This window comes from Streptomyces sp. NPDC059582 (genome assembly GCF_042735715.1).
GTDB lineage: Bacteria > Actinomycetota > Actinomycetes > Streptomycetales > Streptomycetaceae > Streptomyces.
In genome coordinates this window covers 1-56,429 of record NZ_JBHWCC010000010.1, presented here as the reverse complement: position 1 = coordinate 56,429, position 56,429 = coordinate 1, and the positions used below count along the sequence as shown (strand labels likewise).

The window sequence follows — 56,429 nt, the reverse complement described above, 5'->3', positions numbered from 1 at the left end:
GTGGCCGGCGTCGCCTCCACCGTCGTCCGCTTCGGCGAGCCCACCGACGCCGAGATCGCCGCCTACGTCGCCTCGGGCGAACCGCTCCACGTCGCCGGGGCGTTCACCCTCGACGGCCGCTCGGCGCCCTTCATCGACGGCATCGACGGCGACCACGGCAACGTGATCGGCATCAGCCTGCCCCTCGTCCGCCGGCTGCTGGCCGAACTGGGCGTCGGGATCACGGAATTGTGGACGCCCCGGGAAGGCTGATCAGGTCGCGCTGGGCGCCGGCGGCGGGGTGACGGGGGGAACGTCCTGGGGTCCCTGGGACTCCTGAGACTTCTGGAACCTCTGGGACTCCTGAGACTCCTGGAAACCTTGGGGCTCCTGGTCCCCCTGGGAACCCTGAGGCCCCTGGGGCTCGTCGGGCTTCCCGCGCTTACCGGCCGCGGCGCCCTCCTGGCGGTCGTACGTCATCAGCAGCAGCACGATCAGGGCGAGCACGACCATCATGAACGCGAAGGCGTTCCGGCCGAGCAGCCCCCACGCGAGCGCGCCCAGCAGGCAGTGCACCACGGCCGCGCTGATCAGCAGGACCCGCCCCAGACCGGCGGGCGGCCGGTTGCGCAGGGCGACGAGCAGGGCGACCAGGCCGCACAGCGCGAAGTACAGCCCGAAGCCGATCCCGCCGATCTTCGACGACAGCGACATCACGTCGGGGTCCAGGCCCGCCAAGGACATGTCCTGGCGGTCCACGACGACCCCCATGAACCAGTTGACCGCCGCGATGCCGAGCGCCTCCACGAAGAGCACGACCGCCACTACCCATGCCACCGGTCTTCGCACCACCGGCCCCACCCACTTTCGACCGCCGTCCGGGCATCACTGCTGTTACCCCAAGTACGTTCGGGACATCGCGAACGCTACTAACGGGTAAACCTCGGGACAAGGGTTCGGGGGAGGGCAAAGAATCATTGGGCCATTCGTAGGGACTCCACAAAGAAACAGAGTGGGCCGCAGCACGCTCTCACAGAGACCTTGACCACACCGGAGGGCTAGGGTTTCCGGGAGGAGTCCTGCGTACCGAGGTGCGACAAGGGATTTCGCGGATCGAGCGAGCCACTCATCACGCTCCGTGTGGGCAAGCTCACCATTGGGGATGGGTCGAAGTGCCGTGTCGGCAGTCCCTAAACTCGGCTTGTTTCAAGGAGGGAGCCTCAATCGTGCGCAAGGTGCTCATCGCCAACCGTGGCGAAATCGCTGTCCGCGTTGCCCGGGCCTGCCGGGACGCCGGGATCGCGAGCGTGGCCGTATACGCCGACCCGGATCGGGACGCTCTGCATGTCCGCGCCGCGGATGAGGCGTTCGCCCTGGGCGGTGACACCCCGGCGACCAGCTACCTCGACATCGACAAGGTGTTGAACGCGGCTCGCGAGTCGGGCGCGGACGCCGTCCACCCGGGGTACGGCTTCCTCTCGGAGAACGCCGACTTCGCCCAGGCCGTTCTCGACGCCGATCTGATCTGGATCGGCCCGCCGCCGCAGGCCATCCGTGACCTCGGTGACAAGGTCGCCGCCCGGCACATCGCGCAGCGCGCCGGTGCGCCGCTGGTGGCCGGCACGCCCGACCCGGTCTCCGGCGCCGACGAGGTCGTCGCCTTCGCCGAGGAGCACGGGCTGCCCATCGCCATCAAGGCCGCCTTCGGCGGTGGCGGGCGCGGCCTGAAGGTCGCCCGGACCCTCGAAGAGGTTCCGGAGCTGTACGAGTCCGCGGTGCGCGAGGCCGTCGCCGCCTTCGGCCGCGGCGAGTGCTTCGTCGAGCGCTACCTCGACAAGCCGCGGCACGTGGAGACGCAGTGCCTGGCCGACTCGCACGGCAACGTGGTCGTCGTGTCGACCCGTGACTGCTCGCTCCAGCGCCGCCACCAGAAGCTGGTCGAGGAGGCGCCGGCGCCGTTCCTGTCCGACCGGCAGGTCGAGCAGCTGTACTCCGCCTCCAAGGCCATCCTCAAGGAGGCGGGCTACGTCGGTGCGGGCACCGTCGAGTTCCTCGTCGGTGTCGACGGCACGATCTCCTTCCTGGAGGTCAACACGCGCCTCCAGGTGGAGCACCCGGTCACCGAGGAGGTCGCCGGCATCGACCTCGTGCGCGAGATGTTCCGTATCGCCGACGGCGAGGAGCTCGGTTACGGTGACCCCGCCCTGCGCGGTCACTCCTTCGAGTTCCGTATCAACGGCGAGGACCCCGGGCGCAACTTCCTCCCCGCTCCCGGCACGGTCACCGTCTTCGACGCGCCGTCCGGCCCGGGTGTCCGCCTGGACGCCGGCGTGGAGTCCGGCGCGGTCATCGGCCCGGCCTGGGACTCGCTGCTGGCGAAGCTGATCGTGACCGGCCGCACCCGCAGGGAGGCGCTGGAGCGTGCCGCCCGTGCCCTGGCGGAGTTCCAGGTCGAGGGCATGGCGACCGCGATCCCGTTCCACCGCGCGGTGGTCAGGGACCCGGCGTTCGCCCCGGAGCTGACCGGCTCCGCCGACCCGTTCACGATCCACACCCGCTGGATCGAGACCGAGTTCGTCAACGAGATCAAGCCCTTCACCGCCCCCGCCGACGTGGAGGCGGACGAGGAGTCCGGCCGTGAGACGGTCGTCGTCGAGGTCGGCGGCAAGCGCCTGGAGGTCTCTCTGCCCTCCTCGCTGGGCATGTCCCTGGCCCGCACCGGCCTCGCCGCCGGTGCCAAGCCGAAGCGTCGCGCGGCCAAGAAGTCCGGCCCCGTCGCGTCCGGTGACACCCTCGCCTCCCCGATGCAGGGCACGATCGTCAAGGTCGCGGTCGAGGAGGGCCAGGAGGTCAAGGAAGGCGACCTGGTCGTCGTCCTGGAGGCGATGAAGATGGAGCAGCCGCTGAACGCGCACCGCTCCGGCACGATCAAGGGTCTGGCCGCGGAGGTCGGCGCGTCCGTCACGTCCGGCGCCGCGATCTGCGAGATCAAGGACTGACCCGCCGCGACACATCACAGCGCCCCGCGGACCGGCTGCCCCGGCCCGCGGGGCGTTCGCGTCTCCCGACCCGTCACGGGCCCTGCCGTCCTTGCGGCGCGCGCCGGCCTTCCGACGCGGCTGTTCGGTGGCCTGCCGGGCCCGGGACCCGGCGGCACGCCGACATGGCGGTCCTGTGGGCCACTGACATCGATGCGTCCGACGCCGTCGACCAGGCACTGCTGTCCGGCCCGGTGGGCGTCACCGTCGACGGCGAGCTCCTGCTGCCCGCCCGGTCGCAGGGCCCCGGGTCACCGCGTCAACGGCTCGCCACGTCGGCGATGATCTGGCGGCGGATGCCGCTACCGAGGTGTCCCGGCAGGCATGCACCGGCGCCGTCCGCCAGGGACGGTCCAGGTCCGGGGAGGGGGTGATGGCGTAAGGCGCTCCCGCGACCGGCACCGTAGGCCCGCACCACGCGCACCCGCGTTCCAGCGCACCGGCGAGTCCGCACCACGCGCACCCGCGTTCCAGCGCACCGGCGAGTCCGCACCACGCGCACCCGCTGCCTCTCAGCCGCACCGCGAGCCCGCACCACGCGCACCCGCGCGCCAAGCCGCACAACAGGCCCGCGCCCCGTGTCTGCCGCGCCGCAGGCCCGATCCGCACGCCCGCGTCCAACCCGTGGCGCGGGCTTTCCGTTCGCGCCCGCGGCTCAGCGGCGGCGCAGGTCCGCCACGCGGGCGCGTTCCGTGCCGGGGCTCTGGTCGCCCAGGACCGCCGCGGTGCGCAGGCCGGGGCCCGCGCCCGGGACCTGGCCGCGACGAGGGGCCGGAAGGGGTACGTCCCGACGCTGCTGTTGACGCGCCGGGACCGCATCACCCCCCGGGCTTCCCGACGCCCCGGCCACGGCGATCTGCACCCCCTGGTCTGCGAGGGCCTGGAGCTCGGTGGCGGCACGGTCGTCGTGGGCCGGCGGCTCGTCGGTGATCAGCCGGGTGATCAGATCGGTGGGGACGGTCTGGAACATGGTGTCCGTACCCAGCTTGGTGTGGTCGGCGAGGACCACGACCTCCGCCGCGGCCTGGACGAGCGCCCGGTCGACGGACGCCGACAGCATGTTGGACGTGGACAGCCCGCGCTCGGCGGTCAGACCACTGCCGGAGAGGAAGGCCCGGGAGACCCGCAGCCCCTGGAGGGACTGCTCGGCCCCGGAGCCGACCAGGGCGTAGTTGGAACCGCGCAAGGTGCCGCCGGTCATCACGACCTCCACCCGGTTGGCATGGGCCAACGCCTGGGCGACGAGGAGCGAGTTGGTGACGACGGTCAGCCCGGGGACCCGGGCGAGCCGGCGCGCCAGCTCCTGGGTGGTGGTTCCCGCCCCGACCACGATGGCCTCGCCCTCTTCGACGAAGTTGGCGGCGAGATCGGCGATGGCCGTCTTCTCGGCGGTCGCGAGATGAGATTTCTGCGGAAAGCCGGACTCCCGCGTGAATCCGCCCGGCAGTACCGCACCGCCGTGCCGGCGGTCGAGGAGTCCTTCTGCCTCCAGCGCGCGCACGTCCCGCCGTACGGTCACTTCGGAGGTCTGGACGACGCGGGCGAGCTCACGGAGCGACACGGCCCCGTTCGCTCGCACCATTTCGAGGATCAATTGGCGACGTTCTGCAGCGAACACGAAACTGACAGTAACCCCAACGACCGTCTACTTTCAGCTGTTTGCGCCGAATAACAGAAGTTGTTCGCACGGTGGGACACGAGGTGGTATAGGGCCTAGTCGCGCCGACTATGCCGTACGAATGGTCGACAACTCCCCGTGACCAGCGGGGAATCGCTTTCGGCCGTCAGCTCTCGCCCGTGGGCTTACGGGTGTGCAGCTGCCGTGCCACCTCGGCGATCGACCCCGAAAGGGACGGGTACACGGTGAAGGCGTTCGCGATCTGTTCGACCGTCAGATTGTTGTCGACGGCGATCGAGATGGGGTGGATGAGTTCCGAGGCGCGCGGCGACACGACCACACCGCCGACGACGATCTCCGTGCCCGGACGGCAGAAGATCTTCACGAAGCCGTCCCGGATGCCCTGCATCTTGGCGCGCGGGTTGCGCAGCAGCGGGAGCTTCACGACCCGGGCGTCGATCTTGCCGGCGTCGACGTCGGCCTGGCTGTAGCCGACGGTCGCGATCTCGGGGTCGGTGAAGACGTTCGAGGAGACGGTCTTGAGGTTGAGCGGGGCCACCGCGTCGCCGAGGAAGTGGTACATGGCGATACGGCCCTGCATGGCGGCGACGGAGGCGAGGGCGAAGACGCCGGTCACGTCACCGGCCGCGTACACCCCGGGGGCCGTGGTCCTGGAGACCCGGTCGGTCCAGATGTGACCGGACTCGCGGACCTTCACGCCCGCCTCCTCCAGGCCGAGCCCGGCGCTGTTGGGGATGGCGCCGACGGCCATCAGGCAGTGCGAGCCGGTGATGACGCGACCGTCGGCGAGGGTGACCTCGACGCGGTCGCCCACGCGCTTGGCGGACTGGGCGCGCGAGCGGGCCATGACGTTCATGCCGCGGCGGCGGAAGACGTCCTCGAGGACGGCGGCGGCGTCCGGGTCCTCGCCGGGCAGCACCCGGTCGCGGGACGACACGAGGGTGACCTTGGAGCCGAGCGCCTGGTAGGCGCCGGCGAACTCGGCGCCGGTGACACCCGAACCGACCACGATGAGCTCCTCCGGGAGCTCGGTGAGGTCGTAGACCTGGGTCCAGTTGAGGATGCGCTCGCCGTCGGGCTGGGCGTCCGCCAGCTCGCGCGGGTGACCGCCGGTGGCGATGAGGACGGCGTCGGCGACGAGGGTCTCCTCGGTGCCGTCGGCGGCCGCGACGACGACCTTGCGCGAGCCGTCGAGGGCCTGCATGCCCTCCAGCCGGCCGCGCCCGCGCATGACCCGCGCACCGGCGCGCGTCACGGAGGCGGTGATGTCGTGCGACTGCGCGAGCGCGAGCCGCTTCACCCGTCGGTTGACCTTGCCGAGGTCCACGCCGACCACGCGGGCGGCCTGCTCCACGTGCGGGGTGTCGTCGGCGACGATGATGCCCAGCTCTTCGTACGACGAGTCGAAGGTGGTCATCACCTCGGCCGTGGCGATCAGGGTCTTCGACGGCACGCAGTCGGTCAGCACCGACGCTCCGCCCAGACCGTCGCAGTCGACGACGGTCACCTCCGCGCCGAGCTGCGCTGCCACCAGCGCTGCTTCGTAGCCGCCGGGTCCGCCACCGATGATCACGATCCGAGTCACGTACCCCATTGTCCCGCACGCTTCAAGGTGCTACCGCCCCGGGGTGCCGGGCCGCCCGCGGAGGGCGGACGAGCGGGACGGGAGTGGCACCCGTGACGCTGCCGTACTCTCGACCCATGTCGCTCTACACCGCGTACGCCGGCAACCTCGACGCGCGGCTGATGTCCCGCCGCGCCCCGCACTCACCGCTGCGCGCGACGGGCTGGCTGAACGGCTGGCGGCTGACGTTCGGCGGTGAGCAGCTGGGCTGGGACGGCGCGCTGGCCACGGTCGTCGAGGACCCGGGCGCGCAGGTCTTCGTCGCGCTGTACGACATCGCCCCCATGGACGAGGAGTCGCTGGACCGCTGGGAGGGCGTGGGCCTCGGCATATACCGCCGGGTGCGGGTACGCGTGCACACGCTGGACGGGCAGGAGTCGGCGTGGACGTACGTACTGAACGGATACGAGGGCGGACTGCCCTCCGCGCGCTATCTCGGCGAGGTGGCGGACGCGGCCGAGTCGGCCGGGGCACCGCACGACTACGTGATGGAACTGCGCAAGCGACCCTGCTGAGTCGCGTCACGGACGCCGGGTGCGGCCGCCTGGCCGCGTCACGCGGCCGCCGGGTCGCGGTGCGCCGCCGCTCTCGTCCGATCACCCCGTTCGACGGTTCGTTGGAAACGACAAGACAACGATCGCCATCCCGTGAGCTCTGTCATCTACGCGCGTAGGCCCAGACCGGCTACCCTCATCCGCGTGAACGCATCTCTTCTTCCGGACGACATCCAGGGCGACCCCTATGCCGCCGCCGACGCGGCCGCCGCGCGGCTGCGCGAGCTCACGGGCGCCGAGACCCACGACGTCGCCCTCGTGATGGGCTCCGGCTGGGCTCCGGCCGTGGACGCCCTCGGCGCTCCCGACGCCGAGTTCCAGGTCACCGAGCTGCCCGGATTCCCGCCGCCGGCGGTCGAGGGCCACGGCGGCAAGGTCCGCTCGTACACGATCGGCGACAAGCGCGCGCTCGTCTTCCTGGGCCGTACCCACTTCTACGAGGGCCGCGGCGTCGCCTCCGTCGCGCACGGCGTGCGCACCGCGGTGGCCGCGGGCTGCAAGACCATGGTCCTGACCAACGGCTGCGGTGGCCTGCGCGAGGGCATGCGTCCCGGGCAGCCGGTCCTGATCAGCGACCACATCAACCTCACGGCGACCTCGCCGATCGTCGGCGCGAACTTCGTGGACCTCACGGATCTCTACTCCCCGCGGCTGCGCGCCCTGTGCAAGGACATCGACTCCAGCCTGGAGGAGGGCGTCTACGCGCAGTTCCCCGGCCCGCACTACGAGACCCCGGCCGAGATCCGTATGGCCCGTGTCATCGGCGCGGACCTCGTCGGCATGTCGACGGTCCTGGAGGCCATCGCCGCGCGCGAGGCCGGCGCCGAGGTGCTGGGCATCTCGCTGGTCACCAACCTCGCGGCGGGCATGACGGGCGAGCCCCTCAACCACGAGGAGGTCCTCCAGGCCGGCCGCGACAGCGCGACCCGGATGGGCTCCCTGCTGGCCCAGGTGCTGGGCCGCCTGTAAGCACCGCCGGCCGGGGGCGGCGGGGGCGGGAAGCACCCCGGGCACCCGCACCCGCACCGCACGCACACGAACGAGAGGTTGGACCGAAGGTGCACGACGATCTCCTCGCACGGGCCACGTCATGGCTGGCCGAGGACCCCGACGCGGACACCCGTGAGGAACTCGCCAAGCTCATCGACGCGGGGGACCACGCCGAGCTCGCCGCCCGCTTCGGCGGCACCCTCCAGTTCGGCACGGCGGGCCTGCGCGGCGAACTCGGCGCCGGCCCCATGCGCATGAACCGCTCGGTCGTGATCCGCGCCGCGGCCGGGCTCGCCGCGTATCTGAAGAAGAACGGCGGCACCGGCGGCCTCGTCGTCATCGGCTACGACGCCCGGCACAAGTCGGCCGACTTCGCCCGCGACACCGCCGCCGTGATGACGGGCGCCGGGCTGCGCGCCGCCGTCCTGCCGCGCCCGCTGCCCACGCCCGTGCTCGCGTTCGCCATCCGGCACCTGGGCGCGGTCGCCGGTGTCGAGGTCACGGCCAGCCACAACCCGCCGCGCGACAACGGCTACAAGGTCTACCTGGGCGACGGCTCCCAGATCGTCCCGCCGGCCGACGCGGAGATCGCCGCCGAGATCGACGCGATCGACCGCCTCGCCGACGTCCCCCGCCCGGACAGCGGCTGGGACACCCTCGACGACAGCGTCCTGGAGGCCTATCTGGCCCGCACGGACGCCGTCCTCTCCCCCGCCTCGCCCCGCACCGCCCGCACCGTCTACACGGCGATGCACGGCGTCGGCAAGGACGTCCTGCTGGCCGCCTTCGCCCGGGCCGGTTTCCCGGCCCCCGTCCTCGTCGCCGAACAGGCCGAGCCGGACCCGGACTTCCCGACCGTCTCCTTCCCCAACCCGGAGGAGCCCGGCGCGATGGACCTGGCCTTCGCGACGGCCCACGAGAGCGACCCGGACCTGGTCATCGCCAACGACCCGGACGCCGACCGGTGCGCCGCGGCGGTCAAGGAGAACGGGGCCTGGCGCATGCTCCGCGGGGACGAGGTCGGCTCGCTGCTCGCCGCCCACCTCGTCCGGCGCGGCGCCACCGGCACCTTCGCGGAGTCCATCGTCTCCTCCTCCCTGCTCGGCCGGATCGCCGAGAAGGCCGGCCTGCCGTACGAGGAGACCCTCACCGGCTTCAAGTGGATCGCCCGCGTGGACGGCCTGCGCTACGGCTACGAGGAGGCCCTCGGCTACTGCGTCGACCCCGACGGCGTGCGCGACAAGGACGGCATCACCGCCGCCCTGCTGATCACCGAGCTCGCCTCGGAGCTGAAGGAGCAGGGCCGCACGCTCCTCGACCTCCTCGACGACCTCGCCGTCGAGCACGGCCTGCACGCCACCGACCAGCTGTCGGTCCGCGTGCAGGACCTCTCGGTCATCGCCGACGCCATGCGGCGGCTGCGCGAGCGGCAGCCCACCGAGCTGGCCGGGCTGCCGGTCACCGGGGCCGAGGACCTCACCCGGGGCACCGACCGGCTGCCGCCCACGGACGGCCTGCGCTACACCCTCGACGGCGCTCGCGTCATCGTGCGCCCCAGCGGCACCGAGCCCAAGCTCAAGTGCTACCTGGAGGTCGTCGTCCCCGTCGGCACCCACGCCGACCTGCCGGCCGCCCGCGCCCGGGCCGCCGACCTGCTGGCGACGATCAAGCGCGACCTGTCGGCGGCCGCCGGCATCTGAGCCGTGACCGCCGTACGCGTCGCCCGCGCGGCGCGCAGGCGTCGATGGGGTGCCCCGGGCCGGGGCACCCCATCGGGTGATTTCCGCTGACTTCCGTGCGACAGCCGACGCACGCTCCACGCCCGGCCGCGCTCCCCGGGAAACGGTGATCCGGTACCGCCCGCCGAGTACTGGAGCCGCCGCCGTGTCCTCGACCGCCCCCGACACCGCCCCCCGCGGTCACATCCCGGGCACCCGACGACCTCACGCCCCCACCGCCGCCCCGCCCCGCGCTCTCGTCCCGCGCGCCCTGCGCGCCCTGCGCCGCGCGGCCCCGGCCCTGGTGGCCCATCTCGCCGTGCACGCCGCCGGCCTGCTGCTGCTCGCCTCCTGGGCGCATCGCAAGCACCACGGCGTCTGGCCGATCCTGGCGGCCCAGTGGGACGCCAACTGGTACCTCGGCATCGCCGACCACGGCTACACCCCCGACCTGGGCACCGCGTACAACACCAACAACATGGCCTTCTTCCCGCTCTACCCCCTGCTGGTGAAGGTGGTCGCGGTGGTCACCCCGGGCACCCGGGCGAGCACCGGCCTGGGTCTCGCCGTCGCCGTGTCGTTCTTCGCCGCCTGGGGCGTCTTCGCCGTCGGCGACCGCCTGCACGGCCGTCGGGCCGGCGTCCTGCTGACCGTCCTGTGGGCGGCGCTGCCGGTCGGTCTCGTGCAGTGGATGGGCTACACCGAGTCCCTGTTCACGGCATTCGCGGCCTGGGCCCTGTACGCCGTGCTGACCGGCCGCTGGCTGTGGGCGGGGGCGTGTGCCGCGCTCGCCGGCCTGACCCGCCCGACCGGTGTCGCGGTGGCCGCGGCCGTCACCGTCACGGCCCTGCTGTCCCTGCGCGGCCGCTTCTCGTCCCGCGCCCTGGCCGGTGCCCTGCTCGCGCCGCTGGGCTGGTGCGCGTACGTCGGCTGGGTGGGCCTGCGCCTGGGCCGCTGGGACGGCTACTTCGCCGTGCAGCGGCTGTGGCACAACGAGTGGGACGGCGGTGCGGACACCCTGCGCAGGATGCGGGAGCTGCTGGTGTACGACCACACGCCGGAGCTGTTCCTGGTGCTGGTGACCGTGACGCTGATCGGGTCGGCGGTGCTGTTCGCGCTGTCGGTGTGGGACCGCCAGCCCCTGCCCCTGCTGGTCTTCACGGGTGTCCTGCTGCTGATCGTGCTGGGCAGCGGCGGCGTCTACTTCCCGCGCGCCCGCTTCCTCGTCCCGGGCTTCCCGCTGCTGCTCCCGCTCGCCCTGCACCTCTCCCGGGCCTCCCGCCGCTTCCGCGCCCTCGCCCTGTCGACGGCGGTGCTGGGTTCGGCGTACTGCGGTGGGTACATGGTGCTGGTGTGGCCGGGAGCGCCCTGATTCACGCGGAGTCGGGCTGTCGCACGCTCCCCGGCCGCCTCCTTCCGCCCCCTCCGCCCCACCCTGTGAAGACAGCACGGATGCCCTCCTCCCCCTTGGAGGCATCCGCCCCCCGAGGTGTCCCCCGCCCCCCGGCTCCGGCCGGCGTGACGTTCGCCCGGGCGGGCACGGGCTCCGGCCCCGGCGAACGTCACGCCGACCGACCGCGACCCCGGCGAACGTCACGCCGACCGACCGCGACCCCGGCTCACCCGATCGGGAACCACTCCTGGCCGAGCAGCACGGCCGTCAGCCAGAGCAGGGCGAACAGCACGGCGAGCGGCCACAGAGGGCGCCCCCGCCCACGTTCCTCGCTGTCGCCGCTGGGACGCAGGGCGGGGTCGGTGCGCATGGCGGTGACCTCGGCGGCCAGGGCGTCGTACGGGTGAGTCACGCCGAGCCTGCGCTGGAACCAGGCCCAGTGGGGCGCGGAGACGGTCCATGACTCGCCACCGCGCCAGCGCAGCTTGAGCTCGAAGGACTCCCGGCGGACCGAGCGCACGTCGTCCCAGGGGATGTGAGTGGTTCTGCGCAGGCCGTTCAGCCAGAGCCCGGTGCGGTCGGCGGTGATGCGCCAGCACAGCTTCACGGCGACGCGGGCCGCGCCGAACAGGCCCAAGAGGACGATGAGGATCTGCTGCCACAGGGCGGCTCCCTCGTCGGTGAACCCCGCCCACCACACCCAGACGCCCCACTGCACCGTCAGGAGACCGGCCAGCCAGTCCACCGCGCCCGCCCGCCAGCGCCGTACCGGCACCGTCTTCGTCAGGCGCGCGGCCGCCACCAGGCCGAGGTGCTGTTCGTCGTCCGCCGCGGTCCGGGCCGCCGCCCGCTTCTCCCACCTGAGCCGGCGCCGCACGCCGCCCTCCGACAGCGGGCGTACGGGCCCGGTCGACCGTTCCGCCACCGGCACGCCGCCCGGTTCCGGCGCGGCGCTGACGAGCACGAGCTCGGCTCCCTCGTACGGCGTCCCGTACAGGACGGCCTGACGCAGCGGCCTCGGCCGGTCGTCGTCGAGCCGGGCGAGCATGTCGTCCAGCTCCGCCTCACGGTCCGCCTTGTCCTCGTCCTCGTCGTCGACCTCGTCCGTGTCGGGGTCCAGCGGGACCGTGGCGACGGTGAACAGCGGTCGCAGGCCCATCACATCGTCCGCCGCGAAGACCTCCGCGTCGGCGCTCTCGTTCTCGCGCATCAGGACACGCAGGACGGGGACGGGCGCGGCGCGCAGCGCGGCGGCCCGCCGCCGGCCCAGTACTCCGGAGAGCAGTCCGGTGACACCCAGCCCGGCCACGAAGAAGCCGGTGACGGCCGCCGCCCCATGATCCTCCGACGAGTTCCACAGGCCGGCGGTCGCGATCAGCGCGGTGCCCGCCAGGATCAGGGCGATCCCGAGTCCGGAGAGGATCCGGCCGCGCCACAGGGGCCCGTCCACGGCCGGCAGGGGGGCGGTCACGCCTTCGGCGGCCGCCAGCGCCGCCTCCCGCTGCCGCTGCCGCGCCCGCAGCCGCGATTCTGCGACCGCCGCGCAGGCACCCGCCAGCAGGAGCACGCCGGCGAGCACGGCGGACCCCGGAGCGGGACGCGCGACGACGGCCACCACGGCCAGCGCCGGCGCCGACACCCGCACGATCTCCGGTCTCAGCGGCAGCCAGACGAGGTGGAGCGCGGCCGACGCCGCGAGGTAGGGCGGCAGACCGGCTCCGGTCAGGCCGAAGGCGGCCAGCCCGCCCGTGGACAGCGCCAGCTGCACGACCGGCAGCCCGGGCCATCGCAAAGGGGTCCAACCCGGCGGCAGTGTCCGCGTCCAGCGACGGGTCTGTTCCGTGTTCCAGGGAAGGCAGCCGTCGGGTATCGCGGTGGCGGGCAACGGCCGCCGGACGTCGGTGTTCATCGGTTCCCAGAGGCTCGGACCACGAGGGTCGGTGTTCGGCACGGTCCTCGGCCTCGTCTCCGGGTGGGGGAACGGCCGCCGCGGCCGGGGCAGAGGCATCATGGCCGACCTGTTGATCGACCGACCGGGCGGCCCCGCCTCAGCCGGGGCTCATTCCCGGATCACCTCGATCACCGCCGATCACTGCCGATCACTGCCGATCACTGCCGATCGTTCCCGGATCGGTCCCGGAACACCCGTGCTCACCTGACCGCGAGCAGCACCGCCAGCAGGACCGCTCCGGCCACGATCGGTCCCATGATCTCGTACGCCCAGCGCACGGTCACCGCTCCCTGCGAGGTCGCGGCCTTCTCCCGGGCGTTCAGCAGCTCGCGCAGCTCATCCATGATCTTGTCGGTCTCGGCGCGCGCCGGGCCCACGTCGGCCGCCGGTCCGCCGCCCGTGGCGTCCATGCCGCCCAGACCGCCCGCCACACTGCCGCCGAACAGCCCGCCCCGGCGCCCGCCGGACTCGGCCCGCGCCTGCTGTCGCATCGCCCGCTTCCGCGCCCTCAGCGAGACGGGGACCGACCACAGCTGGTACTTGGCCCCGGACTTCGTGATCACCTCGTTGGAGTAGCCGGACCGCAGCGAGGCGACCTCACCCCAGGGCACCACGACGGCCCGGAAGGGGTTGCGGACGCGCATCCGGTCGTCGTTGGCGAAGACGGCGGGCCGCAGCGTGAAGGCGACCACCAGCGGAACGAAGAAGATCATCCCGGCGAGGGCCAGCCACGGGGTGCTGCCGTGCCCGGTGACGAGCGCGTCGATGCCGAGCCAGCCGATGAGCGCGAGCAGCAGGAACCCGCCGGCCAGACCCGAGGCCGACCGGTAGATGCGGTCCTTGGACTCGGGGCCCGAGGGCTGCGGCGCTGGTGACTGGTGCTCCGGGGTCGTCATGGTCCCGATTCTGCCCGACGCCCACGAGGACGCTCATCCCCGGTGCCCACGGAGCACTCCACCGGCCCCTGCCACGCGGCTTCCACCGAGCCCGGCCACGCGCCCTCCCTCCCCCCGCCCCGCGACCTTCACCCGGCCCCTGGCCCCGCGCCCTTCACCCGCCCCTGGCCCCGCGCCCTCCGCAGGGTCCCGGCGGCGCGGGGCGATCCACGGCGCCCCCGGCCGCGTCGATCCACCGCTCCCCGGTGCAGCACCGACGCAGCACCGACGCCGTACGCTTCCCCCGGAGAAGCTCCCGGGGGTGTACAGCCGCTACGCGCGTAGATATGCTCGTCTGGTGACCATGCCCACCTCTGCACCCGCTGCCCTCGCTGACGTCACCGCGTCCGACAGCACGCTGCGCCGCTTCCTCCACGGGCTGCCCGGCGTCGACGCGGTCGGCCTGGAGGCGCGCGCCGCCTCGCTCGGCACCCGATCCATCAAGACCACCGCGAAGGCGTACGCCATCGACCTCGCCATCTCGATGGTCGACCTGACGACGCTGGAAGGCGCGGACACCCCGGGCAAGGTCCGGGCGCTCGGCGCCAAAGCGGTCCACCCCGACCCGACCGATGCCACGACCCCCGCGACCGCGGCCGTCTGCGTCTACCCCGACATGGTGGCCACCGCCAAGGAGGCCGTCGCCGGCTCGGGCGTGAAGGTCGCGTCGGTCGCCACCGCCTTCCCCGCGGGCCGCGCCGCCCTCGACGTGAAGCTGGCCGACGTGCGTGACGCCGTCGCCGCGGGCGCCGACGAGATCGACATGGTCATCGACCGCGGGGCGTTCCTCGCGGGCCGGTATCTCAAGGTGTACGACGAGATCACCGCCGTGAAGGAGGCCTGCGGGACGAGCTCCCGCCTGAAGGTCATCTTCGAGACCGGCGAGCTGTCGACGTACGACAACATCCGCCGGGCCAGCTGGCTCGGCATGCTGGCCGGGGCCGACTTCATCAAGACCTCGACCGGCAAGGTCGCCGTGAACGCGACCCCGCCGAACACGCTGCTGATGCTGGAGGCGGTGCGCGACTTCCGCGCCCAGACCGGCGTCCAGGTCGGCGTGAAGCCGGCCGGCGGCATCCGCACCACCAAGGACGCGATCAAGTTCCTGGTCCTGGTCAACGAAACCGTCGGCGAGGACTGGCTGGACAACCACTGGTTCCGCTTCGGCGCCTCCTCGCTCCTGAACGACCTGCTGATGCAGCGTCAGAAGCTGGCCACCGGCCGCTACTCCGGCCCCGACTACGTGACGGTGGACTGATCACCATGGCATCCGCATTCGAGTACGCACCGGCGCCCGAGTCCCGCTCGGTCGTCGACATCGCGCCGTCGTACGGCCTCTTCATCGACGGCGAGTTCACCGAGGCAGCCGACGGCAAGGTCTTCAAGACGGTCAGCCCCTCCACCGAGGAGGTCCTCTCCGAGGTCGCCCAGGCGGGCGAGGCGGACGTCGACCGCGCGGTGAAGGCCGCCCGCAAGGCCTTCGAGAAGTGGTCGGCGCTGCCGGGCGCCGAGCGCGCCAAGTACCTGTTCCGGATCGCGCGCATCATCCAGGAGCGCAGCCGCGAGCTGGCCGTCCTGGAGACGCTGGACAACGGAAAGCCCATCAAGGAGACCCGCGACGCCGACCTCCCGCTGGTCGCCGCGCACTTCTTCTACTACGCGGGCTGGGCCGACAAGCTGGAGCACGCCGGCTTCGGCGCGAACCCGCGCCCCCTGGGCGTCGCGGGCCAGGTCATCCCGTGGAACTTCCCCCTGCTGATGCTGGCGTGGAAGATCGCCCCGGCGCTGGCGACCGGCAACACGGTCGTGCTCAAGCCCGCGGAGACCACTCCCCTGTCGGCGCTGTTCTTCGCGGACGTCTGCCGCCAGGCCGGCCTGCCCAAGGGCGTCGTCAACATCCTTCCGGGGTACGGCGACGCGGGCGCCGCGCTCGTCGCGCACCCGGACGTGAACAAGGTCGCCTTCACCGGCTCGACCGCGGTCGGCAAGGAGATCGCCCGGACGGTCGCCGGCAGCCGCAAGAAGCTCACCCTCGAGCTGGGCGGCAAGGGCGCCAACATCGTCTTCGACGACGCCCCGATCGACCAGGCCGTCGAGGGCATCGTGAACGGCATCTTCTTCAACCAGGGCCAGGTCTGCTGCGCGGGCTCCCGGCTCCTGGTGCAGGAGTCGGTCCAGGACGAGGTGCTGGACTCGCTCAAGCGCCGTCTGTCGACCCTCCGTCTGGGCGACCCGCTGGACAAGAACACGGACATCGGCGCGATCAACTCCGCCGAGCAGCTCGCGCGCATCACCTCGCTCGTCGAGCAGGGCGAGGCGCAGGGTGCGCAGCGCTGGTCCCCGGCCTGCGAACTCCCCTCCTCCGGCTACTGGTTCGCCCCGACGCTCTTCACGAACGTCACCCAGGCGCACACCATCGCCCGGGACGAGATCTTCGGCCCGGTGCTGTCGGTCCTCACCTTCCGCACGCCCGACGAGGCCGTCGCCAAGGCGAACAACACGCCGTACGGCCTCTCCGCCGGCATCTGGACGGAGAAGGGGTCCCGGATCCTGGCCGTCGCGAACAAGCTGCGCGCGGGTGTCGTCTGGTCCAACACGTTCAACAAGTTCGACCCGACCTCGCCCTTCGGCGGCTACAAGGAGTCGGGCTTCGGTCGCGAGGGCGGCCGCCACGGCCTGGAGGCGTACCTCGATGTCTGAGAAGACGGAAAAGACCGACCTGCGACTGTCGGTCTTCAAGACCTACAAGCTGTACGTGGGCGGGAAGTTCCCGCGTTCCGAGAGCGGCCGGGTGTACGAGGTGACCGACTCAAAGGGCAAGTGGCTGGCGAACGCGCCCCTTTCCTCCCGCAAGGACGCCCGTGACGCCGTCGTCGCCGCCCGCAAGGCGTTCGGCGCCTGGTCGGGCGCGACGGCGTACAACCGCGGCCAGATCCTCTACCGCGTCGCGGAGATGCTGGAGGGCCGCCGCGAGCAGTTCGCGCGCGAGGTCGCCGACGCCGAGGGCCTGTCGAAGGCGAAGGCGGCCGCGGTCGTCGACGCGGCGATCGACCGCTGGGTCTGGTACGCGGGCTGGACCGACAAGATCGCCCAGGTGGTCGGCGGCGGCAACCCGGTGGCGGGCCCGTTCTTCAACCTCTCCTCCCCCGAGCCGACGGGCGTGGTGACGGTGCTCGCCCCGCAGGAGTCGTCCTTCCTGGGCCTGGTCTCGGTGGTCGCCCCGGTCATCGCGACCGGCAACACGGTGGTCGTGATCACGTCCGAGAAGTCCCCGCTCCCTGCGCTGTCCCTGGGCGAGGTGCTGGCCACCTCCGACCTCCCCGGCGGTGTCGTCAACGTCCTCTCGGGCCGTACGGCGGAGATCGCGCCGACCCTGGCGGCGCACCAGGACGTCAACGCGATCGACCTCGCCGGCGCCGACGAGGCGCTGGCGAAGGAGCTGGAGATCGCGGCGGCGGACAACCTCAAGCGGGTGCTCCGTCCACAGCCTGTGGATTACTCGGCGACCCCCGGCACCGACCGCATGACGGCCTTCCTGGAGACCAAGACGGTCTGGCACCCGACGGGTTCGCTGGGCGCGTCCGGATCCTCGTACTGACCTGATCCGACGCGGCCTGACCTGACCCTGGCCTGAGCCGACCGCGGTCCGGCCTGGACCGACCGCGGTCCGGCCGCCGCGAAAGCCGGAGAGCCGCGCCTCCCCTCCGTCCGGGGGAAGCGCGGCTCTCCGTCTGCCGTGGTCAGCCGCCCAGCAGCCCCGCGGCCTGCCCCAGCACCGGAATGCTGCCGACGGACTGCGCCTGCGCCACCGGCCCGGTCAGGGCCTGCGAGGTCAGCGGCTGGAAGTCGGCGAGCTGGGTGCCGACGCCGTTGTCGAGGGGGTCGACACCGGTGCCCGCCAGGGGGTTGGGCTTGAGGTTCTGGACCGGGCCGGTGACGTAACGGACCGAGCCGAAAAGGTTGTCGAGGCCCGCCTGCGGGTCGAGCCGTCCGGCCGACGTGGGGTTCGCGCGCATCACATCGACCGCCGGGTCGGCGGCCGCGGCGGCCGTCCCCGCGCCCGCGCCGAGGGCCACCCCCGTGGTCGCGAGGGCGACCAGGGCGCGCCGGCCGGTCGGGATGTGGGGGAAGTCGTGTCGGGCCATCGCTGGTGCCACCTTCTCGATGCGCAAGGTAATCATGACGACACGAAGGGTAGTTGAGGTGTGATGCGCGCTTCAAAGCCGACCCGCGGGGTCGGCAGCAGGGTGCACCATGGCGCAAACTGGTGTTCCGTGAGCATCCATCCCCCGTCCCCCGCCCGTGTCGTGCTGCTGTGCGGCCCCTCGGGCTCGGGCAAGTCCCTTGTCGCCGCCCGCTCCGGGCTGCCCGTGCTGCGCCTCGACGACTTCTACAAGGAGGGCGAGGACCCGACGCTGCCCCTGGTGGCGGGGAGTTCCGACATCGACTGGGACCACCCCGGGTCGTGGGACGCGGACATCGCGGTCGACGCCATCACCCGGCTGTGCGCCACCGGCTCGACGGGCGTACCGGTGTACGACATCTCGTTGAGCGCCCGCACCGGCGAGGAGATCCTGTGCATCGACCGGGCCCCGCTGTTCATCGCGGAGGGCATCTTCGCGGCCGAGATCGTGCGGCGCTGCCGGGACCTGGGTGTTCTGGCGGACGCCCTGTGCCTGACCCGGGGACCGCTCACCACGTTCCGCCGCCGTTTCCTGCGTGACCTCAAGGAGGGCCGCAAGTCGGTGCCGTTCCTGCTGCGCCGCGGCTGGCGTCTGATGCGCGCGGAACGCTCGATCGTCGCCCGCCAGACCTCGCTGGGCGCGCACGCCTGCGACCGGGACGAGGCCCTGGGCAGGCTGGCCGCGGCGGCGGTGGGCCGCTCCGTACGGACGAGCTCGGTGGCCTGAGCCGCTCGGGCGAGGCGGGCAAAGCGGAAGCGGGACTGGACGGACCCCCCGGCCCTCCAGTCCCGCTCCCTTTCTCGCTCTCCCGCGTCCCCCGTGACCCGCGCGGCAGAGCTCCCCCGTTCCCCGCTGATCCCCCCGGTACCGTTCCGCACCCCCCGGTGCGGCCCCCCGGTACCCGGTCCTGCTCCCGCATCCCCCGGTGCGAGTCCCCCGTCACTGCCTCCCGCACCCCCCGGTGCGGGACCCCCGTTGCTTCTCCCCCGTGACCCTCAGGCGACCAGCTCCCCGAAGGCGTCCTCCTCGTCACGGCCGAAGCTGAGGACCTCGTCCTCACGCAGCCGGCGGAGCGACCGCCAGATGCTCGACTTCACCGTGCCGACACTGATGTCGAGGATGTCCGCGATCTCCGGGTCGGTCCGGCCCTCGTAGTAACGCAGGACCAGCATCGTCCGCTGGAGTTCGGGCAGCCGGGCCAGCGCCTGCCACAGGACCGTGCGCAGTTCGGTGCCGCGCATCGCGTCCGTGTCGCCGGGCGTCTCCGGCAGTTCCTCGGTCGGGTACTCGTTCAGCTTGCGGCGGCGCCACGCGCTGATGTGCAGGTTGGTCATCGTCCGGCGCAGGTATCCGCCGACCGCGGCCTTGTCACTGATCCGGTCCCATGCCCGGTAGGTCGAGAACAGCGCGCTCTGCAACAGGTCCTCGGCCTCGAAGCGGTCACCGGTGAGGTGGTACGCGGTGGCGTACAGGGAGGCGCGGCGCTCCTGGACGTAGGCGGTGAACTCCGCCTCCGACAGCGAACGACGCTCCCCCGTGTCCTCCCCGCACGCGGATCCCCCGACCGCGCCCACAGCGGCTGCCGCCGTGGATTCCCCCGTGTTGGCGTCAACCACCGACATGTACGCGGTGTGCTGACGCCCGGTGCCGCGAGCGCACCCCCGCCCGCCCACGGCACCGGACTTCTCGGAACCCCGGGTGACGTCGTGCAGACGCGTGATCACTGCGCTGGTGCTGGTGCTGTACAGCGTGTTCATCTCGCGCCCCCCGTCGTGGACTTCCGGTGTTCGGCTTGTTGCGACGTGCTTCCTTGCCTGTGCCGAAAAGCTTGCCGGGGCCACTTCATGGCCATGTCCGCCGACTGTCACAGACCTGTCACAGGGGTCGTCCGTACGCGCGGCACGGCGCCGTCACACAGGAGCGCGATACGGCTACTCAGACGTACGAGCGACATCGATCATTTGCGGGAGATGTGTGGGAGCGCTCCAAGTGTCGAAACCCCGACCCGCCATGGGCCAGAATGACCCCTGTGCCTTCCCTGTTGCTGATCGAGGACGACGACGCCATCCGTACGGCCCTGGAGCTCTCTCTGACGCGCCAGGGACACCGCGTGGCGACCGCTGCCAGCGGTGAGGACGGTCTGAAGCTGCTGCGCGAGCAGCGGCCGGACCTGATCGTGCTGGACGTGATGCTGCCCGGCATCGACGGGTTCGAGGTGTGCCGGCGCATCCGGCGCACGGACCAGTTGCCGATCATCCTGCTGACCGCGCGCAGTGATGACATCGATGTGGTGGTCGGACTGGAGTCCGGAGCCGACGACTACGTCGTCAAGCCGGTCCAGGGGCGGGTGCTCGACGCCCGGATCCGGGCCGTGCTGCGGCGCGGTGAGCGCGAGGCGAACGACGCGGCGACCTACGGCTCCCTCGTCATCGACCGCGCGGCGATGACCGTGACGAAGAACGGCGAGGACCTCCAACTGACGCCCACCGAGCTGCGGCTGCTGCTCGAACTGAGCCGGCGGCCGGGCCAGGCGCTGTCCCGGCAGCAACTGCTGCGGCTGGTGTGGGAGCACGACTACCTCGGCGACTCGCGGCTCGTGGACGCCTGTGTGCAGCGGCTGCGCGCGAAGGTCGAGGACGTGCCGTCGTCCCCGACGCTGATCCGTACCGTGCGCGGTGTCGGATACCGCCTGGACGCGCCCCAGTAATGACAAGTGCGCAAGGGGGGATCCGCGGCTGGGCCGCGGCTCGCAAGGGAGTCTGGTCGCGGCTGCGCTTCACCAGTCTGCGGCTGCGGCTCGTCGTCGTCTTCGGGCTGGTGGCGCTGACCGCCGCCGTGTCCGCGTCCGGGATCGCCTACTGGCTCAACCGCGAGGCGGTGCTGACCCGCACCCAGGACGCGGTGCTGCGCGACTTCCAGCAGGAGATGCAGAACCGGGCGGGCTCGCTGCCGGAGTACCCGTCGCAGGACGAACTCCAGCACACCGCCGGTCAGATGGCCAACAGCAGTCAACGCTTCAGCGTGCTGCTCGTCGGCGAGGACGCGGCCGGCAAGGCCGTCTACGGCAACTCCGGGGGCCTGAGCGGCTTCTCGCTCCAGGACGTGCCCGTGTCGCTGCGGACCGCGGTGAACCGGCAGCAGGACGTCACGGCCGGCAACAAGTCGCCGTACCACCTGTACTGGCAGCGGGTCGTCGACGACGGCACGCCGTACCTCGTGGCCGGAACCAAGGTGATCGGCGGCGGTCCCACCGGGTACATGCTGAAGTCGCTGGAGCCGGAGGCCAAGGACCTCAACTCGCTGGCCTGGTCGCTGGGCATCGCCACCGGGCTCGCGCTGATCGGCGCCGCGCTGCTCGCACAGGCCGCCGCCACGACCGTACTGAAGCCGGTGCACCGGCTCGGGGTCGCCGCGCGCCGGCTCGGCGAGGGCCGGCTGGACACCCGGCTGCGGGTGTCGGGGACGGACGAACTCGCCGATCTCTCCAGGACGTTCAACCTGGCGGCCGCGGCCCTGGAGAAGCGGGTCGCCGACATGGCCGCGCGGGACGACGCCTCACGGCGGTTCGTGGCGGACATGAGCCATGAGCTGCGTACGCCGCTGACCGCCATCACCGCCGTGACGGAGGTGCTGGAGGAGGAGCTGGAGGCGGAGACCGGGAGCATGGACCCGATGATCGAGCCGGCGGTGCGGCTCGTCGTCAGCGAGACCCGGCGGCTCAACGACCTCGTCGAGAACCTGATGGAGGTCACCCGCTTCGACGCGGGCACCGCCCGGCTCGTCGTCGACTACGTCGACATCGCCGACCAGATCACCGCCTGCATCGACGCCCGGGCCTGGCTGGACGCGGTGGACCTGGACGCCGAACGTGGCATCCACGCCCGGATCGACCCGCGCCGCCTGGACGTGATCCTGGCCAACCTCATCGGCAACGCGCTCAAGCACGGCGGCTCGCCGGTGCGGGTGTCGGTACGGGCGACCACCGGGAACGAGAACGGCGTCGGGAGCGGGAGCGGGACCGACGGCGAGGACGTCGGCGACGACGGCGGCGAGGACGCCGGGGTGAGCGGCGGGGAACTCGTCATCAGCGTGCGGGACCACGGCCCCGGCATCCCGGAGGACGTCCTGCCGCACGTCTTCGACCGGTTCTTCAAGGCCAGCGCCTCCCGGCCGCGCTCCGAGGGCAGCGGGCTCGGACTGTCCATCGCCCTGGAGAACGCGCACATCCACGGCGGCGAGATCACCGCCGCCAACTCCCCCGAGGGCGGCGCGGTGTTCACACTGCGGCTGCCGCGGGACACGGCCGAGCCGGTGCCGGAGGCCGAGGAGGCCGAGGAGGCCGGCGCGGGCTCGAAGGGGGACGCGTCATGACCGTACGCACGACCACTCCGACCGTACGCATGGCCGCCCGTGCCGGACGCGCGACCGCCCGTCCCGTACGCCGGCTGCTGGCGCTGTCCGGGCTCGCGGTGCTGCTCGCCGGATGCGGGATCCGGTCCACCGAGGTGCCGACCGACTTCGGTCCCGCGCCCTCCCGGGTGCGCTGCGCGCTGTCCGAGTCGGACGTCTCGACGCAGGCGTCGGCCGGCGTCCCGGTACAGGTGTTCCTGCTCTGCGGCTCGTCGCTGGTGGCCGTCGACCGGTCCGTGCGCGTCCCGGACGGTACGGCGGACTCGCAGCGCCGGGTGCTGGTGGCGCAGGGGCTGCTGGACCAGCTCGCCGAGACGCCGTCGTCCGCCGAGAAGGCGGCCGGATACACCACGGACGTACGCGGCGGGATGTCCGTGAGCGGTCCGACGCCCAGGGACCCGGACGACACGCTGCGGCTGAGCACCCCGCCCGGGGACCTCACCTCGTACGCCCTCGCCCAGGTCGTCTGTACGTTCTCCGACTCGGCGGCGGCCGAGGGCGACGGCTCGGTGATCCTCGGTGGCCCGGTCACCGGCGGCGAGCCGCTGCGCCGCTACGAGTGCACGGACGAGGTCCGTTCCCGGCCCGGGACCAAGGAGCCGCCGTCGTCCGAGGTCACGCGCGGCTGAGCCACGGGTGTGGCGGATGCCTCATCGGGGTATCGGGCGTTGCCCCGGAACCGTTCGTGCCTGGGGGCGCGTCTAGGGGGGCGTGCAGCGTCAAGGCTCGGTCGGCGGCAACGCCGCGTTCCGCATCCGTGTGGCAGGGGGTGTCCTCCTTGTCGCACATCTCGCGTTCGTCGCCTGGTTCACGCTGCGGCCCCTGGAAGTGCCCTGGGTGATGCCCGCCAACCTGCGTCCGTTCGCCGGCATCCGCGCCGACCTGGCACTGGGCTGGCCGGACGCGGCCCGGCGGCTCGGCACGGGGATCGCGCTGCTCGCCCCGCTGGGCGTCCTGCTGCCGCTGACGCACGGCCGCCTCGCCGCCTCCCCCCTGACGTCCCTGCTGCGTACGGTCGCCGCCGGAGCCCTGCTGTCGCTGGGCATCGAGCTGCTGCAGACCGGCGTACCCGGACAGGTCGTGGACATCGACTCGCTGATCCTGAACACCGTGGGAGTGGCACTCGCGCATGCCGCGGTGGTGCCCGCGGCGCGCTCCTGGCTCCGTCGCAGGAAGGAGCGCCGGCACCGGGCGACCGTCCGACGGCAGGAGACGGCTCAGGGTCGGACCCCGACGATTCCCAGGGTCGGCATCGCACCGTAGAGCGACGCCCGGTCCGGCTCGTCTCCGTAGCGTTGATGTCAGATGAGGCAGCCACCCGAGGAGGCCTCGGACCGACGCTCACGAAGGAGCCGACATGACCGCCCTTGCCCGCCCCACCCACGGCCGCATGCTCGGCGGAGTGTGCGCAGCGCTGGCACGGCGCTTCGGCACTTCCGCCACCACGATGCGCGTGATCTTCCTGGTCTCGTGCCTGCTGCCCGGCCCGCAGTTCCTGCTCTACCTCGCCCTGTGGCTGCTGCTGCCGTCCGAGGAGAAGGCGGCGCGGACCGCCTGGTAGCCCGCCGAGAACGCGGACGGGGCGGCGTACTCCGACACGGTGTCGGGGTACGCCGCCCTCGTGTGGGACGACTTCGCGGGTGGCGTTCCGCGCGCTCATGTCACCTATTTGGGGTCGCGGTTGAACTGCGCCTGGGACCAGCGGTGGCCGAGGAGGGTGAGGGCGAGGCACCAGGCGAGGGCGATCCAGCCGTTGTTGCCGATCTCGGTGCCGAGGAGGAGTCCGCGCAGGGTTTCGATGGCGGGGGTGAAGGGCTGGTATTCGGCGATGGGCTGGAACCAGCCCGGCATCGTGTCCAGGGGGACGAAGGCGCTGGAGATGAGCGGGAGCAGGATCAGCGGCATCGCGCTGTTGCTGGCGGCTTCGGCGTTGGGGCTGCCCATGCCCATGCCGACGGCGATCCAGGTGAAGGCCAGGGCGAAGAAGGCGAGCAGTGCGAGGGCGGCGAGCCATTCCAGGACGGTGGCGTCGGTGGAGCGGAAGCCCATGGCGACGCCGACGGCGCCGACGAGGACGACGCTGAGGATCGACTGGAGCACGCTGCCGACGACGTGTCCGAACAGGACGGAGCCGCGGTGGATGGCCATGGTGCGGAAGCGGGCGATGATGCCCTCGTTCATGTCGGTGGCGACGGAGACGGCGGTGCCGACGACGGTGGAGCCGATGGTCATGAGCAGGATGCCGGGGACGATGTAGGCGATGTAGGCGGAGCGGTCGGCGCCGCCGATGCCGGTGCTCATGGTGTCGCCGAAGATGTAGACGAACAGCAGCAGCAGCATGATCGGCGTGAGCAGCAGGTTCAGGGTGAGCGAGGGGTAGCGGCGGGCGTGCAGGAGGTTGCGGCGCAGCATCGTGGACGAGTCGCGCACGGCGAGGGAGAGGGAACTGCTCATCGGACGGTCTCCTTCGACGGAGTCGACTGGCTCGACTGGCTGGTCTGGCTGGTCGGGCTGGTCTGGTTCGGCTGGTTGGTCTGGGCGGGGACGTTGGTGTCGGTGAGGGCGAAGAAGACGTCGTCGAGGTCGGGGGTGTGGACGGTGAGTTCGTCGGCTTCGATGCCTGCGCTCTCCAGCCGGTTGAGGAGGGTGCGCAGTTGATGCTGGCTGCCGTCGCTGAGGATCTGCAGGGTGAGGGCCTCGTCGTCGCGGGCGGCGTCGTGCAGGGTGTCGGCGGCGTGCTGGTGGGCGGCCGGGTCGGTGAAGCGCAGGCGGACGTGGCCGCCGGGGATGAGCCGCTTCAACTCCTCCGCGCTGCCCTGGGCGACGATCTTTCCGTCGTTCAGTACCGCGATGCGGTCGGCGAGTTCGTCGGCTTCCTCGAGGTACTGGGTGGTGAGGAAGACGGTGACACCGTCGGACACCAGCTCGCGGATGATCTGCCACATGTTGTGCCGGGAGCGGGGGTCGAGGCCGGTGGTGGGTTCGTCGAGGAAGATGACGCGCGGGCTGCCGACCAGGGTCATCGCGATGTCCAGGCGGCGTCTCATGCCGCCGGAGTAGGTGGAGGCGGGCTTCTTCGCCGCCTCGGCCAGGTCGAAACGCTCCAGGAGTTCACCCGCGATGCGGCGGCCCTCGCTCTTGGGCAGGTGGTGCAGGTCGGCCATGAGGAGCATGTTCTCCTCGCCGGTGATCAGGCCGTCGACGGCGGAGAACTGGCCGGTGACACCGATCGCGGCGCGTACCGCCTGCGGGTCGGCGGCCAGGTCGCGGCCCGCGATGTGGGCCTGGCCGCCGTCGGCGGTGATGAGCGTGGAGAGGATCTTCACGGCGGTGGTCTTGCCGGCGCCGTTGGGGCCCAGCAGCGCGAACACCGAACCGGCCGGGACGGCCAGGTCGATGCCGGCCAGGACGCTCTTGTCGCCGTAGGACTTGCGCAGCCCGTTCGCCGCGATCGCCAGGTCGCTCATGAGGAGTACTCCTTCGGGAATGGGTTTAGAGGCTGCGGGCGGTGATGTCGCCGTGGGCGGTGCTGGCGTGGATGCTCAGACCGGCGCCGGCGCCGTCGGTGTTCTTCAGCGCGTTGTGGATACGGCCGTAGGTGGTGCCGGCGTCCAGCGAGGCGGACACACCCTGCGCGGCGCCCACCGACACGTCACCGGACTGGGTGCTCAGGGTGAGCGTGCCGCGCACCGCCTCGGCGATGCTGATGTCGCCCTTCTGGGTGCTGATCTCGGCGGGGCCGCCGAGGCGGCCGACGGTGACGTCACCGGCCATCAGGCTCAGCCGGGCACCGGCCGTCTCGTCGAGCTTGACCGAGCCCTGCGCGCCCTCGAAGACGACCTCGCCGAGCCGTCCCACGCCCCGGAAGTCGGCGCTGGCCGCCTTCGCCTGGACACCGGAACCGGCCGGCAGCTGCACCGTCACCTCGACCGACCCCGAGTTGGCGCCCAGCAGCCGGCTGGTCGCCGCTGCCGCCTCGATCCGCAGCACACCGTCGCCGTGAACGACCGTGATCTGCTCGGCCGCCTTCACGTCACGGCTCTTGGACGCGTCCGCGGGCAGCACCTCGACCGTGGTGTCGGCCCGGTCGGCGGCGATGAACCGGATACTCCCGGCCGGGACGTCCAGGACGACGGAGACCGGGGCGGGGGTGTCGAACTTCTGCATCGTTCTCTCCTTCTGCTGCACCGCGGGCCCCTGCGGCCCGCCGTTTCCGTTGATGGAAAAGCTACGTTGCATTCAGAGGAGTGGCAACAGATTCGTTGCATAGAAATATCGTAAGTGCAGCTCAGAGCTAGGAATTTGTTGCAATGGGGCTGAACGTAATGCAACAACCGCCACGCGCTCGTTGCAATGAATTGAGAGTGAACGCTATACTGGAGGCACCAAGGAGCACGGAGGAGGCCGCGATGCCCGGAGGCAGGCTCACTCAGCAGGAACGTCAGCAGATCGCGCTGGGACTGGCCGACGGCCTCGCCTACGCGGAGATCGCCAGACGCCTCGACCGTCCGACCTCGACGATCACGCGTGAGGTGATGCGCAACGGCGGTCCCACCGCCTACCGCGCGGACCTCGCCCACCGCGCCACGGAACACCGCACCCACCGGCGCAGGCAGTCCGCGCCCCGGGGGCCCGAAGCGCTTCCGCAGGCCCACGGACGCGACGCGGAGGTGGTGCGCGAGTACGAGGAGACGTTCACCACCGTCCTCATGCAGTCGGGCCTGTCCAAGATGATGGCGCGGGTGCTGGTCTGCCTCTACACCACCGACGCGGGCAGCATCACCGCGGCCGAACTCGTGCAGCGCCTCCAGGTCAGCCCTGCGTCCATCTCCAAGGCGATCGCCTTCCTCGAGGAGCAGGGCCTCGTCCGCCGGGAACGCGACGAACGCCGCCGTGAGCGCTACTTCGTCGACGACGACGTCTGGTACCAGTCGATGATGGCGAGTGCCCGTTCCACGGCGCAGCTCGTCGAGACCACGCGGCAGGGCGTCGGCGTGCTCGGCCCCGGCACACCCGCCGGCGCCCGCCTCGAGAACATCGCCCGCTTCCTCGACTTCGTCAGCGAGAGCATCGCCCGCGCCGCGGAGCAGGCCCGCGAGATCCTCTACACGAAACCCGAACCGGCCGAGGACAACACCGCCTGAGCCACGCGGTCGTCGTCCACACACCGAAGGGGCGCGCCCGCCGATCGCGGGTGCGCCCCTTCGGTGTGTGCGTTGCGCTCAGCCCAGCGGGATCCCGTTCACCGGCAGGCCGTGCGTGGGCAGCCCCTGCAACGGCAGACCGCCGAGCAGTCCGGCGACCGGGGCGGCCGGGCCGTCGGCGAGCATCTTCGCGGCGGCCGGCTTGGCCGCGGACACGCCCGCTTCGAGCGCCGGCTTCGCCTGGGTCAGCGCCTCACCGGCACCCGGCAGCGCCTGGGCAACGCTCTCCGCCGGCAGCGTCTTCGTGACGGTGTCCAGGGCCTGGGAGGCGTCCGGGACGGCCGGCGCGGCGCTCGCGGCGCCCGCGCCGACAGCGGCGAAGGCGGCACCGAGGGCGGCGACGCCGAGGGTCTTGGCAGCAGACTGCTTCATGGTGAGTGCGTCCTCGAAAATGGGATGACGGGGATATGAGCGGTCCACGACCGTAAACACGCCGGGCCACCCGCCGCAAACATGGAAATGCGGACGAGTTGTGAATACTCGTCCGCTTTCCGCACTCCCCAAGCGCCCCCGATCAGCCCTCGGAGACCACAGAACCGCTGGTGGAGGCGGTTTGCTGGAACAGCCATTCGGACTTCAGTTCTGCATATCCAGGCTTGATGACGTCATTGATCATGGCCAGTCGTTCATCGAAAGGAATGAACGCTGATTTCATCGCATTGACGGAGAACCACTGCATGTCGTCGAGCGTATAACCGAACGCTTCGACAAGGTGCTCGAATTCCCGGCTCATACTGGTGTGGGACATCAGCCGGTTGTCCGTGTTGACCGTGGCGCGGAAGTGCAGCCTGCGCAGCAGCCCGATCGGGTGCTCGGCGTACGAGGCGGCCGCTCCGGTCTGGAGGTTGGAGCTGGGGCACAGCTCCAGCGGGATGCGCTTGTCGCGCACGTAGGAGGCGAGCCGCCCGAGCGTGACGCTCCCGTCGTCCTTGACCTCGATGTCGTCGATGATGCGCACGCCGTGGCCCAGCCGGTCGGCGCCGCACCACTGGAGGGCCTGCCAGATGGACGGCAGTCCGAAGGCCTCGCCGGCGTGGATGGTGAAGTGGTTGTTCTCCCGCTTGAGGTACTCGAACGCGTCGAGGTGCCGGGTGGGCGGGTAACCGGCCTCGGCGCCCGCGATGTCGAACCCGACGACGCCCAGGTCGCGGTAACGGTTGGCGAGTTCGGCGATCTCCAGGGAGCGGGCCGCATGCCGCATGGCGGTGAGCAGGGCGCCGACCCGGACGCGGTGGCCGTTGCCCCGGGCGATCCGCTCGCCCTCCCGGAAGCCCTCGTTGACGGCCTCGACGACCTCTTCGAGGGTCAGCCCGCCTTCGAGGTGCTGCTCGGGGGCGTAGCGCACCTCGGCGTAGACGACGCCGTCCTCGGCGAGGTCCTCGGCGCACTCGGCGGCGACCCTGACGAGCGCGTCGCGGGTCTGCATGACGCCGACGGTGTGGGAGAAGGTCTCCAGGTACCGCTCCAGGGAACCGGAGTCGGCGGCCTCCCGGAACCAGATGCCGAGCTTCTCGGGGTCGGTCTCGGGGAGTTGGGAGTAGCCCGCGGCGCGGGCGAGGTCGACGACGGTCCCAGGACGCAGACCGCCGTCGAGGTGGTCGTGCAGCAGAACCTTGGGCGCCCGGCGGATCTGGTCCGAGCTCGGGGTGGTGCCGATCCGGTCAGTCTGGCTCGTCATTTCCGCACTTTAACTCCTACGCGCGTAGAGTTCCCGTTGTACACCACCGCCGATACGTAACGGTGACCCCACCGACGGGTCGCGTACACCACCGCTTCTGACACTGTTCTGTCATGGCACAGCAATCGACACCGGTTCGCACGGCCCGGTTGGGGCGGACGCCCGGTCCTGAGCCGACGTCGGTGAGCGGAGTGGTGCTACTGCTCCCCGGCGGCGAGGAGACCTCCTCCCGCAGGCCCTCACCCATGCTCGCGGCAGCCTCTGTACGGGCGTTGGGACGCCGACTCGCGCGCGCGGGACGGGACGAGGGCCTGGCCACCCACGTCGTCCACTACCGGTGGCGCGGCTGGAACGGCAGCGAGGCGCATCTGGCGCGGGACGCGTCCTGGGCCGTCGACGAGGCGCTACGACGCTACGGCGATGTCTCCGTCTGCCTCCTCGGCGTCGACATGGGGGGCCGCGCCGCGCTGCACGCGGGCGGCCACGAGGCCGTCAACTCCGTGCTCGCGATCGCACCATGGCTGCCCGAGGAGGACACGGCCGCGACACCCGAACCGGTGAAGCAGCTCGTCGGACGCCGGGTGCTGATCGTGCACGGCACCAACGACGAACGCACCGACCCCGAGCTGTCCTTCCGGCTGGCGGCACGGGCGAAGAAGGCCAACCGGGACGTGTGCCGGTTCGAAGTGCACACGGACGGCCACGCCTTGCACCAGTACCGGGACGAAGTGAACGCGCTGGCCGAGGACTTCGTGATGGGCGCGCTGTTCGGGCGGACGTTCTCGCGGCCGGTGGAGGACGCGCTGGCGGCTCCGCCGCCGCTGGGGCTGCGGATGCCGCTGGCGGTGGGGTTCGGCAAGTCGCTGCGCCGGTGAGGGGAAGCCCGGGCCGCTTCCCCCTCAGGCCGGCAGGAGGTTGCCGCGTTTCGACAGGAGGAACCTCTTGAAGGCCGCCACCGGGGGCGTGTCCGGGTGTCCGTCCAGCCAGGCCACACCGATCTCACGAACCGCTCTCGGCGCGGTGACCGTCAGCTCGACCACCCCCGGACGGGCGACGGCGGGCGGAGGCAGCAGGGCCACTCCCAGGCCGGCCGCGACCAGACCCCGGAGCGTCTCCGCCTCCTCGCCCTCGAAGGCGACCCGGGGCCGGAACCCGGCCTCCTGACAGAGGTCGTCGGTGATCCGGCGCAGCCCGTAGCCGGATTCCAGGGTCACGAAGACCTCGTCGGCGGCCTCGGCGAGACGGATGCGGCGGCGGGCGGCCAGCCGGTGGTCGGCGGGGACGACCAGGCGCAGCTTCTGTTCGTCCAGGCGGCGCGCGACGAGGTCCGGGGCGTCCGGGACGGGTGAGGTCAGACAGAGGTCCAGTTCGCCCGCCCGGAGCCCTTCGAGCATCGCCTCGCCGTAGTTCTGGACGAGGCTGAAGCGGACGCGGGGATGATCCGCCCGGAAGGCGTGCAGCAGTCCTGGTACGGTCTCGGCGCCCATGGTGTGCAGGAACCCGAAGGCGACCTTGCCGGTGGCGGGGTCGGCGTCGGCGCGGACCTCGTCGGCGGCCCGCTCGACCTCGGCGAGGGCACGCTCGACGGAGGCCAGGAAGGTACGGCCGGCCGGGGTGAGCGACACCGTGCGGCCGCGGCGCGCGAAGAGGTCCACCCCCAGATCCTGTTCGAGGCGGACCATGGCCCGGGACAGGGTGGACTGCGGGACCTGCATCTCCTGGGCCGCGCGCGTGACGTGCTCGGTACGGGCCACACCGGCGAAATAGGCCAGCCGCGGGGCGAGCAGCGTGACGATGTCGTCCATGTCTTTTGTGTCACCGGTCGGTGACAGCCGATCCTGTGACCTGTACTGATGCGCCATGGGAACGATTATGACGATTCCATGCATTGGACGGATGAAACCCGGCTGCCTAGCGTCGAGGTATGTCTCCCGCCAGTACCGGGGCGTCCACCGTCGTGGACGCCGTTCCGTCCCTCCCCGCCTCCGACTCCCGCCTGACCCCCGGCGGCCCCGGCTACCGCCGGATGAGCTTCGCGCTGTTCCTCGCGGGCGTCGCCACCTTCGCGCTCCTCTACTCCACCCAGGCCCTGCTGCCCTTGATCTCCGGCGAGTTCTCCGTGACGGCGAGCCAGGCGAGCTGGACGGTGGCGGCGGCGACCGGCGGACTCGCGCTGTTCGTGCTGCCGATGAGCGCGCTCTCGGAGCGGTTCGGCCGCCGTACGGTGATGACCTGGTCGCTGGCGGTCGCGGTGACGATCGGGATGCTGGTCCCCTTCGCCCCGTCGCTGGGGTGGCTGGTGGTGCTGCGCGGACTTCAGGGTGCGGCGCTGGCCGGGCTGCCGGCGTCGGCGACGGCGTATCTGGCGGAGGAGGTCCGCCCCAGGGCCCTGATCACCGCGATCGGCCTGTTCGTGGCGGGCAACAGCGTCGGCGGGATGAGCGGCCGGGTGATCACCGGGTGGGTCGCGCAGGAGTGGGGCTGGCGGGTGGCCGTCGGCGCGATCGGGGTGCTCGCGGTCGGATGCGCGGTGGCCTTCAGGCTGCTGCTCCCCGCCCCGCGGCACTTCCAGGCGGGCTCGCTGCGGCCCCGGGTCCTCCTGCGCACGGTCCGCGACCACCTCGCCGACCCGCTGCTGCGCCGTCTGTACGCGATCGGCGCGCTGTTCATGACGGTGTTCGGCGGGGTGTACACGGTCATCGGCTACCGCCTCACGGAGGCCCCCTTCTCGCTCCCTCAGGGCCTCGTCGGCTCGATCTTCCTGGTCTACCTGGTCGGCACGGTGTCGGCGTCCACGGCCGGCCGGCTGGTCGGCCGCCTGGGCCGGCGCGGCGCCCTGTACCTGGCCGGCGGCACGACGGCGACGGGCCTGCTGCTCTCCCTGGCCGACTCCCTCCCGCTGGTGCTGCTCGGCCTGATCCTGATCACCGCGGGCTTCTTCGCCGGCCACGCGGTGGCGTCCTCCGCGGTCAGCAAGACGGCCACCACCGGCCGCGCCCAGGCCTCGGCGCTCTACCAGTCCGCGTACTACATCGGCTCCAGCGCCGGCAGCACGGTCGGCGCGATCGCCTTCCACTCCGGCGGCTGGGCGGGAACCGTGGGCGTCGGCGTGCTGGCGGTGCTCGGCGTCGTGACGATCACGGTGTTCGGGTCCCGGGCGGCACGGGTCGAGAGGCGCGTGGCGGCAGTCTGAGCGAGCACTTCGGCCGGGCGGGCCGGAGCGACCTCGGCCGGGCCGGCGGCTGAAGTCGGGTCCGTACGCGCCGAAGCGGGGGTTCGGGGCGGCGGCCCGCCCCCGAAGCCACCGCCCGTCCCGAAAGCCGGCCGGACCGCACGTCCCTCACTCCCCATCGCCCGTACCGCTGCCCCTCACCCCCTGCTCAGCACCGGTTGTCAGTGCCCCCGGACAGCGTCCGCGGACACGTCGACCATGCCGAGCAGGGGGTTCGTCACATGGAGTTCCGAACAGAGCGCGGGATCCTCGCCGAGGCCGTCCGACTGGCGGCGCGGGCGCTGCCCGGCCGCACCCCCGTACCGGTGCTGGGCGGCCCGCTGCTGGAGGCCGCGGCCGGGCGGCCGACCGTGTCGGGGTTCGACTTCGAGGCGGCCGCGCGCATCGGGGCGGAGGCGGAGACGCCGGTGGACGGCGAGGTGCTCGTCCTCGGCCGGCGGCTGTTGGACATCTGCCGGGTGCTGCCGGAGGGACCGGTCACCTGCGCGCTGGAGGGGTCACGGTTCACCGTGGAGGCGGGCGGCACCCGGTTCGGGCTGTCGACGCTCCCCCTCGCGGAGTATCCGACCCTGCCGGTGCAGCCCCCGCCGTACGGGACGGTGGACGCCGCCGCGTTCGCGACCGCCGTCGACCAGGTCGCGCCGGCGGCCGGACGCGACGACACCCTGCCGGTCCTGACGGGCGTACGACTGCGCCTGGAGGGCCCGACGACGACGCCGGCCGCCTCGGACCGCTACCGGTACGCGGTACGGGAGCCGGAGTGGAAGCCGGAGGCCGGCGGCCGCCGACGCCACGGTGGAGGCACTGCTGCCCGCGCGCCGGCTGCTGGACGTGGCGCGGTCGCCGGCCCGCTGCGGTGACGTGCGCATCGGGCTGGACGGGGTGGGCGTCGGCCTGGTCGGGTTCGAGGGCGGGGACATGCGGACCGCCGTGCGACTGCTGGAGGGTCGGCTGCCGAAGTACGGTTCGCCGTTCGACGTGACGGGGGCCGCCGTCACCGAGGTCGACCGCGCGGCGCCGGCGAAGGCGGTGCGCCGGGTGTCGGTCGTCGCGGAGGCGAACAGTCCGGTGCGCTTGGACTTCTCGGCGGGCGACGAGTCGGTGCTGGTGCGGGCCGGGTACGGGGACGATGTGGCGGCGCAGCGGCTGCCGGCCGCGCTGAGCGGCGTCGCGGAGGTCACGGTGGCCTTCGGCCCGGCGTATCTGCTGGACGCGCTGACCTCGTTCGAGGCGCCCGGACCGCGGATGGAACGGCTCGGGGCGGGACAGCGGGCGCTGCTCGGCGGAGTCGGCGCGGGGTCGCGGACGGATCGCACCGGCATCTGATCATGTCCGTGAAGCAACTGGTCTGACCTGGGCTTTTACGCACTCTCGGGGCCTTTGTCAGTGGGGTGCGGTAGCTTCCGGAGTGCTGGGGCGCACAGGCGCGCGACAGAACGGCCACAGGGGTGGGTGGACCATGAGTGACGGTACGGCGACGGTGGACGACCTCGACATCAGGCTGGAGAAACACCGGGTCGAGCTGACCGGCTACTGCTACCGCATGCTCGGCTCCTCCTTCGAGGCCGAGGACGCGGTGCAGGACACGATGGTCCGCGCCTGGCGCAGCTACGAGAAGTTCGAGGGGCGCTCCAGCCTCCGCTCCTGGCTCTACCGCATCGCGACGAACGTGTGTCTGGACATGCTGACGGCCGGCAACAAGCGGGCCCGCCCGATGGACCTGACCGAGGCGACCCCGCTCGCGCGCGCCGCTCTCTCGCCGCGCCCGGACCACACCTGGCTGGAGCCGGTGCCGGACGCCCGGGTGCTGCCGACGGTCCAGGACCCCGCGGAGGCCGCGGTGGCCAAGGAGTCGGTGCGACTCGCCTTCATGGCGACCCTTCAGCAACTGCCGCCCAAGCAGCGGGCGGTGCTGATCCTGCGGGAGGTGCTGGCCTGGAAGGCGAGCGAGGTCGCGGAGCTGCTCGACACCTCGGTCGCGTCGGTCAACAGCGCGCTTCAGCGGGCCCGCGCGACCCTCGCCGAGCGGGACGAGTCCGGTGCGGACGCGGCGGTCTCCGACCCGCTGGACGAGGAGCAGCAGAAGCTCCTGGAGCGCTATATGGCGGCGTTCGAGGGCTACGACATGACGGCACTGACGGCGTTGCTGCACGAGGACGCCATCATGACGATGCCGCCGTTCGACCTGTGGCTGACCGGCCACGACGACATCACGGGCTTCATGACGACATTGGGCGCGGCCTGCGCGGGTTCGCGGCTGCTGCCGGTCGAGGTGAACGGCCTGCCGGGCTTCGCCCAGTACAAGCCGGACCCGGAGGCGGGCGGCTTCACCCCGTGGGCGATCCAGGTCCTGGAGATCTCAGACGGCCGGCTCACCGGGTTCCACTTCTTCCTCGACACGCAGCGGTGGTTCCCGATGTTCGGGCTGCCCCTCCACCTCGAAGCGGAGACCGACCAGGTGGAGGAGAGCGCGTAGCGCGGCATCGGGGGCACGCAGCCGGATGCGGCCCCCGGCCCGGCGGGCCGCCAGCTCCAGCCGGGCCAGCAGATCCACGGCCCCGAGGCCCGGCGGCCCGAGCCCCCGGACATCGCAGACGACGACCCCGCTCCCGGTGCTCTCCAGCAGCACCCGCACACCGTCGCAGAGCCCCGTCACCTCGTCCCGGGTGACGGGGCCCGACAGCACGAGCACGGCGGGTGTCATGGCGTCCACGTGCGGTAGACCGGGCAGCGGGCCGTAACTCATCGCGGGCGGCCCGGCGTACCCGTGCCGCGGGGCCGTGAGGATCACATTGACCTGGCCGGGGCCGCCCCCGGAGGGTTACCTGTATGCCTCACAGATCGCCCGCGTCCGCGCCACCCGCCCCACCGACCCCACCCGCCCTGCCGTTCCCTGCCGAATCGGCCGCTGAGGAGGCGCTGTGCAGGGGGTGTTGAGCGGCTTCGCGGTCATCGCGGTCGTCATCGCCGTCGGCTATGTGCTCGGGCGGGGCGGTCATCTCGGGGAGCACGGCCGCGAGGTGCTGACCAAGCTGGCCTTCCATGTGGCCTCCCCCGCCCTGCTGTTCACCATGCTCGCGCAGGCCGACCTGTCGGTGGTCTTCTCCAGCCGGCTGCTGGTCACGGCGATGAGCACGGCGGCGGCGGCCGGTGTCTTCGTCGCGGTGGGGGTCGTACGGCGCTGGGGTGTGGGCCGGACGACGATCGGCGCGCTGTGCTCCAGTTACGTCAACTCCGGCAACCTCGGCATCCCGATCGCCGTGTACGTCCTGGGTGACGCCTCCCTGGTGGCGCCGGTGCTGCTGTTCCAGCTCATCGGTGTCACGCCCGTCGCGCTGACGATCCTGGACCTGTCGGGCGAGGACGCGAAGGGGCCGCTGTGGCGACGGCTGCTCACACCGCTGCGCAACCCGATCGCGGTCGCCTCGCTCGCCGGGGTCGTCGTCTCGGCGAGCGGGCTGCGCATCCCCGACCCGGTCCTGGACCCGCTGACCCTGATCGGCAACATGTCGGTGCCGGCGGTCCTGCTCGCCTTCGGCATCTCCCTGTGCGGCAGCACGATGCCGGGCCGGGGCCCGGACCGGTTCCCGGTGCTGCTGTCGGTGACGCTGAAGTCGGTGGGCCAGCCGGCCGCGGCCTGGGCCCTGGCGGCGGGCGTCTTCGGTCTGCACGGAGCGCAGTTGCTCGACGTGGTGGTGACCTCGGCCCTCCCCGCCGCCCAGAACCTCTTCACCTACGCCTCCAGCTACGGCGTGGGCGAACGCCTGGCCCGGGACTCGATCCTGCTGTCGACGATGGCGGCGGTACCGGTACTGGTGGTGATCGCGGCGGTGCTGGGCTGACCGGGACGGTCGGTCGACGGGCAACTCGCCGGTGTCGAGGACGAGGTCGTCCCAGCTCTGCTCGGGGTCCTGGCCGACGGTGTGTGCGCCCATGGCGTTCCCCTATCGGTGCGTCACCGATCACAGAATGCCGAACGGGACCGGTGGAGGTCCACCGATCCCGTTCGCCCGAATGAGGAAACCGCAGGTCAGGAAATACGTTCCAGCACGACCGGGGACGGCGTGAACGCCGTGCCGGCCGGGGCGACGTCGCACGAACCGTCGAGCGCCTGGAGGGCGTACTCGAAGCGCTCGGGGGTGTCGGTGTGCAGCGTCAGCAACGGCTGGCCCTCGGTGACCGTGTCGCCCGGCTTGGCGTGCAGCTCGACGCCCGCGCCCGCCTGCACCGGGTCCTCCTTGCGGGCACGCCCGGCGCCCAGCCGCCAGGCGGCGACGCCGATGTCGTAGGCGTCGAGTCGGGTCAGGACGCCCGAGGCCGCGGCCTTGACGACGTGCTGTTCCTTCGACGTGGGCAGCGGGGCGTCCGGGTCGCCGCCCTGCGCGGCGATCATGCGGCGCCAGACGTCCATCGCGGAGCCGTCCGCCAGCGCCTTCGCCGGGTCGGCGTCCTTCACGCCCGCCGCGTCGAGCATCTCGCGGGCGAGGGCCAGCGTCAGCTCCACGACGTCCGCCGGGCCACCGCCCGCCAGGACCTCGACCGACTCGCGGACCTCGAGCGCGTTGCCTGCGGTCAGACCGAGCGGGGTCGACATGTCCGTCAGCAGCGCGACCGTCTTCACCCCGTGGTCCGTGCCCAGGCCCACCATCGTGGCGGCCAGTTCCCGCGCGTCCTCGATCGTCTTCATGAAGGCGCCCGTGCCGACTTTCACGTCCAGCACCAGGGAGCCGGTGCCCTCGGCGATCTTCTTCGACATGATCGAGGAGGCGATCAGCGGGATCGCCTCGACCGTGCCGGTGACATCGCGCAGCGCGTACAGCTTCTTGTCGGCGGGGGCCAGGCCGTCACCGGCCGCGCAGATCACCGCGCCGGTGGTGTCGAGGACGTGCAGCATCTCCTCGTTGGACAGCAGCGCCCGCCAGCCGGGGATCGACTCCAGCTTGTCCAGCGTGCCGCCGGTGTGGCCGAGGCCGCGGCCCGACAGCTGCGGTACGGCGGCGCCGCAGGCCGCCACCAGCGGGGCCAGCGGCAGGGTGATCTTGTCGCCGACGCCGCCCGTGGAGTGCTTGTCGGCGGTCGGACGGGAGAGGGCGGAGAACTCCATGCGCTCGCCCGAGGCGATCATCGCCGCGGTCCAGCGGGCGATCTCACGGCGGTTCATGCCGTTGAGCAGGATCGCCATGTTGAGGGCCGCCATCTGGTAGTCGGCGACCTCGCCACGTGTGTACGCGTCGATGACCCAGTCGATCTGCTCGTCGCCGAGCTCACCGCGGTCCCGCTTGGTACGGATGACGGAGATGGCGTCCATGGCCATGGCTTTCCTTCCGGGGTATGGCGAAGCGCGCGGCCCCTCTGCGCGAGTCAGAGGGGCCGCACGGGAGTTACTTGGTGAGGTGATCCGGGCCGAAGGCCTGCGGCAGCATCTCCGCCAGCGGCAGGATCCCCGCCGGGGTCTCCAGGAGGAGGTCCGGTCCGCCGAACTCGTACAGCAGCTGCCGGCAGCGTCCGCACGGGACGAGGATGTCGCCGTTGCCGTCCACACACGTGAAGTGCGTCAGCCGGCCGCCCCCGGTGCGCTGCAACTCCGAGACCAGACCGCACTCGGCGCACAGCCCGAGCCCGTACGAGGCGTTCTCGACGTTGCAGCCGGAGACCGTACGGCCGTCGTCGACCAGGGCGGCGACCCCGACCGGGAAACCCGAGTAGGGGGCGTATGCGTGGGACATGGCCTCGCGGGCCAGCGCGCGCAGTCCGTCCCAGTCGACGGTGACGGCCGGGGTCACTTGCCCTGTCCCCTGCGGTACGGCAGACCGTCCGCCTTCGGCATCCGAAGGCGCTGGGCGGACAGCGAGAGCACCAGCAGGGTGACGATGTACGGGGTCGCCGTCACGACCTGGCGCGGGACCTCGTTCGTGGTGGCGTACCAGAGGAACATCGCGGCCGAGATGACGAGCGTGATCAGGGCGGAGCGGTGCTTCTTCTGCCACGCCAGGTAGGCCGCGCCGAACACCAGCAGGATCGCCAGCAGCAGGATCAGCGCGTGGACGTTGGTCGTGCCGCCGCGCAGGTTGAGGCTGTCGGTGTAGCCGAACAGGCCCGCGCCGAGGGCGAGGCCGCCCGGCATCCAGTTGCCGAAGATCATCGAGGCGAGACCGATGTAACCGCGGCCGGCCGTCTGGCCGTCCAGGTAGACGTTGGAGGCGACGATCGACAGGAAGGCGCCGCCGAGACCGGCGAAGCCGCCGGAGATGATCACGGCGAGGTACTTGTACTTGTAGACGTTGACGCCGAGGGACTCGGCCGCCACCGGGTTCTCACCACAGGAGCGCAGCCGCAGACCGAAGGCGGTGCGCCACAGCAGCCACCAGCTGAGCGGTACGAGGGCGACGGCGATCACCGTGAGCGGCGACAGATCGGTGATCAGACCGCCGACCAGGCCGGCGAGGTCCGAGACCAGGAACCAGTGCTTCTGGTTGAGCGTGTCCAGCGCACCGGACAGACCGGGGATGTCGAAGGTACCCAGCGAGTCGATCGGCGGGGACTGCTTGGCGGAGCCCTGCGGGGCGTCCTCGAAGGTGAACTTCGACAGATAGCGGGTGGTGCCCAGCGCCAGGATGTTGATGGCCACACCGGAGACGATGTGGTTGACGTTGAAGGTCACGGTGGCGATGGCGTGCAGGACGGCGCCGAGCGCGCCGCCGATGATGCCGAAGGCGACACCGACCCACGGGCCCCACTGGTAACCGGCCCAGGCGCCGAACCAGGTGCCGAGGATCATCATGCCTTCGAGGCCGATGTTGACGACGCCCGCGCGCTCGGCCCACAGACCGCCGAGACCGGCCAGGCCGATCGGCACGGCCAGGCGCAGCGCGGTGGACATCTGGCCGGTGGAGGTGATGCCGTCCGCGCCGGTGATCAGCCGGACGACCGAGGTCAGGATCAGCACGCCCGCGATGACCAGCAGGAGCACGGGGAGCGACATTCGGCGGCCGCCCTTGCGGGGCTTCGCCTGCGGCTTCTTGGCGATGGTCGCAGTGGACATCAGGCCGCCACCTCCTTCTTGGTGTTCTGGGCGGCGGCCGCGGCGAGCTCCGCACCGACCTGCTTCTGCTGGCGGCGCAGACCCCACTGGCGTACGGCCTCGTACGAGATGACGACCGCGAAGACGATCAGGCCCTGCATGATCGTGGCGATCTCCTTCTCGTACGCCACCGGAGTCGCGTAGTCGAGAGCCGGAGAGGCCTTGTCGAGGAAGGCCCACAGCAGCGCGGCGAGGGCGATGCCGCCGGGGTTGTTGCGGCCGAGCAGCGCGATGCCGATGGCCGTGAAGCCGAGGCCCGCCGGGAAGGTCAGACTGTAGGTGTGCGCGTCGCCGAGCAGCAGCGGCAGGCCGGACAGGCCCGCGACTCCGCCGGAGATCAGCATCGCGGTCAGGACCATCTTCTTGGCGTTGACGCCGGATGCGGCGGCGGCCGTCTCCGACTCGCCCGTGGCGCGCAGGTCGAAGCCGAAGCGGGTGCGGTTGAGGACCACCCAGTAAGCGATGCCCAGGGCGATCGCGAGGAAGACCAAGCCGTAGATCTCGCCGACGTCCGAGCCCAGGTCGATGCCGGGAACCCAGCCGGACTCCTTCATCACACCGGTCGTGCTGTTGTTGCCGACCTGGACGCCCCACACGTCGGTGAGGGTCAGGTAGCCGATGAGGCTGGTGGCGATGGCGTTGAGCATGATCGTCGCGACGACCTCGCTGACGCCCCGGGTGACCTTCAGGACACCCGCGATGCCGGCCCAGAAGGCGCCGGTGAGCACGCCGACGAGCAGCAGCACCGGGATCTGGAGGAAGGACGGCAGCGCGATGTGCGCGCCGACCACGGCGGTCATCATCGCGGCGAGGCGGTACTGACCGTCGACGCCGATGTTGAACAGGTTCATCCGGAAGCCGAGAGCGACCGCGAGGGCTGCGATGTAGTACAGCGAAGCCTGGTTGATGATCAGTACCTGGACATCGGAGAAGCCGGCCTGTTCGATCATCAGCCGGTACGGCTCGAGCGGGTTGTCGCCGGAGGCGACCAGCACGACCGAGGTCAGCAGGATCGCCGCGACGAGCGCGATGACCGGGCCGGCCACCGCGAGGAGCACGCGCTCCTTGTCGAACTTCTTCATCGGGCCTCGTCCTCCGGGGCGGTCTCTTCCTCGACGTGCTCCAAGTGCCCGGAGGCGGCGCCGGTCATGGCCGTGCCGAGTTCCTCGGGGGTGACGGTCGCCGGATCGGCGTCGGCGACCAGCCTGCCGTCGTAGATCACCCGCAGGGTGTCCGACAGACCGATCAGCTCGTCCAGGTCGGCGGAGATCAGGAGCACGGCCAGGCCCTCGCGGCGGGCCTCGCGGATGCGGTCCCAGATCTGCGCCTGCGCGCCGACGTCCACACCGCGGGTGGGGTGGGCGGCGATCAGGAACTTCGGGTGGTGGCTCATCTCGCGGCCGACGATCAGCTTCTGCTGGTTGCCGCCGGAGAGGGAGGCCGCGGTGACGTCGATACCGGGGGTGCGGACGTCGTACTCCTCGACGATCCGGCGGGTGTCGGCCTGGGCGCCCTTGGGGTCCAGCCAGAAGCCCTTGGCGTTGGGCTTCTCGGTGACGTGGCCGAGGATGCGGTTCTCCCAGAGGGGGGCCTCCAGGAGCAGGCCCTGGCGGTGGCGGTCCTCGGGGATGTAGCCGACGCCGCGCTCGCGGCGCTTGCGGGTGGCCCAGGAGGTGATGTCCTCGCCCAGGAAGTGGACGGAGCCGGAGTGGGCGTTCTTCAACCCGATCAGGGCGTCGATCAGCTCGGTCTGGCCGTTGCCCTCGACACCGGCGATGCCCATGACCTCACCGGCGTGGATGGTGAAGCTGACGTCGTCGAGGACGCGCTTGGCGTCTCCGCCGCCCGCGAACTCGGTGAGTCCTTCGCCGGTGGGCTCGCCGACCTCGCCGAGGGAGGCGCCGCCGCTGGCGTAGACGGTGAGGTTCCTGACCTCGACCACCGACTTGTCCGTCACGGTGGACTCCGCCGTCTCCGGCGTGGGCAGCTCGCTGCCGACCATCATCTCGGCGAGCTGACGGGGGGTGGTCTCGGCGGGGACGGCCGTGCCCACGGTCGTGCCGCGCCGGATGACCGTGATCTCGTCGGCGACCGACAGCACCTCGCCCAGCTTGTGCGAGATGAAGATGACCGAGAGGCCCTCGGACTTGAGTTCGCGCAGGTTGTCGAAGAGCGCGTCGACCTCCTGCGGCACCAGCACGGCGGTCGGCTCGTCGAGGATGAGGGTCGTGGCGCCGCGGTAGAGGACCTTGAGGATCTCGACGCGCTGGCGCTCGGCGACGCCGAGGTCCTCGACCAGGGCGTCCGGGCGTACGCCCAGTCCGTACCGGTCGGAGATCTCCTTGATCTTCTTACGGGCGGTGCCGCCGATGCCGTACAGCTTCTCGCTGCCCAGCACCACGTTCTCCAGCACGGTCAGGTTGTCGGCCAGCATGAAGTGCTGGTGGACCATGCCGATGCCACGGACGATGGCGTCGGCGGGGCTGCCGAAGCTGACCTGCTCGCCGTCGACCGCGATGGTGCCCTCGTCCGGCTTCTGCATGCCGTAGAGGATCTTCATCAGCGTCGACTTGCCGGCGCCGTTCTCGCCGACGAGGGCGTGGACGGTGCCTTTTCGGACAGTCAGGTGGATGTCGTGGTTGGCGACGACACCGGGAAATCGCTTGGTGATCCCCGCCAGCTCGACCGCGACTGTCGACGGAGCGGTGAGCGGAGGGCTGCTGGACGCGTCGATGGCGCACTCTCCTTGGGAAAGGGGCCGCTCTACGCGCGTAGCGCCCCTGCTTTAAATAGTGCCCGGACCTGATCGTTCTCGACTCGCTCACGATCCGTTCCGAGCATTCTGCCGCGCGAACGGGGCACGGGGGGACATCCTCCCCGCACCCCGTTCCGCGGCCGTAACGCTGCCATTACAGCGCCCTTTTGGCCATGTCTACGACAGGCCTATGACCGTCGGCTTCAGGAGGTCTTGACCGTGATGGTGCCGGCCTTGATGCCTTCCTCGGCCTTCTTCACGGCGTCCTGGATGGCGGCGTCGCTCTTGAAGGCCGGGTTGGAGTCCGACAGGCTCACGCCACCGTTGTCCAGGCTGCCGCGGACCGTGCCGGTCTCCGGCTTGTTCTCGTGGACGGACTTGGCCAGGTCGTAGACCGCGCCCTCGACGTTCTTCATGGCGGAGGTCAGGATCGAGTCCTTGTACTTCGCCAGCGCGTCCTGGTTGTACTGGTCGGAGTCGACGCCGATCGCCCAGACCTTGTGCGCGTTGGCGGCCTTGATGACACCCTGGCCGGACAGACCGGCGGCGGCGTAGACGACGTCGGCACCGGCGTCGATCTGGCCCTCGGCCGCGCTCTCGCCCTTGTCGGGGCTGGAGAAGCCACCCTCCTGCGCGGTCTCGGTCAGGTACTGCTCCTTGACCTTGACGCCCTTCTTGGTGGCCTCGACGCCCTGCTTGAAGCCGGCGCCGAACTTGTGGATCAGCGGGACGTCCACGCCGCCGATGAAGCCGACGGTGTTGGTCTTGGTGGCCTTGGCGGCTGCGACACCGGCGAGGTAGGAGGCCTGCTCCTCGTGGAAGACCAGGTCGGCGACGTTGTCGGCCTTGATGGTCTCGTCGTCCACGATGCCGAAGGTGGTCTTCGGGTACTTCGCGGCGACCTCCTTGACGGCGGGCGCGTAGGCGAAGCCGACACCGATCACCGGGTTGTAGCCCTGCTTGGCCAGCGTCTCCAGGCGCTGCACCTTGTCCGCGTCGGACTCGCCGTCCTGCGGCTCGACCGCCGTGCTCTTGTAGCCGAACTCCTTGTCGGCCTTGTCCAGGCCGGCGCTGGCGGCGTCGTTGAAGGACTGGTCGCCCTTGCCGCCGACGTCGTACGCCAGGGCGAGGCCCAGGTTCTTGTCGCCGCTCGATGAGGAGGACGAGGTGGACGAGCTTCCGCAGGCGGAAACAGTGACGGCAAGAGCTGCGGTTGCAACGCCCGCAACCGCAATACGGGACACCCGGCGCATGGAACGAGACTCCTTTGTGCAAGCGCCCAAGCCAGGCGCTGGTTCCGCCGCAGCGTAACGCGCGTAGACGAGACGGAAAACCCCTTCTGTCCGGTCCGTTACCGAGCTGTGGCCGCTTTCGTCACCCAGGTTACGGACAGCAGTGCGCCCCTTGCAGGAGGCAAGGGGCGCACGGGCTGCGAGGACGTCCGGACGGGCCATCGGGCCCGGTTCCCGGGGCCCGGGAGCTACTGCGTCTTGACGGTGACCGTACCGGCGATGATGTCCGCCTTGGCCTTGTCGACGGCGGCGACGACGTCGGTCATCGCCTTGTACTTCGGGTTGGAGTCGGCGAAGCCGACGCCGCCGGACTTGAGGTCGCCACGCACCTCACCCTTCAGCGGCTTGCCGTCGACGACCGACTTGGTCAGGTCGTAGACCGCGCCGCCGACGTTCTTCAGGGCCGAGCCGAGGATGTAGTCCTTGTACTTGGCGAGCGCCGCCTGCGCGTACTGGTCGGAGTCGACACCGATGGCCCACACCTTGTGCTCGGCGGCGGCCTTGATCACGCCCTGGCCGGACAGACCGGCCGCCTGGTAGACGACGTCGGCGCCGGCCTCGATCTGACCGTTCGCCGCGCTCTCACCCTTGTCAGGGCTGGAGAAGCCGCCCTCCTGGGGCGTCTGGGTGAGGTACTGCGACTCGATCTTGATGTTCGGGTTGACGGACTTGGCGCCCTGGTCGAACCCGTCCTCGAACTTGTGGATCAGGGGGATGTCCACGCCGCCGATGAAACCGATGTGGTTCTTCTTGGTGGCCTTGGCCGCGGCCACGCCCGCCAGGTACGAGGACTGCTCCTCGTGGAAGACCATGTCGGCGACGTTGTCGGACGTGATGGTGGCGTCGTCGATGATGCCGAAGGTGACCTTCGGGTACTTCGCGGCGGCCTCCTTCACGGCCGGCGCGTAGGCGAAGCCGACGCCGATGATCGGGTTGTAGCCGGACTTGGCGAGGGTCTCCAGGCGCTGCACCTTGTCGGCGTCGGACTCGCCGTCCTGCGGCTCGACGTCCTGGCCACCGATCTTGAACTCCGTCCGGGCCTTGTCGAAACCGGCGAACGCGGCGTCGTTGAAGGACTGGTCGCCCTTGCCGCCGATGTCGTACGCGAGGCCGATGCCCTTGCCGGAGTACTTGCCGGACTCGGAGTCACTGCTGGTCGAGTCGGTGCTGGACTTGCCGCAGCCGGCTGCCGCGAGTGCGACGACCGCGACGGTCACCGCTGCTTGGGAGAACCTGGTCCTCCGAGATATCAGACGCACAGCAAGCACCCTTCATCCCCACGGCACCGTCGCCGGCCCGCTTCCCCTTGCGCCGCCTCAGGTGGCGATTCCGGCGCACAGTAACGCGCGTAGAAGGGGAGGGGAACGGGGTTTCTCGCGGCCGTTATCGATTCGTGCCGACGGCGGGTTACATTCACCCGCCACCGGTTACGGCCGGGTGACACAAGCGGACGAAGAGGTGCGCATCAGGCACCCCTTCATTTCCCCTGCGCACCACCCCGCCTCAGCGTGATTCGGGGCGCCCGGGGCGCCCGGAGGCACCGCGGCAGGTCTCGGGCGTCCCGGAAGGTCTCGGGGCGCCTCATCGTGTCTCAGCGCGTCGCGTCCAGCAGCGCGGCGGCGGTGAACAGCTCCACGCCGACCGTGATCGCGGACTCGTCGGCGTCGAAGTCGCCCTGGTGCAGATCGCGCACCGTGCGCTCGCCCGGCGTGCGCACCCCGAGCCTCGCCAGGGCCCCCGGCACCTGTTCGAGGTACCAGGAGAAGTCCTCACCGCCGAGGCTCTGCTCGGTGCTCTCGACGGACTCCGCGCCGCGCCGCGCGCTCATGGCGTCCCGCAGCAGGTCGGTGACCTCCGGGTCGTTCACCACCGGCGGGACACCGCGCACGTAGTTGATCTCGGACTTGGCCCGGTGCAGGTTGGCGACCTCGTCGATCGCGGCGACCACGACGTCGGGCGCCTGCCGCCACGCCTCGATGTCCAGGCAGCGCACGGTGCCGGAGAGCTCGGCGCGCTGCGGAATGACGTTCGGCGCGTGTCCCGACTCGATCCGCCCCCAGGTCACGGCCAGCCCGCTGCGCGTGTCGACCCGCCGGGCGACGATCGCGGGCACGTCGGTGGCGACCCGGGCCGCGGCCGTGACGAGGTCGGTGGTCAGATGGGGGCGCGCGGTGTGCCCGCCGGGCCCGCCGAGGGCGATCTCCAGCCGGTCGCACGCCGAGGTGATGGCACCCTCCCGCAGACCGATCCGTCCGGCGTCGACCCTGGGATCGCAGTGCACGGCGATGATCTGCCGCACTCCTTCCAGCGCCCCGCACTCGATCGCGTCGGCGGCGCCGCCCGGCAGCACCTCCTCGGCGGGCTGGAAGATCAGCCGCACGGGGCGGGGCAGCAGGCCCCTCTCGTGCAGGTCGGCCAGGACGAGTCCGGCGCCCAGGACGACGGTCGTGTGCACGTCGTGCCCGCAGGCGTGCGCCCGGTCGGGCACGGTGGAGCGGTACGCGCACTCGGCCTTCATGTCCGGGATGGGCAGGGCATCGATGTCCGCGCGCAGGGCGAGCATGCCGGGGCCGCCGTTCCACGCCCCGTCGGCCGCGCCGATGTCACAGACGAGTCCGGTCCCGACCGCGAGCACCCGGGGCTTCAGGCCGGCCCGCTCGAGCCGCTCCTTGATCGCCGCCGTGGTGCGGAACTCCTGATTGCCGAGCTCGGGATGCATGTGCAGGTCGCGCCGGAAGGCGACGAGTTCGGCGCGCAGTGCCTCGGGCAGCGCGCCGGGGAGCACGGCATCCCCGGGGAGATCGGCCTCGGACTCTCGGGACATCAATTGCTTCACCCTCTGAAGGGTAGGACTCGGGGGCGGCCAACTGACCCTCGATCAACAAAACTTCAGCCCGTTAGGCGAAGAAAAACTGGCCGCCGGACGCATAGGCAACGACGTGGACGGGTAAACTCGACCGTTTTTCCGGACGAGCTACGCACCCACCCACTCTTCAGGCATACCACGCCTCGCTGTACACACGCCGTTCTGTTCACCTGTCGGGATGGCACTGTGGCACGAGAGTGGCTCCACACCCGTCCGGTCGCGAAACCGTCCGGGGGAGGAATCCTCGATGAACGGGCGGACGGGGCGGCGGGGCCCTCGGTAACGTCCGGCCCCGTGACCCACCCCGAGAACAGTGCCCTCACCGCAGGTTTCATAACGGCGACCCGGGCCTCGTACGACGCCATCGCCCGCGACTACACCGCCCGCTTCCCCGACGGCCTCGGCGGGCTGCCGGTCGACCGGTCCCTCGTCACCGCCTTCGCCGAACTGGTGACGGAGCGCGGCGCGGCGCCCATCGCCGATCTGGGCAGCGGGCCCGGCGACGTCACCGCCAGACTCCACGACCTGGGCGTTCCGGTCTTCGGGGTCGATCTGTCCCCCGGGATGGTGGCGCTGGCCCGGAAGGCGCATCCCGCGCTCCGCTTCCACGTGGGGTCGATGACGTCGCTGGACCTTCCCGACGCGACCCTCGGCGGGGTGCTGGCCCTCTACTCGATCATCCACATCCCGGACGAGCACCTGCCGGCGCTCTTCGCCGAGTTCCACCGGGTGCTGCAACCCGGGGGCCATGTGCTCCTGGGGTTCCAGTCGGGTGACGAGGAGGGCGGAATGCATCTGTCGGAGCGCTTCGGCCACGAGATCTCGCTCGACTACTACTGGCGCACCCCGGACTCCGTGGCCGACCTCCTCACGAAGACCGGCTTCCGGCTCCAGGCGCGTCTGCTGCGCGGACCCCTGGACGACGAGAAGCGCCCACGGGCGTTCCTCCTCGCCCGCAGGCCCGAGCAGGACTGGGACAGGTCCTAGACCGTCCTGGGCCAGTCCGAGCGGGACCGGGGACAGGTGCCGGCCGGACCTCGGTACGAACAGACCTGGGACAGGTCGCAGACCTGGGCAGACAGAACCGGGACAGGTCGTAGACCCGGGCAGACAGAACCGGGACAGGTCTGCGACCTGTCCCGGTTGCGTCCGTCCGGCCGGGATCGGTGCCGCCGCACAGATCCTGGCCGGGCGGTCCTAGACCGCGCTCACCGCCGACAGCCGCGTGACGTCACGCGCCGTGCCCGTGACGCCCGACAGGAAGCCCTGGGCCCGGGGCGAGGCGCTCTCCGTCAGCCAGCCGGGGTCGATGTCGCACACCGCGACCCGCACCTCGGTACCGGCCAGCGCGAGCGGCAGCGTGTGGACGACCGTCGAGGGAAAGCTGAGGATCGTGCGTCCGATCGGACCCCGTCGGGCGATCAGTTCGAGCGGGAGTTCGGGGCGGACGATCTCCAGTCCCGTCTCCCCCGCCAGCCGGTGGAGCTTCTCGGTGCTCTCCCGGCGGTGTGCGAAGTACCGGGTCGCCCCGTGTGCCTTCGCCAGCGCCCGCACCGCCTCCACGTACCGGTCGGCGTCCACCACGCCGGTCTCCACCAGTGAGGTGCCGACCAGGTCCGCGCCCTTGGCGACCCGGGGCGGGCCGAAGCGGGCGCGGGTCCAGGCGAAGTCGTTGGCCGTGATCGTCACGTCTTCCGGCGCCTCCTCGATCGGCATCGAGGAGAAGACCTCGACCCGGCGCCCGCCGCCCGGCGTCAGCCGGCGCCGGGCGGCCGACGACACCGGGGCGAACAGCAGGTCGCGCGGGCCGGGCCGGCCCCCCTTGCGATGCCAGCGCACCAGCCGCTCTCCGCGGGCCAGCTGGGCGACGAACTCCATCGTCGCCGTGCCGTCGTCGACCACGACCAGGTCGCGGGCCCGGGTGATGGTGAGCAGCAGTTGCACATAGCGGGAGAAGGGGTCTCCCATCACCACACGTTCCGCCCGGCGCAGCAGCCGGGACAGACCGCCGATGGTCCTGAAGGGCGCGGTCGTACCGCCGCGCGCCTCCTCCCAGCGGACTTCGTGTCCTTCTTCGCGGGCCAGCTCGGCCATGCGGCGGAGCTGGCCCCGGGTCATCGGGTCCATCGGGGACAGGACGACGAGGGTGAACCCCGCGCCGGACCTCTCCTGGCCGCCAAGTCCGTGTGCATGTGCCCATTCGAGCACGTTGAGGAGCTGCACCGGGCTCTCGACGAAGGCCAGGGTGTGGGGGGTGCCGGTGGTACCGGCGCGAGGGTTCATCGACGTACGACCGTCCCGTAAGCCACTCGATGTCGGACTCGAAGTCACACGCGTGAACTCAGACCTGGACCGGCTCGCCCGCGGCAGCGGCGATCTCGGCCTCGGCGACGACACCGCTGACGCGGCGCAGCTTCTTCATCGGGCCGAGCTCGGAGTCGTAGACCTTCTTGACACCGTCACCGAGGGAGGCCTCGATGGTGCGGATGTCGCGGACGAGGCGGGTCAGGCCCTGCGGCTCGACCGAGGCGGCCTGGTCCGAACCCCACATGGCGCGGTCGAGGGTGATGTGACGCTCGACGAAGGTGGCGCCGAGGGCGACCGCGGCGAGCGTGGTCTGCAGGCCGGTCTCGTGGCCGGAGTAGCCGATCGGGACGTTCGGGTACTCGGCCTGGAGGGTGTTGATGACGCGGAGGTTGAGCTCCTCGGCCACCGACGGGTACGTCGACGTGGCGTGGCACATCAGGATGTTGTCGCTGCCGAGGACCTCGACCGCGTGGCGGATCTGCTTCGGGGTCGACATGCCGGTGGAGAGGATGACCGTGCGGCCGGTGGCGCGCAGGGCGCGCAGCAGCTCGTCGTCGGTCAGCGACGCGGAGGCGACCTTGTGGGCCGGGACGTCGAACTTCTCGAGGAAGGCGACGGCCTCGGTGTCCCACGGGGAGGCGAACCAGTCGATGTTCTTGCTCTTGGCGTACTCGTCGATCTGGCGGTACTCGTCCTCACCGAACTCCACACGGTGGCGGTAGTCGATGTAGGTCATCCGGCCCCAGGGGGTGTCGCGCTCGATGTCCCACTGGTCGCGCGGGGTGCAGATCTCCGGGGTGCGCTTCTGGAACTTCACGGCGTCGCAGCCGGCCTCGGCGGCGGCGTCGATCAGCTTGAAGGCGTTCTCCAGCTCACCGTTGTGGTTGATGCCGATCTCGCCGACGACGTAGACGGGCTGACCCGGGCCGGCGGTCTTCGAACCGAACTTGCGCAGACGGGAGTTGGTGCTCATGGCAGAGATGTCCTTACTTGGTGAGGGTGTCGAGAGAGGGGCCGAGGATCCAGCTGGCGATCTCTCGGATGGCGCCGTCGCCACCGGGGACGGTGGTGACCGCGCGTGCGGCGCCGCGCACGACGTCGTGGGCGCTCGCGACCGCCACGGGCCAGCCGACGAGGGCGAAGCACGGGAGGTCATTGACGTCGTTGCCGACGTAGAGCACGCGCTCCGGCGCGATGCCCTGCTCCTCGCACCACTGCTTCAGTGCGAGGTCCTTCCGGTCGATGCCGTGCAGCACCGGGAGCTTGAGCTTCCGGGCCCGGGCGGCGACGACCGGGTTCTGTTCCGTGGACAGGATCAGCATCTTCAGGCCGCTCTTGCGCAGGGCGGCGATGCCGAGCCCGTCTCCGCGGTGCACGGAGACGATCTCCCGTCCGTCGGAGTCGATCAGCACCCGGTCATCGGTCTGGGTGCCGTCGAAGTCCAGTACGACCGCGTCGATGTCGTCGGCGGTCGGCAGCGAACCGGGGCGGTCCGCGTCGAACAGCGGGGCCAGCGCGCGGGCGCGGGCCAGATCGTGCGGGTCGTCGATCTCCAGCACACGGGCCGGGTCGGTGCGGACCAGCTCGGTGTGGCCGAAGAAGCGGTGCTGGTGCTCGCGGAAGCCCTCGGCCGCCATGGCGTAGGCGGCGCCGGTCTCCAGCAGGTCCTGCGGGCGGTCCTGGCGGCGGGGGCGGAAGGACTTGTCGTGGTTGACGCCGTAGCCGCCCGTGGACGCCTCGCCGTCCGTCTCGGCGGCGTTGATCTCGTCCGCGCCGTCGCGCCAGATGAAGCCGTGGAAGGGCGCCACGGTCACGGCCGTGTCGGCACCGTTCTCGACGACGGCGCCGGCCACCCCGTCGATGTCCTCACGGACGATGAACGGGCTGGTGCACTGGACGAGCAGCACCACGTCGACCGGGGAACCGTGCAGCGCCTCGTGGGCGTCCATGGCGTGCAGGACGGCGGCCTCGGAGGTGGCGGTGTCGCCGGCGATGGCGGCGGGCCGCAGCACGACCTCGGCGCCGGCCTGGCGGGCCGCGACCGCGATGGCCTGGTCGTCGGTGGAGACGACGACGTCCGTCACCAGCCGGGAGGCCCGGCACTCGCGCACGGCGCGGGTCACGAGCGGGACACCGCCGACGGCGGCGAGGTTCTTCGCGGGCACGCCCTTGGAGCCGCCGCGCGCGGGAATCACCGCGAGCACCCGGCGCATCGAAGCGCCTTGGCCCGCTTCCGGGTTGGACATGGCATCTACTCCTTGGGCAGTTGTCTCGGCGGCGCTCACAGCTCGCCCATCCGGCGGATCACGGGCGCCACGCGCTGCACGCCGTGCCGGTAGGCGCCGCGGGCCGCCCGGCGGACGATCTGCCGGACCGCTCCCGGTTCCTTGTCGGTGGCCGGCGCGCCGGGCAGCGGGGCGCCGTCGGGGGCGAGGTGGTGGCGGGCGAGGATGCCCGGCAGGTATCCGGGCGCGGTCTCGGGCGTGTAGTACGGGGCCAGCTGCGGCAGCCCGTCGGGGCGGTCGAGGAGCTCGGTGATCCGGGCGCGGGCCGCGTCGAACGCCGTGGCGTAGGAGCCGTCGGCCGCGACGCCCTGCCGGGCCACCCATTCCTCGTCCGGCGTCGGCCGGTGCCCGGCGTCGAGCTGGTCCCAGGAGGCGAGGCAGCCGGATCCGACGAAGTGGTGGTTGCCGAGCACCTCGCGCACGCCCAGGTCCGTCAGGACGACGGTCGGGATACGCCGGTGCAGGGCCTCAAGAGCGGCCGTCGAGCTGACCGTGACCAGCAGGTCGGTGCGGTCCAGGACCTCGCCCATGTGCCCGTAGACCAGGCGGAAGTTGGGCGGCGGGTCGGCCCGCTGCACCAGCTTCTGGTAGGGGAGCTCCTCGATGTGCGTGGTGTGCTCGCCGGGCTTGGAGCGCAGCTTGAGCAGCACCTCGCGTTCGGGGTGCTCGCGTGCGTGCCGGATCAGGCGCTCCAGCAGGTAGGTGCGTTCCTTGCGGCTCGCCGGGACGGACGGCTGCGCGGCGAAGACGACCGTGTACGGGTCGTGCTCGCCGGTGTACGGGGCCCCACCGAGGAACGGCAGCGCGACCTCCGTGACGGACGACGCGTCGGCGCCGACGCCCTCGTAGACACCGCGGAAGCGGTCCGCGTCCTGGCGTGAGTTGGCCAGCACGAGGTCGGCGCCGTGCCGCAGCAGCAGGCCGTCGGCGAGCTTCTCGTAGACGACACCGACGTAGCCGGTGACGACGACGGGCCGGCTCGTGCGGTCGGCCCAGACGTGCCGGAGGCCGTGCAGCATCGCCTGGACGCCGCCGCCGACCAGGGCGATGACGAGGACGTCGTACGACTCCTCGCCCATCGCGCGCAGGAACTCGCCGGCGGTCACCTCGCGGAGGGAGTCGGCGTGGACGCCGACCTCCTGGAGCTGCCGGGCGGTGGGGGTGGCTCGGCCGCGCAGGAGGTAGCCGTCGAGGCGGATGTCCGTTTCGCCCGCGTTAGTGGGTACAGTGCGCTTCGCGGTGAGCGCGCCCCACTTCCACCGGGTGTCGGAATCCGCGAGGACGGCGACTCGCAGGATCTTCGTTGCACTTGCTGGCACGTCGTAGACCGTAGGAAGGCATTCCTAGGTTCTGCCCAACCTGAAAGCAACAAAGGGTTAACAGCGCATCGACGAATGGGGTTTTCGGGCTCCTACGGCACTTGCGAAGACCTGGTTCACAGGTTCGCCACGCGCAGTTCACCTGACATCAAACCAATGGTAAAGACGGGTGCCGGACGGCCCTCTAACGTCGGTCGGGTGGTCAAGCTCTCCGTCATCGTGCCGTTTTACAACGTGCAGCAATACGCGCCGGACACTCTCAAGAGCCTGCGGGCGAACACTCGTGACGACTTCGAGTTCATTCTCGTCGACGACTGCTCGCGTGACGGGACACCGGACATCCTCGCGCGCGCGGAGCGCGAGTTGCCGGGTGCGGTACTCGTCAGACACGAGGAGAACGGGGGACTCGCGACCGCGCGCAACACCGGGATCGACCGGGCGCGCGGCGAATACCTGACGTTCCTGGACGGCGACGACTGGCTCGCCCCGGGTTACTACGAGCAGCTGGTCGCCGCCATGGACGAGCTGAACTGCGACTTCCTGCGTACCGACCATGTGCAGTGCACCGGGCGGGCGCGAGCGGTGCACCGGGTGCCGCACGGCCGGCGGGGCGTGGTGATGAAGCCGCGCGAGGCGATCCTGCCCGCCGACCGGTCCACGTCCGTCGACTACGCGTACGCGTGGGCGGGCATCTACCACCGCCGGCTCGTCGACCGGGGGCTGCTGCACTTCACCCACGGGCTGCGCACGGCCGAGGACCGGCCGTGGATCTGGAAGCTGCACCGGGAGGCGGAGTCCTTCGCCGCGGTGAGTCTGCTGGGCGTCTTCTACCGACGCGGGGTCGCGTCCTCGCTCACCCAGATCGGGGATGTCAGGCAACTTGATTTCATTCGCGCGTTCGACCAGGTGATCGAGGAAACGGCGCTCGACCCCGAGGCGGATAAGCTGCTGCCGAAAGCAGTGCGCACCTATTGCGCGATCATGGCTCATCATCTCGGATCAATCGAGAGGTTCGAACCCGCCGTGGCTCGAAAATTGCGCTCACTGAGCTCCGCCGCCCTGAAGCGAATGCCACAGGACGTGCTCGCGGAAGTGATGGACACGATGGACTCGCAGCGGGCGAGCCGACTGCGGCGCCTGCGCCGCAGGCCCGTGTCCGCCCGGACGGTGGCCGCCTGATGCCCCGCACCACCCGGATCTTCTGCGCGTCCACCCTGTACGGTGCCGCGACGCTGGCCGCCGCGCTGGACGCCGGACTGTTCGAGCCGACCGACCGGCGGCTGCTGCTGGTCACCAACAACGCGGCCAACCCCGAGACGACACCGGCCGTGGACGAGATGCCGGGCTTCGCGCGGATCGCCGAGCGCTTCGACGAGGTGCTGTCCTGGAACGAGACCATCACGCCGTTCCACCCCAGCGGCTGGAGCCCGCGCGGCGACGACATCCCCATGTGGGAGCGGTACGTACGGCTGCTGTGGGGACTCGGTGACGACGAGGTCCGGCTGGCCGTCGAATCCGTGCAGGTCAACCCGTCGCTGGCGCTGTGCCAGCTGTTCACCGGCGCTCCCGTCGACGTGTACGCGGACGGCCTCATAAGCTATGGCCCCACCCGGGACAAGATCGATCCGCTGGTCGGCACCCGGATCGGGCGGCTGCTGCACCTCGATCTCGTACCGGGTCTGACCCCCCTGCTGCTCACCGAGTTCGGTGTCGCGCCCGAGCTGGTGCCGGGCGAGGCGTTCCTCAAGGTGCTGGGCGAGCTGGCGGAGACCGAGAACGAGCTGCCGGTCTTCGACGAACCGCCGGCGCTGCTGCTGGGCCAGTACCTCTCCGCACTCGGCATCCTCGGCGACGCCGAGGAGGAGGAACTGCACCTGAGCATGGTGCGCGGCGCGGTCGCGCTCGGGCACCGCCGCCTGGTCTTCAAGCCGCATCCGGTCGCGCCCGCGCGCTGGTCGCGGCTGCTGGAGGAGGAGGCGGCCCGGCTCGGCGCCGAGCTCACCCTGCTGGAGCGGCCGGTCCTGGCCGAGGTGGTGTTCCAGCGGACCCGGCCCGCGCTCGCCGTCGGCTGCTTCTCCACCGCGCTGCTCACGGCGGCGGGTGTGTACGGCATCCCGGTCGCCCGCGTCGGGACCGGCGACGTGCTGGCCCGTCTCACGCCGTACCAGAACAGCAACCGGGTGCCGGTGACCATCGTCGACGCGCTGCTGCCCGACCTCGCCGACCGGGCGGCGGTGGAGGCGTGGACGATGCCGTCGCCGGAGCGGGTGGACCAGCTGGCGGCGCTGCTCAAGGCGGTCGGCTTCGCCATGCAGCCCAAGATCTACCCCGGGCTGCGCGGCGCGGCGGAGGACTACCTCTCCCATCAGCTGAACCCGCACACCTGGCGCTACTTCAAGCGCCGTCGGCTGACCGCGCTGGCGCTGCCGGGCGCCGTGCCGGCGCAGCTCTCCTTCATTCCGCGCAACGCGACCGTGCGCCGTCTCGCGCGCCGGGCCCGGGCACTGTCACGGCGCTAGCGCGACCCGGCCCCGCGCGTCACCCCCGCTTCCTCACCGGACCGGGGGCGGCGCGCTTTTCCGTAACCCTGACGTCAACCTGACGCCAACTCATTCATCTGGGCGACATTTATCCGATGCCTGAGTGTCAACGCGGAATTCCCTGTCATCCGCCCGAGGTTCGTACCGTCGCTTCTTTGGCGAACGTATGAATGATCACGACTTCACCATGATCAAGAATCCACTGAGAAAGGCCCCCTTGGATGAACGCGGCTGACCAGGCCCTGGCACCGACGAGCCCGGCCCCCGCGCCCACCGTGCGGGTACAGGTCCCCGAGAAGTCCGCCGCCGCCGCGCCTCGTCCGCGCGCCTCGGACCGGCTGCGTGCCCTGGACGGACTGCGGCTGATGGCCGCGCTCATGGTCTGCATGTACCACTTCGCCGGCAAGAACGGCCCGATCGCCGAGTCCTGGCACCAGTCGCCGGGTCTGATGTTCCCCACCCTGTCCCGGGCCGCGACCTACGGCAGCCTCGGTGTGCAGTTCTTCTTCGTCATCAGCGGCTTCGTGATCTGCATGAGCAGCTGGGGCCGCACGTTGGGCGACTTCTTCCGCTCCCGGGTCGCCCGGCTGTATCCCGCGTACTGGGTGGCGATCGTCCTGGTCACCGTGGCGGCCTACGTCCTGCCGGTCGTCGTCCACCCGCTGCGCTCGGACGAGATCCTCGTCAACTTCACGATGTTGCAGCAGCCGATGGGCGTGGACCGGGTGCTGGGCGTGGACTGGACGCTCTGGGTCGAGGTGCGCTTCTACGCGATGTTCGCCCTGTTCGTGGTCTGGCGGGGCGTCACCTACCGCCGCGTGGTGCTGTTCTGCGCCCTGTGGATCCTGGCCGGTGTCTTCGCCCGGGTCGCCGACAACCCGCTCACCGACGAACTGGTGATGCGTGACCACGCCCCCTTCTTCATCGGCGGACTCGCGCTCTACCTGATCCACCGCTACGGCAACGACCTGCTGCTGTGGGGCATCGTGATCATGTCCTTCCTGCTCGGCCAGCGCTACTCGGTGACCGCCCTGTGGCACCCGGGCATGCAGGGCGACTTCCAGCGCAACCCGCACGTCATCCAGGCGATCGTCTTCCTCGCCTTCGCCGCCGTCGCGGTGGTGGCGGTGGGCTGGACCCGTTGGGCGAACTGGCGCTGGCTGACCGTCGCGGGGGCGCTGACGTACCCCTTCTACCTGGTGCACGAGCACCTGGGCTGGTTCTTCGTCCGCGTGCTGAACCGCGGTGTCGGCCTGCCGCCCTACGCGACGATCGTCGTCAGCGTGCTGAGCCTGCTGGGCATCGCCTGGCTGATCCACAAGCTGGTGGAGAAGCCGTTCGGACCGCGCCTGAAGCGGGCGCTGGTGGTACCGCGACGCTAGCGCGCGAGCGCCGCCGCCCGTCCTACGGATCCGGACGGGCGGCGCGAAGGGCCGGGCCCCGTCCGTGACGGAC

General features: G+C 71.2%; 50 protein-coding genes and 1 pseudogene (1 of these 51 running past the window's edge). 25 read left to right on the top strand and 26 right to left on the bottom strand.

Annotation, left to right across the window (positions count from 1 at the left end; translation table 11 throughout):
- Window positions 1-252 carry the 3' portion of a Maf family protein gene (locus ACFV0T_RS11755; protein ID WP_385777107.1) on the top strand. 369 nt of this gene lie to the left of the window's left edge, so only the last 252 of its 621 coding nucleotides appear in the window; its start codon lies beyond the left edge, outside the window; the stop codon is at window positions 250-252.
- Here the strand turns inward: ACFV0T_RS11755 and ACFV0T_RS11750 are convergent, their stop codons facing one another.
- On the bottom strand, window positions 253-840 hold the full coding sequence (locus ACFV0T_RS11750) for a hypothetical protein (RefSeq protein WP_385777105.1): 588 nt from the start codon (window positions 838-840) through the stop codon (window positions 253-255).
- 365 nt (window positions 841-1,205) lie between these two features.
- Between ACFV0T_RS11750 and ACFV0T_RS11745 the strand changes: the two genes are divergently transcribed.
- Window positions 1,206-2,978, top strand: coding sequence for an acetyl/propionyl/methylcrotonyl-CoA carboxylase subunit alpha (locus tag ACFV0T_RS11745; protein WP_385777103.1), 1,773 nt, complete (start codon window positions 1,206-1,208; stop codon window positions 2,976-2,978).
- A 694-nt stretch (window positions 2,979-3,672) separates the two neighbouring features.
- Here the strand turns inward: ACFV0T_RS11745 and ACFV0T_RS11740 are convergent.
- Both ACFV0T_RS11740 and ACFV0T_RS11735 read right to left on the bottom strand, forming a co-directional pair.
- The gene (locus ACFV0T_RS11740) at window positions 3,673-4,635 is read right to left on the bottom strand and encodes a DeoR/GlpR family DNA-binding transcription regulator (protein WP_385777101.1); all 963 of its coding nucleotides are present in this window, start codon (window positions 4,633-4,635) and stop codon (window positions 3,673-3,675) included.
- 166 nt (window positions 4,636-4,801) lie between these two features.
- Entirely contained in the window at window positions 4,802-6,250 is a 1,449-nt protein-coding gene (locus tag ACFV0T_RS11735) for an NAD(P)H-quinone dehydrogenase (RefSeq protein ID WP_385777099.1), read from the bottom strand.
- 107 nt (window positions 6,251-6,357) lie between these two features.
- Here ACFV0T_RS11735 and ACFV0T_RS11730 point away from each other — a divergent pair, with 107 nt between their 5' ends.
- From ACFV0T_RS11730 to ACFV0T_RS11715, 4 genes are all read left to right on the top strand, one after another.
- Window positions 6,358-6,795 (top strand): gamma-glutamylcyclotransferase, encoded by a 438-nt coding sequence (locus ACFV0T_RS11730; protein ID WP_385777097.1) that lies wholly within the window; start codon window positions 6,358-6,360, stop codon window positions 6,793-6,795.
- Window positions 6,796-6,978: 183 nt separating this feature from the next.
- On the top strand, window positions 6,979-7,803 hold the full coding sequence (locus ACFV0T_RS11725; protein ID WP_385777095.1) for a purine-nucleoside phosphorylase: 825 nt from the start codon (window positions 6,979-6,981) through the stop codon (window positions 7,801-7,803).
- An 89-nt stretch (window positions 7,804-7,892) separates the two neighbouring features.
- Window positions 7,893-9,524, top strand: coding sequence for a phospho-sugar mutase (locus ACFV0T_RS11720; protein WP_385777093.1), 1,632 nt, complete (start codon window positions 7,893-7,895; stop codon window positions 9,522-9,524).
- Window positions 9,525-9,708: 184 nt separating this feature from the next.
- The gene (locus ACFV0T_RS11715; protein ID WP_385777091.1) at window positions 9,709-10,914 is read left to right on the top strand and encodes a hypothetical protein; all 1,206 of its coding nucleotides are present in this window, start codon (window positions 9,709-9,711) and stop codon (window positions 10,912-10,914) included.
- Window positions 10,915-11,161: 247 nt separating this feature from the next.
- Here the strand turns inward: ACFV0T_RS11715 and ACFV0T_RS11710 are convergent, their stop codons facing one another.
- Together ACFV0T_RS11710 and ACFV0T_RS11705 are read right to left on the bottom strand one after the other, a co-directional pair.
- A complete protein-coding gene (locus tag ACFV0T_RS11710; protein ID WP_385777089.1) occupies window positions 11,162-12,844 on the bottom strand; it encodes a hypothetical protein in 1,683 nt (560 codons plus the stop codon).
- A gap of 242 nt (window positions 12,845-13,086) precedes the next feature.
- On the bottom strand, window positions 13,087-13,782 hold the full coding sequence (locus tag ACFV0T_RS11705; RefSeq protein WP_385777087.1) for a PH domain-containing protein: 696 nt from the start codon (window positions 13,780-13,782) through the stop codon (window positions 13,087-13,089).
- 343 nt (window positions 13,783-14,125) lie between these two features.
- Between ACFV0T_RS11705 and deoC the strand changes: the two genes are divergently transcribed.
- From deoC to ACFV0T_RS11690, 3 genes are read left to right on the top strand one after another with little or no spacing between them, the layout of a single operon-like run.
- Window positions 14,126-15,079 (top strand): deoxyribose-phosphate aldolase, encoded by a 954-nt coding sequence (gene deoC / locus ACFV0T_RS11700; protein ID WP_385777384.1) that lies wholly within the window; start codon window positions 14,126-14,128, stop codon window positions 15,077-15,079.
- A 5-nt stretch (window positions 15,080-15,084) separates the two neighbouring features.
- A complete protein-coding gene (locus tag ACFV0T_RS11695) occupies window positions 15,085-16,521 on the top strand; it encodes an aldehyde dehydrogenase family protein (protein WP_385777085.1) in 1,437 nt (478 codons plus the stop codon).
- Window positions 16,514-17,419 (top strand): aldehyde dehydrogenase family protein, encoded by a 906-nt coding sequence (locus tag ACFV0T_RS11690; RefSeq protein ID WP_385777083.1) that lies wholly within the window; start codon window positions 16,514-16,516, stop codon window positions 17,417-17,419. Before ACFV0T_RS11695 ends, ACFV0T_RS11690 begins: the two co-directional genes overlap by 8 nt.
- 142 nt (window positions 17,420-17,561) lie before the next feature.
- Here the strand turns inward: ACFV0T_RS11690 and ACFV0T_RS11685 are convergent, their stop codons facing one another.
- On the bottom strand, window positions 17,562-17,966 hold the full coding sequence (locus ACFV0T_RS11685) for a hypothetical protein (RefSeq protein ID WP_385777081.1): 405 nt from the start codon (window positions 17,964-17,966) through the stop codon (window positions 17,562-17,564).
- Between the two features lie 63 nt (window positions 17,967-18,029).
- Between ACFV0T_RS11685 and ACFV0T_RS11680 the strand changes: the two genes are divergently transcribed.
- Window positions 18,030-18,731, top strand: coding sequence for a uridine kinase (locus ACFV0T_RS11680; protein ID WP_385777079.1), 702 nt, complete (start codon window positions 18,030-18,032; stop codon window positions 18,729-18,731).
- 269 nt (window positions 18,732-19,000) lie between these two features.
- On the opposite strand, the gene ACFV0T_RS11675 is transcribed toward ACFV0T_RS11680, so the two are convergent.
- On the bottom strand, window positions 19,001-19,762 hold the full coding sequence (locus ACFV0T_RS11675) for a SigE family RNA polymerase sigma factor (protein ID WP_385777077.1): 762 nt from the start codon (window positions 19,760-19,762) through the stop codon (window positions 19,001-19,003).
- Window positions 19,763-20,034: 272 nt separating this feature from the next.
- Here ACFV0T_RS11675 and afsQ1 point away from each other — a divergent pair, with 272 nt between their 5' ends.
- The 5 genes from afsQ1 (at window position 20,035) to ACFV0T_RS11650 (ending at window position 23,976) form a co-directional block, all read left to right on the top strand.
- Window positions 20,035-20,712, top strand: coding sequence for a two-component system response regulator AfsQ1 (gene afsQ1 / locus ACFV0T_RS11670; RefSeq protein WP_338017866.1), 678 nt, complete (start codon window positions 20,035-20,037; stop codon window positions 20,710-20,712).
- Window positions 20,712-22,376 (top strand): ATP-binding protein, encoded by a 1,665-nt coding sequence (locus ACFV0T_RS11665; protein ID WP_385777075.1) that lies wholly within the window; start codon window positions 20,712-20,714, stop codon window positions 22,374-22,376. The genes afsQ1 and ACFV0T_RS11665 overlap by 1 nt, the downstream gene beginning before the upstream one ends.
- 29 nt (window positions 22,377-22,405) lie before the next feature.
- On the top strand, window positions 22,406-23,044 hold the full coding sequence (locus ACFV0T_RS11660; protein WP_385777382.1) for a hypothetical protein: 639 nt from the start codon (window positions 22,406-22,408) through the stop codon (window positions 23,042-23,044).
- Between the two features lie 82 nt (window positions 23,045-23,126).
- Entirely contained in the window at window positions 23,127-23,678 is a 552-nt protein-coding gene (locus ACFV0T_RS11655) for a VanZ family protein (protein WP_385777073.1), read from the top strand.
- Window positions 23,679-23,772: 94 nt separating this feature from the next.
- The gene (locus ACFV0T_RS11650; RefSeq protein WP_385777071.1) at window positions 23,773-23,976 is read left to right on the top strand and encodes a PspC domain-containing protein; all 204 of its coding nucleotides are present in this window, start codon (window positions 23,773-23,775) and stop codon (window positions 23,974-23,976) included.
- A gap of 104 nt (window positions 23,977-24,080) precedes the next feature.
- On the opposite strand, the gene ACFV0T_RS11645 is transcribed toward ACFV0T_RS11650, so the two are convergent.
- Genes ACFV0T_RS11645 through ACFV0T_RS11635 form a run of 3 tightly spaced genes read right to left on the bottom strand, consistent with a single transcriptional unit; the run spans window position 24,081 to window position 26,582 of the window.
- Window positions 24,081-24,869: an ABC transporter permease gene (locus ACFV0T_RS11645; RefSeq protein ID WP_385777069.1), complete on the bottom strand. Its 789-nt coding sequence runs from the start codon at window positions 24,867-24,869 to the stop codon at window positions 24,081-24,083.
- Window positions 24,866-25,882, bottom strand: coding sequence for an ATP-binding cassette domain-containing protein (locus ACFV0T_RS11640; protein WP_385777067.1), 1,017 nt, complete (start codon window positions 25,880-25,882; stop codon window positions 24,866-24,868). Before ACFV0T_RS11640 ends, ACFV0T_RS11645 begins: the two co-directional genes overlap by 4 nt.
- A gap of 25 nt (window positions 25,883-25,907) precedes the next feature.
- Window positions 25,908-26,582 (bottom strand): DUF4097 family beta strand repeat-containing protein, encoded by a 675-nt coding sequence (locus ACFV0T_RS11635; RefSeq protein WP_385777065.1) that lies wholly within the window; start codon window positions 26,580-26,582, stop codon window positions 25,908-25,910.
- Window positions 26,583-26,824: 242 nt separating this feature from the next.
- Here ACFV0T_RS11635 and ACFV0T_RS11630 point away from each other — a divergent pair, with 242 nt between their 5' ends.
- On the top strand, window positions 26,825-27,559 hold the full coding sequence (locus ACFV0T_RS11630) for a helix-turn-helix domain-containing protein (protein ID WP_385777063.1): 735 nt from the start codon (window positions 26,825-26,827) through the stop codon (window positions 27,557-27,559).
- Window positions 27,560-27,637: 78 nt separating this feature from the next.
- Here the strand turns inward: ACFV0T_RS11630 and ACFV0T_RS11625 are convergent, their stop codons facing one another.
- On the bottom strand, window positions 27,638-27,991 hold the full coding sequence (locus tag ACFV0T_RS11625; protein ID WP_385777061.1) for an ATP-binding protein: 354 nt from the start codon (window positions 27,989-27,991) through the stop codon (window positions 27,638-27,640).
- A gap of 142 nt (window positions 27,992-28,133) precedes the next feature.
- A complete protein-coding gene (locus ACFV0T_RS11620) occupies window positions 28,134-29,297 on the bottom strand; it encodes an adenosine deaminase (RefSeq protein ID WP_385777059.1) in 1,164 nt (387 codons plus the stop codon).
- A 113-nt stretch (window positions 29,298-29,410) separates the two neighbouring features.
- Here ACFV0T_RS11620 and ACFV0T_RS11615 point away from each other — a divergent pair, with 113 nt between their 5' ends.
- Window positions 29,411-30,172, top strand: a complete 762-nt coding sequence (locus ACFV0T_RS11615) for an alpha/beta hydrolase (RefSeq protein ID WP_385777057.1) — start codon at window positions 29,411-29,413, stop codon at window positions 30,170-30,172.
- A 24-nt stretch (window positions 30,173-30,196) separates the two neighbouring features.
- On the opposite strand, the gene ACFV0T_RS11610 is transcribed toward ACFV0T_RS11615, so the two are convergent.
- Window positions 30,197-31,159, bottom strand: a complete 963-nt coding sequence (locus ACFV0T_RS11610; protein ID WP_385777055.1) for a LysR substrate-binding domain-containing protein — start codon at window positions 31,157-31,159, stop codon at window positions 30,197-30,199.
- Between the two features lie 62 nt (window positions 31,160-31,221).
- On the opposite strand from ACFV0T_RS11610, the gene ACFV0T_RS11605 reads away from it, so the two are divergent.
- From ACFV0T_RS11605 to ACFV0T_RS11595, 3 genes and pseudogenes are all read left to right on the top strand, one after another.
- Window positions 31,222-32,490, top strand: a complete 1,269-nt coding sequence (locus ACFV0T_RS11605; protein WP_385777053.1) for an MFS transporter — start codon at window positions 31,222-31,224, stop codon at window positions 32,488-32,490.
- Window positions 32,491-32,750: 260 nt separating this feature from the next.
- Window positions 32,751-33,881: pseudogene (dnaN, locus tag ACFV0T_RS11600) on the top strand (DNA polymerase III subunit beta).
- 107 nt (window positions 33,882-33,988) lie between these two features.
- Window positions 33,989-35,005 carry a sigma-70 family RNA polymerase sigma factor gene (locus ACFV0T_RS11595; protein WP_385777051.1) on the top strand — a complete coding sequence of 339 codons (1,017 nt, stop codon included), beginning with the start codon at window positions 33,989-33,991 and terminating at the stop codon, window positions 35,003-35,005.
- Here ACFV0T_RS11595 and ACFV0T_RS11590 read toward each other — a convergent pair.
- Entirely contained in the window at window positions 34,889-35,275 is a 387-nt protein-coding gene (locus ACFV0T_RS11590) for an STAS domain-containing protein (protein ID WP_385777379.1), read from the bottom strand. The two genes, ACFV0T_RS11595 and ACFV0T_RS11590, sit on opposite strands and share 117 nt — an antisense overlap.
- A gap of 175 nt (window positions 35,276-35,450) precedes the next feature.
- Here ACFV0T_RS11590 and ACFV0T_RS11585 point away from each other — a divergent pair, with 175 nt between their 5' ends.
- The gene (locus ACFV0T_RS11585; protein ID WP_385777048.1) at window positions 35,451-36,371 is read left to right on the top strand and encodes an AEC family transporter; all 921 of its coding nucleotides are present in this window, start codon (window positions 35,451-35,453) and stop codon (window positions 36,369-36,371) included.
- A 188-nt stretch (window positions 36,372-36,559) separates the two neighbouring features.
- Here the strand turns inward: ACFV0T_RS11585 and ACFV0T_RS11580 are convergent, their stop codons facing one another.
- From ACFV0T_RS11580 to ACFV0T_RS11545, 8 genes are all read right to left on the bottom strand, one after another.
- Window positions 36,560-37,843 carry a thymidine phosphorylase gene (locus ACFV0T_RS11580; RefSeq protein ID WP_385777046.1) on the bottom strand — a complete coding sequence of 428 codons (1,284 nt, stop codon included), beginning with the start codon at window positions 37,841-37,843 and terminating at the stop codon, window positions 36,560-36,562.
- A 67-nt stretch (window positions 37,844-37,910) separates the two neighbouring features.
- The gene (locus ACFV0T_RS11575; RefSeq protein WP_385777044.1) at window positions 37,911-38,312 is read right to left on the bottom strand and encodes a cytidine deaminase; all 402 of its coding nucleotides are present in this window, start codon (window positions 38,310-38,312) and stop codon (window positions 37,911-37,913) included.
- Window positions 38,309-39,571 carry an ABC transporter permease gene (locus tag ACFV0T_RS11570; RefSeq protein WP_385777042.1) on the bottom strand — a complete coding sequence of 421 codons (1,263 nt, stop codon included), beginning with the start codon at window positions 39,569-39,571 and terminating at the stop codon, window positions 38,309-38,311. The genes ACFV0T_RS11575 and ACFV0T_RS11570 overlap by 4 nt, the downstream gene beginning before the upstream one ends.
- Complete coding sequence (locus ACFV0T_RS11565) at window positions 39,571-40,692, bottom strand: ABC transporter permease (protein WP_385777041.1); 1,122 nt, start codon at window positions 40,690-40,692, stop codon at window positions 39,571-39,573. Before ACFV0T_RS11565 ends, ACFV0T_RS11570 begins: the two co-directional genes overlap by 1 nt.
- On the bottom strand, window positions 40,689-42,344 hold the full coding sequence (locus ACFV0T_RS11560) for an ABC transporter ATP-binding protein (RefSeq protein WP_385777377.1): 1,656 nt from the start codon (window positions 42,342-42,344) through the stop codon (window positions 40,689-40,691). Before ACFV0T_RS11560 ends, ACFV0T_RS11565 begins: the two co-directional genes overlap by 4 nt.
- 224 nt (window positions 42,345-42,568) lie before the next feature.
- Window positions 42,569-43,618, bottom strand: coding sequence for a BMP family protein (locus ACFV0T_RS11555; protein ID WP_385777039.1), 1,050 nt, complete (start codon window positions 43,616-43,618; stop codon window positions 42,569-42,571).
- 227 nt (window positions 43,619-43,845) lie between these two features.
- Entirely contained in the window at window positions 43,846-44,874 is a 1,029-nt protein-coding gene (locus ACFV0T_RS11550; protein WP_385777375.1) for a BMP family protein, read from the bottom strand.
- Between the two features lie 374 nt (window positions 44,875-45,248).
- Window positions 45,249-46,481: a M20 family metallopeptidase gene (locus ACFV0T_RS11545; RefSeq protein ID WP_385777037.1), complete on the bottom strand. Its 1,233-nt coding sequence runs from the start codon at window positions 46,479-46,481 to the stop codon at window positions 45,249-45,251.
- A gap of 336 nt (window positions 46,482-46,817) precedes the next feature.
- On the opposite strand from ACFV0T_RS11545, the gene ACFV0T_RS11540 reads away from it, so the two are divergent.
- Window positions 46,818-47,510 carry a class I SAM-dependent DNA methyltransferase gene (locus tag ACFV0T_RS11540; RefSeq protein ID WP_385777035.1) on the top strand — a complete coding sequence of 231 codons (693 nt, stop codon included), beginning with the start codon at window positions 46,818-46,820 and terminating at the stop codon, window positions 47,508-47,510.
- 210 nt (window positions 47,511-47,720) lie between these two features.
- Here ACFV0T_RS11540 and ACFV0T_RS11535 read toward each other — a convergent pair whose 3' ends face one another.
- The 4 genes from ACFV0T_RS11535 to ACFV0T_RS11520 are packed head-to-tail and all read right to left on the bottom strand — an operon-like array spanning window position 47,721 to window position 52,434.
- A complete protein-coding gene (locus ACFV0T_RS11535) occupies window positions 47,721-48,806 on the bottom strand; it encodes a hypothetical protein (protein ID WP_385777033.1) in 1,086 nt (361 codons plus the stop codon).
- Between the two features lie 58 nt (window positions 48,807-48,864).
- Entirely contained in the window at window positions 48,865-49,803 is a 939-nt protein-coding gene (locus tag ACFV0T_RS11530) for an N-acetylneuraminate synthase family protein (RefSeq protein WP_385777031.1), read from the bottom strand.
- 13 nt (window positions 49,804-49,816) lie between these two features.
- Complete coding sequence (locus tag ACFV0T_RS11525) at window positions 49,817-51,076, bottom strand: cytidylyltransferase domain-containing protein (RefSeq protein ID WP_385777029.1); 1,260 nt, start codon at window positions 51,074-51,076, stop codon at window positions 49,817-49,819.
- Window positions 51,077-51,111: 35 nt separating this feature from the next.
- On the bottom strand, window positions 51,112-52,434 hold the full coding sequence (locus ACFV0T_RS11520; RefSeq protein WP_385777027.1) for a DUF6716 putative glycosyltransferase: 1,323 nt from the start codon (window positions 52,432-52,434) through the stop codon (window positions 51,112-51,114).
- Between the two features lie 198 nt (window positions 52,435-52,632).
- On the opposite strand from ACFV0T_RS11520, the gene ACFV0T_RS11515 reads away from it, so the two are divergent.
- From ACFV0T_RS11515 to ACFV0T_RS11505, 3 genes are all read left to right on the top strand, one after another.
- Window positions 52,633-53,613 carry a glycosyltransferase family 2 protein gene (locus tag ACFV0T_RS11515; protein WP_385777373.1) on the top strand — a complete coding sequence of 327 codons (981 nt, stop codon included), beginning with the start codon at window positions 52,633-52,635 and terminating at the stop codon, window positions 53,611-53,613.
- Window positions 53,613-54,953 (top strand): polysialyltransferase family glycosyltransferase, encoded by a 1,341-nt coding sequence (locus ACFV0T_RS11510; RefSeq protein WP_385777025.1) that lies wholly within the window; start codon window positions 53,613-53,615, stop codon window positions 54,951-54,953. Before ACFV0T_RS11515 ends, ACFV0T_RS11510 begins: the two co-directional genes overlap by 1 nt.
- A 242-nt stretch (window positions 54,954-55,195) precedes the next feature.
- Window positions 55,196-56,356 (top strand): acyltransferase family protein, encoded by a 1,161-nt coding sequence (locus ACFV0T_RS11505; RefSeq protein ID WP_385777023.1) that lies wholly within the window; start codon window positions 55,196-55,198, stop codon window positions 56,354-56,356.
- Window positions 56,357-56,429 lie beyond the last annotated feature (73 nt).

What these genes read in the sequence shown, in the direction of transcription:
- ACFV0T_RS11705 (WP_385777087.1), bottom strand. Translation starts at nt 13,782, where the DNA reads ATGACGACCCCGGAGCACCAGTCACCAGCGCCGCAGCCCTCGGGCCCC.
- ACFV0T_RS11595 (WP_385777051.1), top strand. Translation starts at nt 33,989, where the DNA reads ATGAGTGACGGTACGGCGACGGTGGACGACCTCGACATCAGGCTGGAG.
- ACFV0T_RS11690 (WP_385777083.1), top strand. Translation starts at nt 16,514, where the DNA reads ATGTCTGAGAAGACGGAAAAGACCGACCTGCGACTGTCGGTCTTCAAG.
- ACFV0T_RS11545 (WP_385777037.1), bottom strand. Translation starts at nt 46,481, where the DNA reads ATGTCCCGAGAGTCCGAGGCCGATCTCCCCGGGGATGCCGTGCTCCCC.
- ACFV0T_RS11555 (WP_385777039.1), bottom strand. Translation starts at nt 43,618, where the DNA reads ATGCGCCGGGTGTCCCGTATTGCGGTTGCGGGCGTTGCAACCGCAGCT.
- ACFV0T_RS11625 (WP_385777061.1), bottom strand. Translation starts at nt 27,991, where the DNA reads ATGAAGCAGTCTGCTGCCAAGACCCTCGGCGTCGCCGCCCTCGGTGCC.
- ACFV0T_RS11685 (WP_385777081.1), bottom strand. Translation starts at nt 17,966, where the DNA reads ATGGCCCGACACGACTTCCCCCACATCCCGACCGGCCGGCGCGCCCTG.
- ACFV0T_RS11665 (WP_385777075.1), top strand. Translation starts at nt 20,712, where the DNA reads ATGACAAGTGCGCAAGGGGGGATCCGCGGCTGGGCCGCGGCTCGCAAG.
- ACFV0T_RS11695 (WP_385777085.1), top strand. Translation starts at nt 15,085, where the DNA reads ATGGCATCCGCATTCGAGTACGCACCGGCGCCCGAGTCCCGCTCGGTC.
- ACFV0T_RS11640 (WP_385777067.1), bottom strand. Translation starts at nt 25,882, where the DNA reads ATGAGCGACCTGGCGATCGCGGCGAACGGGCTGCGCAAGTCCTACGGC.
- ACFV0T_RS11635 (WP_385777065.1), bottom strand. Translation starts at nt 26,582, where the DNA reads ATGCAGAAGTTCGACACCCCCGCCCCGGTCTCCGTCGTCCTGGACGTC.
- ACFV0T_RS11525 (WP_385777029.1), bottom strand. Translation starts at nt 51,076, where the DNA reads ATGTCCAACCCGGAAGCGGGCCAAGGCGCTTCGATGCGCCGGGTGCTC.
- ACFV0T_RS11580 (WP_385777046.1), bottom strand. Translation starts at nt 37,843, where the DNA reads ATGGCCATGGACGCCATCTCCGTCATCCGTACCAAGCGGGACCGCGGT.
- ACFV0T_RS11535 (WP_385777033.1), bottom strand. Translation starts at nt 48,806, where the DNA reads ATGAACCCTCGCGCCGGTACCACCGGCACCCCCCACACCCTGGCCTTC.
- ACFV0T_RS11610 (WP_385777055.1), bottom strand. Translation starts at nt 31,159, where the DNA reads ATGGCGCATCAGTACAGGTCACAGGATCGGCTGTCACCGACCGGTGAC.
- ACFV0T_RS11615 (WP_385777057.1), top strand. Translation starts at nt 29,411, where the DNA reads ATGGCACAGCAATCGACACCGGTTCGCACGGCCCGGTTGGGGCGGACG.
- ACFV0T_RS11675 (WP_385777077.1), bottom strand. Translation starts at nt 19,762, where the DNA reads ATGAACACGCTGTACAGCACCAGCACCAGCGCAGTGATCACGCGTCTG.
- ACFV0T_RS11505 (WP_385777023.1), top strand. Translation starts at nt 55,196, where the DNA reads ATGAACGCGGCTGACCAGGCCCTGGCACCGACGAGCCCGGCCCCCGCG.
- ACFV0T_RS11660 (WP_385777382.1), top strand. Translation starts at nt 22,406, where the DNA reads ATGGCCGCCCGTGCCGGACGCGCGACCGCCCGTCCCGTACGCCGGCTG.
- ACFV0T_RS11630 (WP_385777063.1), top strand. Translation starts at nt 26,825, where the DNA reads ATGCCCGGAGGCAGGCTCACTCAGCAGGAACGTCAGCAGATCGCGCTG.
- ACFV0T_RS11605 (WP_385777053.1), top strand. Translation starts at nt 31,222, where the DNA reads ATGTCTCCCGCCAGTACCGGGGCGTCCACCGTCGTGGACGCCGTTCCG.
- ACFV0T_RS11645 (WP_385777069.1), bottom strand. Translation starts at nt 24,869, where the DNA reads ATGAGCAGTTCCCTCTCCCTCGCCGTGCGCGACTCGTCCACGATGCTG.
- deoC (WP_385777384.1), top strand. Translation starts at nt 14,126, where the DNA reads ATGCCCACCTCTGCACCCGCTGCCCTCGCTGACGTCACCGCGTCCGAC.
- ACFV0T_RS11510 (WP_385777025.1), top strand. Translation starts at nt 53,613, where the DNA reads ATGCCCCGCACCACCCGGATCTTCTGCGCGTCCACCCTGTACGGTGCC.
- ACFV0T_RS11565 (WP_385777041.1), bottom strand. Translation starts at nt 40,692, where the DNA reads ATGAAGAAGTTCGACAAGGAGCGCGTGCTCCTCGCGGTGGCCGGCCCG.
- ACFV0T_RS11650 (WP_385777071.1), top strand. Translation starts at nt 23,773, where the DNA reads ATGACCGCCCTTGCCCGCCCCACCCACGGCCGCATGCTCGGCGGAGTG.
- ACFV0T_RS11680 (WP_385777079.1), top strand. Translation starts at nt 18,030, where the DNA reads ATGCGCGCTTCAAAGCCGACCCGCGGGGTCGGCAGCAGGGTGCACCAT.
- ACFV0T_RS11530 (WP_385777031.1), bottom strand. Translation starts at nt 49,803, where the DNA reads ATGAGCACCAACTCCCGTCTGCGCAAGTTCGGTTCGAAGACCGCCGGC.
- ACFV0T_RS11570 (WP_385777042.1), bottom strand. Translation starts at nt 39,571, where the DNA reads ATGTCCACTGCGACCATCGCCAAGAAGCCGCAGGCGAAGCCCCGCAAG.
- ACFV0T_RS11710 (WP_385777089.1), bottom strand. Translation starts at nt 12,844, where the DNA reads ATGAACACCGACGTCCGGCGGCCGTTGCCCGCCACCGCGATACCCGAC.
- ACFV0T_RS11590 (WP_385777379.1), bottom strand. Translation starts at nt 35,275, where the DNA reads ATGAGTTACGGCCCGCTGCCCGGTCTACCGCACGTGGACGCCATGACA.
- ACFV0T_RS11730 (WP_385777097.1), top strand. Translation starts at nt 6,358, where the DNA reads ATGTCGCTCTACACCGCGTACGCCGGCAACCTCGACGCGCGGCTGATG.
- ACFV0T_RS11620 (WP_385777059.1), bottom strand. Translation starts at nt 29,297, where the DNA reads ATGACGAGCCAGACTGACCGGATCGGCACCACCCCGAGCTCGGACCAG.
- ACFV0T_RS11735 (WP_385777099.1), bottom strand. Translation starts at nt 6,250, where the DNA reads ATGGGGTACGTGACTCGGATCGTGATCATCGGTGGCGGACCCGGCGGC.